40 protein-coding genes (1 of these 40 cut by a window edge) are annotated in these 49528 nt (G+C 71.9%); 12 read left to right on the forward strand and 28 right to left on the reverse strand.

Annotated features, from left to right (window positions below):
• Positions 1-696, reverse strand: the 5' portion of a protein-coding gene (locus ACFYYJ_RS30370) for a fibronectin type III domain-containing protein (RefSeq protein WP_389137215.1). Its footprint begins 252 nt before the window's first position; 696 of the gene's 948 nt are visible here — the first part of the coding sequence; it begins with the start codon at positions 694-696; the stop codon falls past the left edge of the window.
• 223 nt (positions 697-919) lie between these two features.
• Between ACFYYJ_RS30370 and ACFYYJ_RS30375 the strand changes: the two genes are divergently transcribed.
• Together ACFYYJ_RS30375 and ACFYYJ_RS30380 are read left to right on the forward strand one after the other, a co-directional pair.
• Positions 920-1114, forward strand: a complete 195-nt coding sequence (locus ACFYYJ_RS30375) for a hypothetical protein (protein WP_384586556.1) — start codon at positions 920-922, stop codon at positions 1112-1114.
• 146 nt (positions 1115-1260) lie between these two features.
• Positions 1261-2829, forward strand: a complete 1569-nt coding sequence (locus ACFYYJ_RS30380; protein WP_385126160.1) for a hypothetical protein — start codon at positions 1261-1263, stop codon at positions 2827-2829.
• A gap of 52 nt (positions 2830-2881) precedes the next feature.
• Here ACFYYJ_RS30380 and ACFYYJ_RS30385 read toward each other — a convergent pair whose 3' ends face one another.
• The 14 genes from ACFYYJ_RS30385 to ACFYYJ_RS30450 form a co-directional block, all read right to left on the reverse strand.
• Positions 2882-3499, reverse strand: a complete 618-nt coding sequence (locus ACFYYJ_RS30385; protein WP_389137218.1) for a cytochrome b/b6 domain-containing protein — start codon at positions 3497-3499, stop codon at positions 2882-2884.
• Complete coding sequence (locus ACFYYJ_RS30390) at positions 3483-4205, reverse strand: molybdopterin-dependent oxidoreductase (RefSeq protein ID WP_389137220.1); 723 nt, start codon at positions 4203-4205, stop codon at positions 3483-3485. The genes ACFYYJ_RS30385 and ACFYYJ_RS30390 overlap by 17 nt, the downstream gene beginning before the upstream one ends.
• A gap of 80 nt (positions 4206-4285) precedes the next feature.
• Positions 4286-5416: an LLM class flavin-dependent oxidoreductase gene (locus ACFYYJ_RS30395; protein WP_389137222.1), complete on the reverse strand. Its 1131-nt coding sequence runs from the start codon at positions 5414-5416 to the stop codon at positions 4286-4288.
• A 9-nt stretch (positions 5417-5425) separates the two neighbouring features.
• Positions 5426-6472: an LLM class flavin-dependent oxidoreductase gene (locus ACFYYJ_RS30400; RefSeq protein WP_389137224.1), complete on the reverse strand. Its 1047-nt coding sequence runs from the start codon at positions 6470-6472 to the stop codon at positions 5426-5428.
• A complete protein-coding gene (locus tag ACFYYJ_RS30405) occupies positions 6469-7857 on the reverse strand; it encodes an NtaA/DmoA family FMN-dependent monooxygenase (RefSeq protein WP_389137226.1) in 1389 nt (462 codons plus the stop codon). The genes ACFYYJ_RS30400 and ACFYYJ_RS30405 overlap by 4 nt, the downstream gene beginning before the upstream one ends.
• 37 nt (positions 7858-7894) lie before the next feature.
• A complete protein-coding gene (locus ACFYYJ_RS30410; RefSeq protein WP_385126153.1) occupies positions 7895-9013 on the reverse strand; it encodes an LLM class flavin-dependent oxidoreductase in 1119 nt (372 codons plus the stop codon).
• A 135-nt stretch (positions 9014-9148) separates the two neighbouring features.
• Complete coding sequence (locus ACFYYJ_RS30415) at positions 9149-9880, reverse strand: GNAT family N-acetyltransferase (protein WP_389137228.1); 732 nt, start codon at positions 9878-9880, stop codon at positions 9149-9151.
• Entirely contained in the window at positions 9877-10893 is a 1017-nt protein-coding gene (locus tag ACFYYJ_RS30420) for a transporter substrate-binding domain-containing protein (protein WP_389137230.1), read from the reverse strand. The genes ACFYYJ_RS30415 and ACFYYJ_RS30420 overlap by 4 nt, the downstream gene beginning before the upstream one ends.
• A 42-nt stretch (positions 10894-10935) precedes the next feature.
• Entirely contained in the window at positions 10936-11730 is a 795-nt protein-coding gene (locus ACFYYJ_RS30425; protein WP_385360180.1) for an amino acid ABC transporter ATP-binding protein, read from the reverse strand.
• Complete coding sequence (locus ACFYYJ_RS30430; protein WP_389137232.1) at positions 11727-12692, reverse strand: amino acid ABC transporter permease; 966 nt, start codon at positions 12690-12692, stop codon at positions 11727-11729. The genes ACFYYJ_RS30425 and ACFYYJ_RS30430 overlap by 4 nt, the downstream gene beginning before the upstream one ends.
• Before the next feature lie 217 nt (positions 12693-12909).
• The gene (locus ACFYYJ_RS30435; RefSeq protein WP_385360176.1) at positions 12910-14019 is read right to left on the reverse strand and encodes an aryl-sulfate sulfotransferase; all 1110 of its coding nucleotides are present in this window, start codon (positions 14017-14019) and stop codon (positions 12910-12912) included.
• A gap of 64 nt (positions 14020-14083) precedes the next feature.
• Positions 14084-15085: an ABC transporter substrate-binding protein gene (locus ACFYYJ_RS30440; RefSeq protein ID WP_389137236.1), complete on the reverse strand. Its 1002-nt coding sequence runs from the start codon at positions 15083-15085 to the stop codon at positions 14084-14086.
• Between the two features lie 65 nt (positions 15086-15150).
• The gene (locus ACFYYJ_RS30445; RefSeq protein WP_385126139.1) at positions 15151-15867 is read right to left on the reverse strand and encodes an ABC transporter ATP-binding protein; all 717 of its coding nucleotides are present in this window, start codon (positions 15865-15867) and stop codon (positions 15151-15153) included.
• Positions 15864-16643, reverse strand: a complete 780-nt coding sequence (locus tag ACFYYJ_RS30450; protein WP_385126137.1) for an ABC transporter permease — start codon at positions 16641-16643, stop codon at positions 15864-15866. The genes ACFYYJ_RS30445 and ACFYYJ_RS30450 overlap by 4 nt, the downstream gene beginning before the upstream one ends.
• 161 nt (positions 16644-16804) lie before the next feature.
• Here ACFYYJ_RS30450 and ACFYYJ_RS30455 point away from each other — a divergent pair, with 161 nt between their 5' ends.
• Entirely contained in the window at positions 16805-17374 is a 570-nt protein-coding gene (locus ACFYYJ_RS30455; protein ID WP_385126135.1) for a helix-turn-helix domain-containing protein, read from the forward strand.
• Positions 17375-17404: 30 nt separating this feature from the next.
• Here ACFYYJ_RS30455 and ACFYYJ_RS30460 read toward each other — a convergent pair whose 3' ends face one another.
• Positions 17405-21283 (reverse strand): helix-turn-helix domain-containing protein, encoded by a 3879-nt coding sequence (locus ACFYYJ_RS30460; RefSeq protein ID WP_389137239.1) that lies wholly within the window; start codon positions 21281-21283, stop codon positions 17405-17407.
• A gap of 151 nt (positions 21284-21434) precedes the next feature.
• Positions 21435-21797 (reverse strand): hypothetical protein, encoded by a 363-nt coding sequence (locus ACFYYJ_RS30465; RefSeq protein ID WP_385126131.1) that lies wholly within the window; start codon positions 21795-21797, stop codon positions 21435-21437.
• A 290-nt stretch (positions 21798-22087) separates the two neighbouring features.
• On the opposite strand from ACFYYJ_RS30465, the gene ACFYYJ_RS30470 reads away from it, so the two are divergent.
• Together ACFYYJ_RS30470 and ACFYYJ_RS30475 are read left to right on the forward strand one after the other, a co-directional pair.
• Positions 22088-23170, forward strand: a complete 1083-nt coding sequence (locus ACFYYJ_RS30470; RefSeq protein ID WP_385126130.1) for a nitrous oxide reductase family maturation protein NosD — start codon at positions 22088-22090, stop codon at positions 23168-23170.
• A 34-nt stretch (positions 23171-23204) separates the two neighbouring features.
• Positions 23205-24269 carry a methyltransferase gene (locus ACFYYJ_RS30475; RefSeq protein ID WP_385126128.1) on the forward strand — a complete coding sequence of 355 codons (1065 nt, stop codon included), beginning with the start codon at positions 23205-23207 and terminating at the stop codon, positions 24267-24269.
• 123 nt (positions 24270-24392) lie between these two features.
• On the opposite strand, the gene ACFYYJ_RS30480 is transcribed toward ACFYYJ_RS30475, so the two are convergent.
• Both ACFYYJ_RS30480 and ACFYYJ_RS30485 read right to left on the reverse strand, forming a co-directional pair.
• Complete coding sequence (locus tag ACFYYJ_RS30480; RefSeq protein WP_384586517.1) at positions 24393-24650, reverse strand: acyl carrier protein; 258 nt, start codon at positions 24648-24650, stop codon at positions 24393-24395.
• Positions 24651-24663: 13 nt separating this feature from the next.
• Entirely contained in the window at positions 24664-25764 is a 1101-nt protein-coding gene (locus tag ACFYYJ_RS30485) for a SchA/CurD-like domain-containing protein (RefSeq protein WP_385126124.1), read from the reverse strand.
• 150 nt (positions 25765-25914) lie between these two features.
• Between ACFYYJ_RS30485 and ACFYYJ_RS30490 the strand changes: the two genes are divergently transcribed.
• Entirely contained in the window at positions 25915-27570 is a 1656-nt protein-coding gene (locus ACFYYJ_RS30490; RefSeq protein WP_385366816.1) for an FAD-dependent oxidoreductase, read from the forward strand.
• A gap of 15 nt (positions 27571-27585) precedes the next feature.
• Here ACFYYJ_RS30490 and ACFYYJ_RS30495 read toward each other — a convergent pair whose 3' ends face one another.
• Positions 27586-28185, reverse strand: coding sequence for a TetR/AcrR family transcriptional regulator (locus ACFYYJ_RS30495; RefSeq protein ID WP_389137244.1), 600 nt, complete (start codon positions 28183-28185; stop codon positions 27586-27588).
• Positions 28186-28277: 92 nt separating this feature from the next.
• Complete coding sequence (locus ACFYYJ_RS30500) at positions 28278-30338, reverse strand: discoidin domain-containing protein (protein ID WP_385126119.1); 2061 nt, start codon at positions 30336-30338, stop codon at positions 28278-28280.
• A gap of 176 nt (positions 30339-30514) precedes the next feature.
• Between ACFYYJ_RS30500 and ACFYYJ_RS30505 the strand changes: the two genes are divergently transcribed.
• Positions 30515-30874 (forward strand): zinc ribbon domain-containing protein YjdM, encoded by a 360-nt coding sequence (locus ACFYYJ_RS30505; RefSeq protein ID WP_385126117.1) that lies wholly within the window; start codon positions 30515-30517, stop codon positions 30872-30874.
• A 27-nt stretch (positions 30875-30901) separates the two neighbouring features.
• On the opposite strand, the gene ACFYYJ_RS30510 is transcribed toward ACFYYJ_RS30505, so the two are convergent.
• Both ACFYYJ_RS30510 and ACFYYJ_RS30515 read right to left on the reverse strand, forming a co-directional pair.
• Positions 30902-31846 (reverse strand): hypothetical protein, encoded by a 945-nt coding sequence (locus ACFYYJ_RS30510; protein WP_385126115.1) that lies wholly within the window; start codon positions 31844-31846, stop codon positions 30902-30904.
• A 77-nt stretch (positions 31847-31923) separates the two neighbouring features.
• Complete coding sequence (locus tag ACFYYJ_RS30515) at positions 31924-32775, reverse strand: alpha/beta fold hydrolase (protein WP_389137246.1); 852 nt, start codon at positions 32773-32775, stop codon at positions 31924-31926.
• Positions 32776-32852: 77 nt separating this feature from the next.
• Between ACFYYJ_RS30515 and ACFYYJ_RS30520 the strand changes: the two genes are divergently transcribed.
• The gene (locus ACFYYJ_RS30520; RefSeq protein WP_389137248.1) at positions 32853-33488 is read left to right on the forward strand and encodes a sigma-70 family RNA polymerase sigma factor; all 636 of its coding nucleotides are present in this window, start codon (positions 32853-32855) and stop codon (positions 33486-33488) included.
• A gap of 25 nt (positions 33489-33513) precedes the next feature.
• On the opposite strand, the gene ACFYYJ_RS30525 is transcribed toward ACFYYJ_RS30520, so the two are convergent.
• On the reverse strand, positions 33514-34848 hold the full coding sequence (locus ACFYYJ_RS30525; RefSeq protein ID WP_385126220.1) for a radical SAM protein: 1335 nt from the start codon (positions 34846-34848) through the stop codon (positions 33514-33516).
• A 120-nt stretch (positions 34849-34968) separates the two neighbouring features.
• Between ACFYYJ_RS30525 and ACFYYJ_RS30530 the strand changes: the two genes are divergently transcribed.
• Positions 34969-36414: a glyceraldehyde-3-phosphate dehydrogenase gene (locus ACFYYJ_RS30530; protein WP_385126110.1), complete on the forward strand. Its 1446-nt coding sequence runs from the start codon at positions 34969-34971 to the stop codon at positions 36412-36414.
• Between the two features lie 198 nt (positions 36415-36612).
• Here ACFYYJ_RS30530 and ACFYYJ_RS30535 read toward each other — a convergent pair whose 3' ends face one another.
• Both ACFYYJ_RS30535 and ACFYYJ_RS30540 read right to left on the reverse strand, forming a co-directional pair.
• Positions 36613-37797, reverse strand: a complete 1185-nt coding sequence (locus tag ACFYYJ_RS30535) for a cytochrome P450 (RefSeq protein ID WP_385126108.1) — start codon at positions 37795-37797, stop codon at positions 36613-36615.
• Complete coding sequence (locus ACFYYJ_RS30540) at positions 37787-38494, reverse strand: tRNA-dependent cyclodipeptide synthase (protein WP_385126107.1); 708 nt, start codon at positions 38492-38494, stop codon at positions 37787-37789. Before ACFYYJ_RS30540 ends, ACFYYJ_RS30535 begins: the two co-directional genes overlap by 11 nt.
• 334 nt (positions 38495-38828) lie before the next feature.
• Between ACFYYJ_RS30540 and ACFYYJ_RS30545 the strand changes: the two genes are divergently transcribed.
• Positions 38829-41519: a SpoIIE family protein phosphatase gene (locus tag ACFYYJ_RS30545; RefSeq protein WP_389137252.1), complete on the forward strand. Its 2691-nt coding sequence runs from the start codon at positions 38829-38831 to the stop codon at positions 41517-41519.
• A 52-nt stretch (positions 41520-41571) separates the two neighbouring features.
• Here the strand turns inward: ACFYYJ_RS30545 and katG are convergent, their stop codons facing one another.
• Complete coding sequence (katG, locus tag ACFYYJ_RS30550; protein WP_389137254.1) at positions 41572-43779, reverse strand: catalase/peroxidase HPI; 2208 nt, start codon at positions 43777-43779, stop codon at positions 41572-41574.
• A gap of 251 nt (positions 43780-44030) precedes the next feature.
• Here katG and ACFYYJ_RS30555 point away from each other — a divergent pair, with 251 nt between their 5' ends.
• Complete coding sequence (locus ACFYYJ_RS30555; protein WP_384743645.1) at positions 44031-44444, forward strand: Fur family transcriptional regulator; 414 nt, start codon at positions 44031-44033, stop codon at positions 44442-44444.
• Between the two features lie 80 nt (positions 44445-44524).
• Complete coding sequence (locus tag ACFYYJ_RS30560; RefSeq protein WP_389137257.1) at positions 44525-46741, forward strand: FUSC family protein; 2217 nt, start codon at positions 44525-44527, stop codon at positions 46739-46741.
• Here the strand turns inward: ACFYYJ_RS30560 and ACFYYJ_RS30565 are convergent.
• Positions 46707-49310 carry a discoidin domain-containing protein gene (locus tag ACFYYJ_RS30565; RefSeq protein ID WP_389137259.1) on the reverse strand — a complete coding sequence of 868 codons (2604 nt, stop codon included), beginning with the start codon at positions 49308-49310 and terminating at the stop codon, positions 46707-46709. The two genes, ACFYYJ_RS30560 and ACFYYJ_RS30565, sit on opposite strands and share 35 nt — an antisense overlap.
• Between the last annotated feature and the right edge of the window lie 218 nt (positions 49311-49528).

Here is a 49528-nt window from a genome sequence, read left to right on the forward strand (position 1 = left end):
GGGGGAGGCGGTCGCGGTGAATCCGGCGGGCGCGGTGTCGGGGCCGGTGCCGGGGTCGGGAGGGGTCGTCACGTCCGCGGCCGGGCCGTCGGGGGAGGAGTTGTCGGCCCCGTCCCGGGCGCGGACCGTGAAGGTGTAGGCGGTGTCGGGCTGGAGGCCGGTCAGCGCGGTCTCGGTCGCGCCGGGGCCCGCGGTGTGGATGCGCGCGCCGCCCTGGTAGACGTCGTACGCGGTCACGCCGGTGTCGTCGCTCGCCGGGGTCCAGGACACCAGGGCCGCGCGGGGGCCCGTCGCGCGGGCCGTGACCGAGGGCGGGGCGGTGGGGGCCTGCCGGTCCTCCGCCTTGGCCGCCGGGGTGGTCACGCGCACCGGCGGGCCCGCCTCGGAGCGGTTCCCGGCGGCGTCGCGGGCCCGGACCGTGAAGCTGTATCCGGTCTGCGGGCCGAGGCCGGTGACGTCCACCATCGTCTTGTCGGCCGGGAGTTCGCGCACCAGGCGGCCGTCCTCGAAGACCTGGTAGCCGGTCACGCCCTCGCTCCCGGCCGCGGCCTCCCACATGACGTGCACGCTGGTGGCGCTGCCGGCCTGGGCGGTGAGCCCGGCGGGAGCGGAGGGGGGTGTGGTGTCGGAGGCGGTGCAGGCCGCCGCGCCCGTGAGGGCCAGGCACAGGGCGAGTGTGGGGGTGGTGCGTCGCACGGGTGCCGTCCTCCGCTTCCTTCGGCCGGAAAGGTCTAGACATATATGGCACGTGGATCGCGGGCCGGGCAAGATGCCGGAGCGGGCCTTCTGCGGCTCCCCGCCGGCCGACCGTCAAGGACCGGATGAACGTCACGGACGGTCAACACCCGTTCGGCGGACACCTCGTTCGCCCGGAGGAACCCCTCGCTGCGCCAACATGGCGCCGAGCAAGGAGGTTTCGATGGTGATTTCCCTCTCGGTGGTCGTCCTGCTGATCGTCCTCGCGTGGATCTTCCTGCGCAGCGGCGGCCTCAAGTTCTCGCACGCGCTGGTCTGCGTGCTGCTCGGCTTCTACCTGGCGAGCAGCAGCATGGCCGCGACCATCCACAACGGCCTGGCCGCCACCGCGAACGTGGTCGGCAGCCTCAAGCCGTAGATCCCGGAGAAGTCGATCAAGTGTTGCGTCTTCGTGAATCACTCCGCACTTCCATGGACTCTTCGGGGAAGGCGATCTAGCGTCTGGCGGCGGCGCGATGTCAGACACATTGTCAATAAAACTGAAGAGAAGAGGAGGAAGCCCGAATGTTCCGAAGAGCGCTGAACTGCGCCGTGGTGCCGGTGGTCGCCCTGTTCGCGACGATCAACGGCATCACGTCGGCGGGGGCCGACGAGATACCCAAGACCCCGGGCCACCGCCTGGTCGCCAACTACGAGGGAGCCCCGGCCACCGCGGCCCCGCTGCCCGGGGAGGCGCCGCCGCAGCACCCGTTCCTCGCGCCCAACGGCCGCGCGGGCATGCACTCCGACGCGGGCGGCAGCGCCACCTCGCCCTGGTCGGGTCCGCTCGGCAAGAACCTCCAGGTCAAGAGCGAGGCCATCGCGGCACTCGGCGGCGAATGCGCCACCGCCACCTTCGACTCCGCCGGCCGGCTCGTCACGGTGTGCGGGACCTTCTCCGGCTTCAAGGTCAAGCTCTTGGAGCCCCGTACGCTCGCCACGCTCGCCGAGTACAAACTCCCTCAGCGGTCCTCGACGGTCGAGGCGATCACGCAGCTCGACTTCTCGAAGATCTTCAAGGACACCTCGGGCGGCGCGTACTTCTACCTGGACAACCAGGACCGGGCCGTGCTGGCCGACTCCCGCCAGCACGTCCTGCGCCTGTCCCACTCCCAGAACCCCGACGGGAGCTGGAAGTTCACGGTCGACGACGACTGGGACCTCACCGGCCAGGTTCCGCACGACTGCGTCAGCTGGACCAACCTGTGGCCCAGCGGCACCTGTGACCCCGTCACCTCCGTGATGCCCGACTGGAACGGCCGCATCTGGTGGGTCACCCGCCAGGGCCGCGTCGGCACCGTGGACCCCACGACCTCGCAGATCCGGTCCGTCCGGCTGGAAGGCGAGGAGATCCAGAACTCCTTCTCGGTGGCCGAGGACGGTGTCTCCATCGTCACCGACCACGCGCTCTACAGCTTCCGCGCCGCCGCCGACGGCACCCCCGTGGTGCAGTGGCGCCAGACGTACGACCGCGGCACCGGCACCAAGCCCGGTTCCGTGAACCAGGGTTCGGGCACCACCCCGGACCTCTTCGGCAACGGCTACGTCGCCATCACCGACAACGCCGACGACCGGATGAACGTCCTGGTCTACAAACGGGGCGTGGACGTCCCCGCGGACCGGCGGCTGGTCTGCAAGGTGCCGGTGTTCGGCTCCGGAGCCTCGACCACCGACAACTCCCTGATCACCTGGGGCAACAGCATCGTCGTCGAGAACAACTACGGCTATGAGAACGTGACGACGCTGCTCATGGGCAAATCGGTCGTCGGCGGCGTCAGCCGCATCGACGTACGCCCCGACGGGAGCGGCTGCGACACGGTCTGGGAGAGCGCGATCCGCGCTCCCTCCGTCGTCCCCAAGCTCTCCACCGCCAACGGGCTGCTCTACTTCTACGAGAAGCAGCCCAACTTCTGGGGCGTCGACGCCTGGTACCTCACCGCGGTCGACTTCCGCACCGGCGAGCGCCGCTGGAGCCGGCTGACCGGAACCGGCCCGCTGTACGACAACAACTGGGCCCCGATCACCCTCGGCCCGGACGGCACGGCGTACGTCGGCGTCTTCAACGGCATCGTCGCGGTCCGCGACGGCGGCTGACGCCCACCCCCGCACGAGGGAGCCGGCCGGCCCGCGACCCGTGCCGGCCGGCTCAGTCGTCGGTCTTCCACAGCGGGTGCTCGCGCTCGGCCCACGCCCGGTCCACGGATCCGGTACGCATGCCACGCCGGGCCTCCGGATCCGCCAGCGCCTTCGCGATGTGCCCGGCCAGCACCACGACGAGCGCCAGGGCGAACCAGTCGTGCACGAAGGTGGCGCCGGTCCGCAGGATCAGCGGCACGAGACCGGTGAACCACATCAGGATCCCGGTCCCGAGCATCACGAGGACCGCTCCGGCCAGCCAGCCCGCGTACGCCTTCTGCCCGGCGTTGAACTTGCCCGCAGGCCGGGGCCCGCGGCGGTCGCGCCGCAGTACGGCGCGCAGCCACAGGCCGTCGTGCGGCCCGAAGCGGTTCAGCCGGCGCAGGTCCGAGCGGAAGGCAGGGGAGGCGAGACCCAGCAGGAAGGGGACGGGGAGCAGCAGCCCGGACCACTCGTGCACGGTGACCACGAGATGCCGGCGGCCGACCAGCTCCGCCAGCGGCGGGAGGTACAGACAACCCGCCCCGGCCAGGCACAGCAGCCCGAGCGAGGCCGTCGTCCGGTGGACCCAGCGCTCGGCGCGGCTGAAGCGGCCGACCCGGCGCGGACGCTCAGACGGTAGGGGCATCGTCACGTCCGTTCGAGCGGCCGACCCACGCGTCGACGTCGTAGCCCAGGTTCTCCCAGTAGCCGGGCTCGACCTTCTCTGTGAGGGTGATCCCGGAGAGCCACTTGGCCGACTTGTAGAAGTACATCGGAGCCACGTACAGCCGTACCGGGCCGCCGTGGCTGTGCGCCAGCGGCTGGTCCCGCATCCGCAGCGCCACCAGCACGTCGTCCCGTCGGGCCTGCGGGAGGGTCAGGCTCTCCGTATACGTGCCGTCGAAGCAGTCGAAGCGGATGGCCTCGGCCTCGGGCCTGACTCCGGCGGCGTCGAGCAGCGCGGACAGTGGCACCCCTTCGAAGGGGGTACCGGGGACCCGCCAGCCCGTCACGCATTGGACGTCCCGTACCACCCGGGTCTGGGGGAGCCCCCGCAGGGCGTCCAGGGTGTACGTCGTCGGGCGCTCGACCAGTCCGCCCACGGTGAGGCGGTAGCTCGCGGGGCCCCGCTCGGGCACCGAAGAGGCCACCGAGTAGTAGCGGAAGCCGCCGCCATTCGGCAGGAGGCCGGTGAGGCCGGTCGGGTCCTTCTCGGTGACGGTCTCGAAGCCGCGCTGCAGATAGGGGGCGGCGACGAGCCCGGCGCCGCCGAGGCCGAGCATCCCCAGGACCAGTCGGCGCCCGAGAGGGGCACCCCGGCCGTCGGGGTCGGTGCGTTCGTCTGTGCTCACCCGCCGATTCGACCACCGCGAGCCCGAAGGGGCCAGGGCCCGCGGCGGTCCGTCAGACTTCCGTCATACTCGTGCCCGGCTCACCGGCGCTGCCATTCCTCGGCCAGCAGCCGGTAGGAGGCGACCCGCGCCGCATGGTCGTGGGTGATGGTGGTGATCAGCAACTCGTCGGCCCCGGTGGCCTCCTGGAGCCGCTCCAGGTGGTCGGCCACGGTCCGCGCCGAACCCACGAACCGCGTCTCCACCCGGTCGGCCACCAGAGCCCGGTCCGCGTCGGTCCAGGGCAGGGCACGCGCTTCGGCCGGGGTGGGGAACGGGATGGCGCCCTCGCCGCTGCGGATGCTGCGCACCCAGGGCGCGTACCCTGTGGCCTGCTCCCGGGCGGTCTCGTCGTCCTCGGCGACGACGACGTCGGCCGACACCGTCAGGTACGGCCGGTCCAGTTCGGCGGACGGCTTGAAGGCGGCCCGGTAGGCGTCGGCGGCCTCCAGCACCGAGGCGGGGCTGACGTGGTAGTTCGCCGCGAACCTCAGCCCGTTCCGCCCCGCCGCCTCCGCACTGACCCCGCCGCCGCTGCCCAGGATCCACACCTGGACGTCGGCCCCCTCGCCGGGGACGGCGTGCGCCTCCACCCCCTCCGGGGACCGGTACTCGCCGCGCAGCAGCGCGAGGACGTCGTCGACCTGCTCGGCGTAGTCCTGCGGCTGGGCGCCGGGCAGGTTCAGGAGCTTCTGCTGGAGCAGGAAGCGCGGGTGGCCCAGCAGGTGCGCGAAGGAGAACCGGTCCGGTATGCGCAGCCCGTTCGCCGTGTACCCGTCCACGACCGGGGTGGCGGGCGCCGGCGGGGGCCCGTCGCCTCCCGTCCGGGCCCGGCCGGCCGAGCGGCCCAGCCCCAGGTCGAGGCGGCCCGGGTGCAGCGCGTCGATCAGTCCGAACTCCTCGACCGTCGACAGCGCGGTGCGGTGCCCCAACTGGACGGCTCCGGAGCCGATCCGGATGGTGCTCGTCGCCGAAGCCGTCAGCGCCAGGACCACCGCCGGGGAGGTACCCGCGACCCCCGGGTTGAGGTGGTGCTCGGCGAACCAGTAGCGGGCGTAGCCGAGGCGTTCCGCCTGCCGGGCCAGGTCGATGCTGTGGTGGAGGGCCTCGGCGGCGGTGGAACCGGACACCACCGGGATCAGGTCGAGGACCCCGAGGGGGATGCCGGACATGATGGCTCCTTAAAGGTCGGAGAAGGGCGGGTCGGGGATCTCGCGGCGGAGCACCGGTGCGATCCGCGACTGGAAGAGTTCGAGCGAGGCGCGGTGCTCCTCGTGACCGAGCCCGCCCGGCTCGGCCTGCAGGTGCAGGACGGTGTGCCCGAACTCCTCGTGGTAGCGGTGAACCTTCTCGATCACCTGCTGCGGGCTGCCGATCAGCGCGGAGCTGCGCTCGACGAAGTCCTCCAGGGTCGGGAACACGGGGGGCGTGCCCAGCCGCTCGTGGAAGGAGAGGTAGCGGGCGAAGGCGGGTCGGTACGCCGCCACCGCCCGCTGCGAGGTGGTCGCCGCGTGGTAGCCGGCCGTGCCCGCGCCCACGACCGCGTGTGCCGGATCGTGCCCGTAGTGCTCCCAGCGCTCCCGGTAGTGGCGGATCAGCTCGGCGTACGGGCCGATCGGGTGGGTGACGTTCGCCGAGAACAGCGGATCGCCGTGTCGCGCCGCGAGGTCGACGGACTCCCGGCTCGTCGCGCTGCCGTGCCAGACGCGCACCTCCCGCTGGAACGGCCTTGGCAGCACCTCCGCCGCCGTCAGCTCAGGACGGAAGCGCGGGCGGGCCGTCACCTCGTCCTCGCGCCACAGCCGTCGGAACAGCTCGTAGCTCTCGGAGTTGCGCTCCCACTGGTCCTCGGGGGTCACCTGGAACAGCTCGCGCTGGGCCGTGCCGTTGCCCTTGCCGATCATCAGCTCCAAGCGCCCGTCGCTGAGGTGGTCGAGCGTCGCGTAGTCCTCGTACGCCCGGACCGGATCGAGCAGGCTCAGTGTGGTGACGGCGGTGAACAGCCGGATCCGGCGGGTCAGCGCCGCGATGTGGGACAGCACCACGGGCGGCGAGGACGACAGGAACGGCCGCTCGTGGCGCTCGCCCACACCGAACCCGTCGAACCCGAGCCCCTCCGCGAACACCGCGGCGTCGACGACCTCGCGGAACCGCTCACGGGCCGGGGTGGGCGCGCCGCTCACCGGATCGGCGGAATCCGTGATCAGGGTGATGGCCAAGAACTTCACGAGTCGGTGGCCCGACCCGCGGCCCGGCCGGCGACCGGCTCCGGCACGGCGAGACCGAGGTGGTCGCGCAGCGTGGTCCCTTCGTAGTCGGTGCGGAAGACACCGCGTTCCTGGAGCAGCGGGACCACGGTGTCGGCGAACACGTCCAAGCCGCCCGGGGTGATGTGTGGGACCAGGATGAAGCCGTCGGCGGCGTCCGCCTGCACCAGGGTGTCGATCCTGTCGGCGACGGTGGCGGCCGAGCCGACGAAGGTCTGCCGGGAGGTGGTGGCGATGACGAGCTCACGGATGGACAGGTTCTTGGCCGCGGCGAGCTCGCGCCACTGCCGCGCCGTCGCGAGCGGGTCGGAGAACTGGCGTACGCTCGCCCGCCCGAGGGCGACGGTGTTCTCCCCGGGCTCGGGATCGATCTCGGGCAGCGGGCCGTCCGGGTCGTAGGCCGACAGGTCCCGGTTCCAGACGTGTTCCAGGTACTTGATCGCGGTCTGTCCGCTGACCTGGAGCCGGCGCACTTCGTGGGCGAGCTCCTGCGCCTCGGCGTCGGTGTCGCCGAGGACGAAGGTGGCCGCGGGCAGGATCTTCAACTGGTCTCGCGTGCGGCCGTACTTGGCGAGACGTCCCTTGACGTCCGCGTAGAACGCGCGGCCCTCGCCGAGGGTCCCGTACCGGCCGAAGATCGCGTCGGCACTGGAGGCGGCGAACTCGCGGCCTTCGTCGGAATCGCCCGCCTGGAAGATCACCGGACGCCCCTGCGGGCTGCGCGGGACGTTGAACCGGCCCTCGATGTCGAAGTGCCGCCCCTGGTGGCGGAAGGCCCCGGCCCGGGCGTCGCGCAGGAAGGTGCCCGATCCGGCATCGGCGACGATCTCGGTGCCGTCCCAGGAATCGAAGAGCTCGGTGGCCGTTGCCAGGAACTCTCGGGCGCGAGAGTAGCGGTCCTCACGGGGCAGGAAGCCGCCGCGGCGGAAGTTCTCCCCGGTGAAGGCGTCCCAGGAGGTGACGACGTTCCAGGCGGACCGGCCGTCGGAGAGGTGGTCGAGCGAGGCGAACTGGCGGGCCACCTCGTACGGTTCGTTGAAGGTGGAGTTGATGGTGCCGGTCAGGCCGAGCCGCTCGGTGACCGCGGCCAGCGCGGCGAGCACGGTGAAGGTGTCGGGCCGGCCGACGACGTCCAAGTCGTATATCTCGCCGCCCTGTTCGCGCAGGCGCAGCCCCTCGGCGAGGAAGAGGAAGTCGAACTTGGCGCGCTCGGCGGTCTGCGCGAAATGGACGAACGAGTCGAAGTCGATGTGGCTGCCGGCCGCCGGGTCGCTCCACACGGTGGTGTTGTTGACGCCCGGGAAGTGGGCGGCGAGATGGATCCGCTTGAGCGGCTTGGTGCTCATGGATCGTCCTTTCCGGTCGGTCGGTCGGTCGAGGGGGTCAGGCGGCGGGCGGGCGGGCGTAGCGGCCGGCGGGGCGCTCCAGCCCCAGCAGGCCGCGCAGGGTGTCCGCCTCGTACGCACGGCGGAAGACCCCGCGCCGCTGGAGCTCGGGCACCAGTGACCGGGTGATGGCGGGCAGGTCGTGGGCGATCACGCCGGGTCGCAGCCGGAACCCGGTCAGGCCCGCCGACCGCCACTCCTGGAGCAGGTCCGCGAGCTGCGCCGGGGTGCCGGTGAAGGCCGTCGTGCCGTCTGCGGACGGGGTGGGGTCGAGCTCGTCCAGGCGGGCGAGGCGGTCTGCGGCGGCCCCGCCGTCCGCGTCCAGGAACACCGTGAGGTCGCCGAAGACGTGCGCGGGGTCACCCGCGACCCGGGACACGGCGGCGCGGGTCTCCTCGGAGTCCCGCGCGCTGACGTACACGAGGTCGGCAGAGCCGTCCAGGATCCCGGACGCCGCCGCTACCAGCGGCTGCCCCTGCGGCGGGCGCGGGGTGATCGACGGGCCTCGTACCGTGAAGTGCCGGCCCTCGAAGTCGATGTAGTGGAGCTTGTGGCGGTCCACGAAGCGGCCGGTGGCCACGTCCCGGATCTCCGCGTCGTCCTCCCAGCTGTCCCACAGCCGCCGGACCACCTCGGCGTGGTCCGCGGCCTCCCCGTACAGCTCGGTCTCGGCCACCGGGAACGCGCGGCGCCCGAAGTGGCGCGCCTCGTGGGGCAGTCCGCTCACCTGGATGCCGAGGCCGGCGCGGCCACGGCTGACGTGGTCGAGCGTCGCGATGGCCTTGGAGATGTGGAACGGCTCGGTGTGGGTGACGGTCACGCCGGGCACCAGGCCGATGTGCCGGGTGAGGGGTGCGATCCGGGCCGCGGTGAGCACCGCGTCGAGCCGCCCGCGCACCTGGTCCGTACGTTCGTCGGGTGCGGCCGGGGAGGAGGACTGGAGGGCGAGGCCGTCGTCGAAGGTGACGAAGTCCAGCAGCCCGGCCTCGGCCTCGGTGGTGACGTCGGACCAGTACCGGGCGGTGAACAGCTCTGCCGGCCTGGCGCCCGGCTCCCGCCAGGCGGCGGGGTGCCGGCCCGCGCCGTCGAGCGCGACGGCGAGATGCAGTATGGACACGTCGAATCGAGCCCTCCCTGTAGGCCGCGCCGAATGGAATCGGAGCGGGCCGTGGAATTGGAGATCTTTTCGAAAACGCTACGTCGCACCGCTCGGGCCGTTCAATGCCGCGCACATGAAAAGAACTTGGCAGCGTTACGAGTATTTGGCGGCTGTGTTTCCCGGCGCCCGGACCGCCACGAAGAAGGGCCGGTGGCGCAAGGTGAACCCGAGCGACTCGTAGAGCCGGATCGCATCGGTGTTGCTCGCGGAGGTGTGAAGGAAGGGGACCTCGCCGCGCTCCCGGATGCCCGCCGCCACCGCGCGGACCAGCCGTGTCGCGAGCCCCCGGCCCCGGTGGTCGGGGTGGGTGCACACCGCGCTGATCTCGGTCCAGCCCGGCGGCCGCAGCCGTTCCCCGGCCATCGCGACGAGCCGGCCCCGGTGACGGATGCCGAGGTACGTGCCCAGTTCGACGGTGCGGGACCGGAAGGGCCCGGGCCGCGTCAGCTCGATCAGGGCGAGGACCTCCGGAACATCGGCGGGGCCCAGCCGGACCGCCTCGGGCGCCGGTTCCGTGCGCAGCGAGGTGTCGACCAGCTGGACACCCGGGATCGCGGAGACCGTCTCCCAGCCTTCGGGCGGCGTCAGCACCCCGGACAGCCCGGCGATCCCGCCGTCGCCCACCAATGTGCGCAGGTCGGCCCAGGAGCGAGGGTCGTCCGGGTCGGCGAGGGCCGTGAAGGGCGACACGGCGGCGGGGTACCGGGCGGCGCGCCCGCCGCCCGCCGGGTGCTCGGCGAGGGCGGCGTGCGTACCGGAGAGCGATGCCCAGGCCGGGTTGTCGAGTACGTGCGGGGAGAGCGGTGCGCGCGTGCCCGTGCTCATGAGTTGGTCAGCGGCAGGCCGGGCGGGTTGACCTCCGACTTCGCGACGGCCTCGTCGGAGAGGTTCCAGGCGGCCAGCAGCTTGCCGTACTGGCCGTTCTCGATCAGGTGGTCGATCGCCGCCGCCACCGGCCCGGCCAGCCCGCTGTCCTTCTTGGCGGTCGCCGCGATCAGGCCCTGGAGGGACTCGCCGGCGCCGGAGTGGGAGCCGGCGTTGCGCGTGGGCGTGCTGGTGCCCGCCGACTGGGTGATGTGGTAGGCGATGGACGGGTTCGGGGCGAAGTTGACGTCGATCTTCTTGCCGCTCAGGGCCAGGGAGGTGCTGTTTGAGTCCGGGAAGTACTTGATGTCGAAGTCCTTGCCCTCGGCCTTGGCCTTCGTCTGCCACTCCAGAAGGATCTTCTCCTGGTTGGTGCCCTTGGCGACCGCGACGTTGCGGCCGGCGAGGTTGCGGAAGTCGCCGCCGAAGTTCCAGGTGCTGTCCTTCAGCACCTCGAAGCCCAGGTTGTCCTTGCGGTACGAGGCGAACTCGTACTTCTTCTTGCGTTCCTCGGTGATCGTGACGTTGCTGAAGGCGACGTCGACCTTGCTGCTGTCGATGCCGACGAAGAGGTTCTCCCAGGTGGAGTTCTTCACCACGGGCTTGAGCCCGAGGGTGGCCGCCACCAGCCTGCCGAGGTCGGGCTCCGCCCCGGTCAGAGTCTGCTGATCGGTGCCGACGTACGCCAGCGGCGGGAAGCCCGCGGGCAGCGCGCCGACCCCGATCACCAGCTCACCGCGTTCGCGGACGGACGCGGGAAGCCGGCCGCGCAGCGACTCGACGACCGGGACGGACAGCTCGGCCTGCTGGGCCGCGCCGTTGGACACCCCGCCGATGGTGACCGTGTCGGAGGCCGGTCCGTCGGCCTCGGTGTCGCCGCCGCAGGCGGTGAGACCGGAGGCGAGGGCCATGGTGGCGGTCGCGGCGCCGAGACCGCGTACGAGTCTGGTGCGCAGGGAGGACTGGTGGTGCATGGCGTTCCTTTACGGGAGTGGGCAGGGCGGGATGCGGGGGAGTCAGAGGACCTTGCTCAGGAATTCGCGGGTGCGGGGGTGGGCCGGCCGGTCGAGCACCTGCTCTGGCGGCCCCTGTTCGACGATGCGGCCCTCGTCGAGGAAGACCACCTCGTCGGCGACCTCACGGGCGAAGCCGATCTCGTGCGTCACGATCAGCAGCGTGGTGCCGCCGGTGGCCAGGTCCTTGATGACGGAGAGCACCTCGCCGACGAGCTCGGGGTCGAGCGCCGAGGTGGGTTCGTCGAAGAGGATGACCCCGGGCCGCAGGGCGAGCGCGCGGGCGATGGCCACCCGCTGCTGCTGACCTCCGGAGAGCTGTCGGGGGTAGGCGCCGGTCCGGTCCCCGAGCCCGACCCGCTCCAGCAGTCGGCGCGCCAGCGACTCGGCCTCGGCCCGGGGAAGCCTGCCGGTGGCCACGGGGGCGGCGGCGACGTTGTCGAGGGCGGTCAGGTGCGGGAAGAGGTTGAAGTTCTGGAAGACGAAGCCGATCCGGCCGCGCTGGGCGAGGATCACCCGCTCGGCGAGTTCCTTCAGCCGCTCGCCGTGCCGCTGTACGCCGATCAGCTCGCCGCCCACGCTGACGTGCCCGGCCTCGGGCTTCTCGAGGTGGTTGACGACCCGCAGGAGCGTGGACTTGCCGGAGCCGGACCGCCCCAGGACCACGGTGACCGTGCCAGGCCGGACCGTCAGGTTCACACCGTCCAGGACGCGGCGGCCGGCGAACCACTTGTGCACGTCGTGAATCTCGATCGCGACGGGCCGTGCGGCGGTGTCCGTGGCGGTGGTCGCGGTCATCGTGCCGTCTCCTTCCGGAAGCGGACCCCCAGGTCGCGCAGGCTCGCCCGGGCCCGCTCGAGGGGGGTGGGCGGCAGGGCCCGCAGGGCGCCGCGCGCGTAGTACCGCTCCACGTGGAACTGGACGACGGAGATCACGCTGGTGAGGAGCACGTACCAGGCGGTGGCCACCAGTAGGAGCGGCACCACGTCGCCGGAGTAGGTGCTGCCCAGGCTCTGCACCGTGCCGAAGAGGTCGAGCAGGGACACGTAGAAGACCAGAGACGTGGCCTTGACCAGGCCCAGCAGCAGGTTCACGTACGCGGGAACGATCGCGCGCAGCGCCTGCGGGAAGACGATCCGGGTGAACTGGTACCGCTTGGGCAGACCCAGCGCGGCCGCCGCCTCGTGCTGGCCGTGGTCGACGGAGAGCAGGCCCGCCCGTACCACCTCGGCCGCGTAGGCCGCTTCGGCCAGGCTCAGCCCCACCACCGCCAGCACCATGTCGGTGGCGAGCCGGGATTCGTCGAAGGTGAGGAAGGCGGGGCCGAACGGCACCCCGATGCTCAGCTTCGGGTAGAGCGCGCTGAAGTTGTAGAGGAAGAGCAGCACCACGATCAGCGGCACGGACCGGAACAGCCAGACGTACGTCCAGCTCACGGACCGCAGCACCGGATTGGGCGAGAGCCTGGCCAGGGCGAGGAGTATCCCGCCGATCAGTCCCAGGAGCGCGCTGTACGCGGTCACCTGGAGGGTGATGAGCAGGCCGTCGAGGACGACGGGCCGCGCGAACCAGTAGGCGAACCGGTCCCATTGGTAGAAGGGGTTGGTGAGCAGCCCGTGTACGGCCTGGGCGACCAGTACCAGTACGACGGCGGTGGCGATCCACCGCCCCGGGCGGCGGAGCGGGAGGACGCGCTCGGCCGGCCCGGGGGGTTCCCCGGACCGGCCGGTGGGTGCGGCGAGGGTGAGCGATTCGGTCACGGACGCTCCAGCGGTTTCGGCTTCGACAAGGTGAATTCTCGAAAAGCAGCCGTCATACCGGACAGAAAGAGGCCGCTGATGTGTTTGTCTGCGGCGTAAGCTAGGCAGCCCTCGGAAGGGCTGTCAACGTCCCCGATATCGATGTCCTGTCGAGCGCACGGCAATTTCATCCGCCGTACACAGAACGCCCTTTGGTGAAATGAAGCGGGGTTTCCGTTTACAGCCAGGGCAGCTGATCGGCGCTGTAACGGTAGGCGCGGAAGACGGAGTTCTGGGCGCCGGCCGAGGACTCCAGACCCACGCCGTCCCCGAAGGAGCGGAACTGCGGGACCACGAACTCCCACACCACCTCCCGGTCCGGGGTCACCTCGAAGAGCCGGCCGAAGGAGCCCTCGGCGATGAAGGTGTTGCCGTTCGGCAGGCGCTGCGCGCTGGACATGTACGGGCTGTAGAAGTTCTGCGGCGGGTTGTCCTCGTACGACCACACCTCCTTGCCCGTGCGCGGGTCGAGCTCCAGCACCCGCGAGTACGGCACGGACGTGGTGTCGCGGTAACTGCCGTTGTCGAAGACCAGGATGTTCCCGCCGGGCAGCTCGTGCGGGTGGTGCTGCTGCGCGAGCACGTCGGGGCCGAACCGCCACTGGACGGAACCGTCGGCACGGTCGATCGACACGGCGGTGGACGCGCTTCGGAAGCCCACGACGACGGAACCGTCCGCGCTTTCGTTGACGGTGTTGGCCATCGGCCAGTGGTTGCGGTCGAAGTGCCGGTCGAGCGGCACCTCCTCGGGGTCGAGGTGCTCGATGGCGGCCCAGCGCCACACGATCTCGCCGTCCCAGGTCAGTTCGTACACCACGTCCCCGTAGATCACCCCGCCCGGCGCCTCGGAGCCGGGGATGCCGCCCCGGATGCGGGCCGCGTCGGCGGGGTCGAGGGGTTCCACGGCGCCGATGAGGAGGTTGCCGTTGCGCAGGACGGTGGCGTCGTGGTGGTGGTAGGGGTGGCGGACCTCGCGCACGACGGAGGAGTCCGGGGCCAGTTCCTGGAAGATGCCGCCGTGGTAGACCTCCCAGATGGGGAAGAGGACCGGGCCGCCGGTGTCCTTGGCCGCGTAGAAGAGGTTCCCGTTGGGGAGGAGCTGCGCCTGGCGGCCGGGCGGGTGGGGGGAGTTCCAGGTGTGGGCGGTGCGGCCCTCGATGTCGACGAGGTGGATCTCGCCGGCGCTGGTGATCGGCGTGTAGAGGGTGTAGCCGCCGAAGCTGCGCTCGGGGTCGTGGGCGATCAGGCCGACGCCGCGGCGGCGCAGGGTGTTCTGGTCGACGGTCATGGGGATCTCCTCGGGGGAAGCCGGCTCGATGGAAGCCGGGCGGGGGATTTCGGTTCGGGGGACGTCAGTGGACGGTGACGGCGGACGCGTCGGCGGCCGTCAGGGGTGCGGGGTCCAGGTACCTCTGCAGCGAGGCGCGGTCCGCGGCTCCCGGAAGGCCCTGGGCGGCCTTCGCCCAGCCGGCCTCCTCCTCCAACTGCGCGAGCAGTTCGGGCGAGAGGGCGGCGCCGTAGGTGTAGCGGGGCTGGAAGACGTCGACGTATCCGGCCTGGAGGGTGCCCTTGGACTGGGTGACCACGGCCTTGCGCGCTCCCGCCGGGTCGGCGGCGATCTCGCGCTGCGCGCTCAGCACGGTGCGGAGCACCGCGGCCGTGGCCTCCTTGTCGGCCTTGGGTCCGGCGACGAGGAGGGTCCTCGCGGTGTACCCGGTGAAGGGGAGCTCGGCATAGTCGCCGCCCAGGGCGGTGCGGGTGGCGTCGTAGAAGCCGGGGAAGGTGACCCCGGCGTCGATGTCACCGCGGGCCAGCGCGGCAGGGACCTGGTTCGGGGCCAGGTTGACCACCGTCACGTCGGCGGCCGTCAGCTGGGCCGAGGCGAGCATCCGCGACAGCGCGTACTCGACGTTCGTGCCCTGCGGCACGCCCACCTTGCGGCCCTTCAGCGCGGCGAAACCGGTGATCGAACGGTCGGCCCGGGTCAGCAGCCGCCAGTCCGAGAACCGGGACAGGTCGGCGACGATCCGCAGCTCGCGCCCGCCCAGCGCGGCCGTCACGGCGGGCAGGTCGCCGACGACGCCGAGCTGCGCCTGGCCGCCGAGCACGGCGTTCAGCGCGTCGCGGCCCGTGGGATGGGTGGTGACGGTGGCGTCGACACCCTCCGCGGACCAGAGCCCGCGCTCCTGGGCCACGTAGACGGGGGCGCCGCCGAGGTGGTCGCTCGCCGCGATGGAGACGGCCGAACGGCCGCCGGCGCCCGCCTTGCCGGACGGGGAGCCCGCGCAGGCGGTGGCGACGGTGCTGAGCAGGGCCGTCAGGAGTACGGCGGCCACCGCACGGGGTCTGAGCATGGTGGAGGTCCTTCCAGGGGCGAGGGGCGACGAGTGAGCGGCGAAGAGTGAGGGGCGAAGCGGGGTCATTCGGAGCCGAGATGGCGGGCGATCAAGGAACGCAGGTCCGGGTCGGGCGGCCCGGCCGGCACGGGGTGGTCGGCGAGCACGCGGCCGGGGGAGCCGCCGAGGACGATCACCCGTTCGGCGAGGGCGAGGGCCTCGTCGATGTCGTGCGTGACGAAGAGGACGGTGGTGCCGGTGCGCTGCCACAGCTCCCGCAGCAGCTCCTGCATCCGGGTCCGGGTCAGGGCGTCGAGCGCCCCGAACGGCTCGTCCATCAGCAGGACTTCCGGCTCGGCGGCCAGGGCCCGGGCCAGTGCCACGCGCTGGCGCATCCCGCCCGACAGCTCCGCCGGGTACTTCTCCGCGCCGTCCGCGAGCCCCACCTCGGCGAGCGCCGCCAGTGCCCGCCGCCGGCGTTCCGCGCGGGGCAGGCCGAGTCGCTTGAGGGCGAACTCGACGTTCCCGCGGGCCGTGCGCCAGGGGAAGAGCGCGTAGTGCTGGAAGACCACGCCCCGTTCCGGTCCCGGCCCGAGCACCGGCGCCGAGCCGGCGGTCACGCGCCCGGCGGCGGGCCGTACGAACCCCGCGATCGTGTTCAGCACGGTGGACTTGCCGCAGCCGCTGGGGCCCAGCAGGGCCGTGAACGAGCCCGCCGGGAACTCCAGATCGGTGTGCTCCAGGACCGGGGCCGCGTCGTAGCCGACCGACAGCCCCTCCAGGCGTACGTCGAGGCTCATGACTCGCTCCAGTGCGCGAACCGGCGGCCCACCGCCGCCAGGACCAGGTCGACGGCCACCCCGAGCAGCCCGAGGACGAGCAGCCCCGCGAACATCCGGTCCACCCGCAGGAACTGGCCGTCGACCTGGAGCCGGTACGCCAATCCGCTGTCCGCGCCCCCCAGTTCGGCCGCGACCAGCGCGAGCAGCGCCACCGAGGCCCCGTAGCGCAGCGCCGCGAGCAGGGCGGGGGCCGCGGCGGGCAGCAGGACCTCGGTGATCCGCCGGTGCAGCGGCGCCCCGAGCGACCGGGCCGCCCTCAGGTGCGAGACGGGCACCCGGGAGACCCCGTCGTGCACGTACAGCCACACCGCGAGGAGGACGGCGTACGCGATGAGCAGGCGCTTCGCGCTCTCGCCGATGCCGAACCAGGCGGTGGCCAACGGCACCAGCGCGATCGCCGGGATCGGGCGGAGGAAGGAGACCACCGGGGACACGGCGGCGGACAGCCACGGCAGGCTGCCAGTGGCGAAGCCCAGCGCGCTGCCGACGGCCGCGCCCAGGGCGAAGCCCTGTCCCGCCCGGGTCAGGCTGGCGCCGAGGTCCGTGGCCAGGGTGCCACTGGAGGCGCTGTCCGCGAGGGCGGCGAGGGTCTGCCCGGGCGTGGGCAGCAGCCCGGGAGCCACTGCCCCGGACCCGGCGAGCAGGTACCAGAGGGCGAGTACGGCACCGGCCGCGCCCAGGGCCGGGCCGAGTCGGCCGAGGGCCCGGCCGGGCGGTGAGGGGGTGGCGTGCACGGGGCGGCTCCTGGGTCGTTCGTTCGCCCGGGGCGGGCGTTCGCTCAAGGCGGGATAAGTGAGGTCAATAATTGACGACGCTTATTAAGGGAGTGTTGCGGCAGTACGAAACCTCCCGGAGCCGCCCGGCCCGGGATCCGCCATGGGGTACGTTCACCAGCGTGTCTCGCCCAGAACCCACGCCCGAAGCCATCGAGGTCGGACAGGTGATCCGCGACTGCCGCAAGCGACGCGGCGTCTCCATGGCCGTGCTCGCCGCCCGGTCGGGGCTCTCGCAGCCCTTCCTCAGCCAGTTGGAACGCGGACTCGCCACGCCCAGCCTCAGCTCCATCTACCGGATCGCCGAGGCCCTCGACGTCACACCCGGCACCTTCCTGCGGCCCCCCGGCCGGCCCGGCACGGTCAGCCACGAGGCGGACCCGCAGGTCATCCGGGTCGAAGAGGCCGCCGGGCAGATCGCGCAGGTGCTCATCCCGGGCGGGCGCAGCACCCTGATGGAGGCGTACGAGCACCACTTCGAGCCCGGCCAGGGCGAGCGGGGCTGGTTCCAACACCCCGGCGAGGACTTCCTGTACGTCCTGGCGGGCGAGATCGTCCTGGAGGTCGAGGGCGAGGACCCGCTCACCCTGCGCGCGGGCCAGAGCGCCCACCACCGCGGCGAAGTCCCGCACCGCTGCCGCCTGTCGGGCCCGGAGCCCGCCCGCACCCTGCTGGTCATCGCCAACGCGTAGGCACGGCCCGCCCCTTCGGCATCCGTGCGCTCAGTCTCCCGGACGCAACGTCCGCGCGATCGCCGCCAGCCGCGCCCCGACGTCCGGATCCCACAGCCGGACCGTGCCGTCGGTGCTGCTGGAGGCCACCGTCCGCCCGTCCGGGGAGAACACCACGCCCCAGACCGCGTTCGTGTGCCCCGACAGCGCTGCCACCGGCCGGCGCCCGGCCACGTCCCACAGCCGCACCGTACGGTCGTTGCCGCTGCTGGCGAGCGTACGGCCGTCGGGGGAGAACGCGATCCCGCGGGCCGAACCGGTGTGGCCGGTCAGCGCCGCCTCGAAGCGCCGGCGCCGGGCGTCCCAGAGCCGGACGGTGCCGTCGTTGCCGCTGCTGGCCAGGGTGGCCCCGTCGGGGCTGAACGCGACCCCGCGCACCGCACCCGTGTGACCGGAGAGCGTGGCGAGGGCGCGGCGCCCGGCCACGTCCCACAGGCGCACCGTCAGATCGTCACCGGCACTCGCCAGGGTGCGTCCGTCGGGACTGAACGCCACGTCGTTGGCGAAGTCCGTGTGGCCGGTGAGGACGGCCGACTCGGTACCCCCGACGGTGTCCCACAGCCGGACGGCACCGTCGGAGCCCGCGGAGGCCAGGGTGCGGCCGTCGGGCGAGAAGGCCACCGAGAACACGGTCCCCGCCCGGCCCGGGAGGACGGCCGAGGAGCGGCGCGCCGGGACGTCCCACAGGCGGATCGTGCCGTCCGACCCGGCCGAGGCGAGCGTGCGGCCGTCGGGGGAGAAGGCCACCGAGAACACCGTCTCGCCGTGCCCCTCGAAGGCGGCGAGGACCTTGCGGCCGGCAACGTCCCACAGGCGCACCGCGTGGTCCCCCTCCGCCGTGGCCAGCAGCTTCCCGTCGGGGCTGTACGCCGCGTGCCAGATCTCCGAGAACGGCCGCGAGGCCAGCACCGCGCCGCGCAGGTCCCACAGGACCACCGACTGGTCGAACCCGGCGGTGGCCAGCACCGCCCCGGCCGGATCCACGGCCACCCCGAGGACGTAGTCGGTGTGCCCGGACAGGGTCGCCGTAAGCCGGCCGCTGCCCACGTCCCACAGCCGGGTCGCCCCGTCGCCGCCCGCGCCGACCACCGTCGTCCCGTCCGGGGTGTACGCGACCCCGTTCACGTCGTCGCTGCTGCCGGTGAGGGTCGCGGTGGTCCGGCGCCCCGCCACGTCCCACAGCCGGACGGTCCGGTCGACGCCCCCACTGGCGACCGTACGACCGTCCGGGGCGAACGCCGCACCCAGCACCTCGTCCGTGTGCCCGGCGAGCACGGCCAACGGGCGGGCCTCCACCGGATCCCACAGCCGTACGGTCCGGTCCGCGCCCGCCGATACGAGCGTCCGGCCGTCCGGGGCGTAGGCGAGGGCGTTGACCCTGCCCGTGTGCCCCTCCAGGGAGGCCACGGCCCGGCGCTCCCCGGACGCGCCCCCGGCCGCCGCGTCGCCCGCCCTGTCGCCCGCCGCCTCGCCCGCCGCGTCGTCCGCCCCGTCGTACGTCGTGGCCCACAGCCGGATCGTCCCGTCCGGGCCCGCGACCGCCAGGGTCCGGCCGTCCGGGGCGAAGGCGACGGCCCGGGCGCCCGACGTGCTCGCCGGGAACACCGCCGCGGTACGACGCCCGGCGACGTCCCACAGCCGGGCCGGCCCGTCCGTGGAAGTGGCCGCGAGGGTGCGGCCGTCGGGGCTGAACGCCACCGCGCGGACCCGGCCCGGCACGGTGAAGGACGCCAGGGTCCGGTGCCCGGCCGTCGCCCGTACCCGCACCGTGCCGTCGGCCCCGGCCGTGGCCAGTGTCCGGCCGTCGGGCGCGAACGCCACCGCGTTGACGGGCCCGGTGTGCCCGCCGAGCCGGGCGATGAACGGCTGCGACTGCGTGCTGAGCAGGGCGCCCCGGGCCTCGCTCGTCGGTGCGGTGCGATAGGCTTCTCCGGCGAGTCGCATCGAGGCCTCGGGCTGCCCGGCCGAGAGCGCCGCCGACTGCAGGGCGAGCGCCCGCGACCGCGCCACGCGCTCCTGGCCGAGCGCGCCCGCCCGCTGCTGGTACGCCAGCCCGCCCGCGCCCACGGCGAGGACCAGCAGCACCACCAGCGTGGCCAACATCCGTTGTCGCAGCCGCACCTGGCGCCCGGCCTGCCGCTGCCGGGCCTCCTCGGCGGCCTGACTGGCCCGCAGGAAGGCCTCCTCCAGGGGGCCGAGGCGACCGCGGCCGTCGAGCTCGTCGGCCCAGGCGCGGGCGTTCTCCAGCCGGGCACCACGATGGAGGGCCGACGGATCGCGCTGCTCGCGGTCCCACTCGGCGGCGGCGAGGGCCAGTTGCTGGTGGATCAGCAGCCCCGCCCGGTCGGCCCGGATCCAGCCGCGCAGCCGCGGCCAGGCCTCCAGCAGGGCCTCGTGGGTGATCTCCACGGTGTCGCTGTCCATGGTGATCAGGCGGGCCCGTACGAAGCTGTCGAGCGCGGCCGCCGCGCGGTCCGGCCCGGCGGGATGCGCCGCCATGAGCTCGCTCCGGCTCATCCGGCGCCGCGTCACCCCCGCGCCGTCCGCGCCGTCGACCACGTGGACGAGCCGTACGAGCATCCGCCGCACGGCCCGCTGTTCGGCCGGGTACAACCGGGCGAAGACGTCCTCGGCGGTCCGCGCGACCGCCCCCCGGATCCCGCCGGTCCGTTCGTATCCCGCGACGGTCAGCGTGTCCCCCTCCCGCCGCCGCCAGGTGGCCATCAGGGCGTGGGAGACCAGGGGGAGCGCGCCGGAGGGGATCCGGTCCGGCGGATCGCCCCGCAGACCGGCGTCGCGCAGCAGCAGCGGGACGAGGCCCGGTTCGAGGGTGAGCCCGGCACGCTCCGCCGGGCGCGCGACCGACTCGCGCAGCTCCGCCACGGACATCGGCGGCAGCACGAACAGGCCCTCGGCGAAGACCGGTGCCAGCTCCGGGAGGTCCAGACAGTTGCCCGAGAAGTCGGCCCGCACCCCGAGCACCACGAGCGCCGGGTCGTACCCGTCCTGTGCCGGACGGGCCGCGGCCAGGGCCCGTAGCACCCGTACGAACGAGCGCCGTTCCTCCTCGTCGGAGCAGAGGGTGAACAGCTCCTCGAACTGATCGACGATCAGCACCGGCCGCGGCGGCGGAGCCGGCCGGTCCGGCGGGTCCGCGGGGGAGTCGCCGTACAGCCTGCGGACGGCCGCGAGCAGCGCCCTCGGCTCGGCGGCCAACCCCTCCGCGGTGAGGCCGAGATCGGTGCCGAGCACCTTCGCGGTACGGTCGAGCAGCTCGTCCAGGGGATGCGCGGTGGGAGTGAGCCGCACCACCGGCCAGGAGTCGGCGCCCGCCATCGGGAAGCCGCCCGGGCGCCGCAGGGCGGGCACGAGGCCCGCGTTGAGCAGGGACGACTTGCCGGCGCCCGACGGGGCGACGAGCAGGAGCGGACCGCTGCCGGTCCGCTCGTAGACCCGCTCGACCAGCTCCGCGGTGGCCCGCTCCCTGCCGAAGAACCAGCCCGCCTCCCGCACGGTGAACGCCGGCAGCCCGCGGTAGGGACACTCACCGGGATCGGCGGGATGGTCCGCTGCCGCCGATGGCGGTTCGCCTTCCCGCACCATCCGCAGGAGTTCGCCCTCCGCTCGAAGTACCTCGTCGCAGCGGCGCGCCACGTCGGGGGTCGCGCGCTTCGCACCGGTCTCGATCTTGCTCAAGTAGCCCTTGCTGTAGTGCGTCTGCCGGGCCAGGTCGGCCAAAGACAGCCCGCGTTGCACCCGCAGACGCCGCAATCGAACGGAGAAGGGCGGGTCGGCGTCTTCGGCAGGGTCGAAATCGAGCTGGTGACCGGTGTTCGGGCGGTGGTCCGGATCCCCCACAACATCCCCCATGGCGGTGCGTGCCGAGGCAGTGAGACGGCACTGCCCAGGCTACAGCGGGGGACTGACGGGGAGCTGGTCGCTCGCACGCGAATGACCAGAACAGGAGCGTCCGGAGCCGCTTCGGGCACGGCTCCGGACGCTCCCGCGTGGGGGTTCGGTGCTACGGGTTGAGGCGGATCGAGTTGATGGGCGTCAGGTCGGCGTAGACGCCCGTCTTGGCCGCGATGGGGTTGCCGCAGCCCCCGCCGTTGTAGCCCGTGCACAGGTTTGCGGTCGCACCGCCGTACTGGTTGTTGAGGACCCAGTGGTTCCCGTACTGGCCGTTCAGGTTGTGGGCCCCGTAGCTGTAGAAGACGTGGGTCGGCTTGACGGCCGGGTTCTGGTTCTGCGGATAGATGCAGACCGCGCCGTCCGGGCACCCGGCCCACGCGTCGGCGGGCTTGGCCTGAACGGTGCCGCTGAGCGCGACGACGGCGACGGTGGCGGTCGCGAGTGCGGCGGCGCCGCGGAACAGCTTGAACATGTTTTCCCCTCGGGTCTGGCTCCGGTCCTGCTCCGGTCTTGCTCCGGGTCCCGCTTCGTGCGGACCCCTTCAGCGTGTGCCCGCCGCCGGACCGGGGTCGACGGGTTTCCCGTTGCCCGTCCCGGGCCGACCAGGGAAACCCCCGCCGACCAGGCCCGTTGCCGGGGTGTGGTCAACAGGGGAAGGCCGCCACGCCGGTGGACCTCAAAATGCAGCCGTTTGCCCACGGGATGTATCCATCCGCTTACCCGGTGTGGCGAGCGGTGGTGATCGCCCCTAGCTTCGAAAATGTGACGAACCGACAACTCAAATGCCTCACATGCATCACAGCCGTCATCGCCGCCTGCCTCGGCGTCGCCGCGCCACCCGCCGCCGCGGCCGGACACATGGTGCATCCGGGAGAATCGATCCAGGCGGCCGTGGACGCCGCGAAGCCGGGGGACAGCATCACCGTGCTGCCCGGCACCTATCGGGAACAGGTGCTGATCACCAAGCGGCTGACGCTGCGCGGGTGGGGGCGCCAGACCGTCATCAAGCCGCCGGCGACCCCCGCCGCCGCGGCTCCCCACGCCCGCGCGGCCGGCGCCGCCTGCTCCCAGGCCGACACCGGCATCTGCGTGATGGGAACGGCCGAGAAGGACGTCGACCGGGTGAGCATCCGCTCGCTGACCGTCTCCGGCTTCAAGCGCAACGGCATCTGGGCCTCGCGCACCGACCATCTCGCCGTCGAGCAGGTGATCTCCGAGAAGAACGGCACCTGGGGCATCGCCCAGGAGAGGTCCACCCGCGGGCTGTTCCGCGGCAACACCGCCCGGGACAACGTGGAATCCGGCATCTTCATCGCCAACACCGTCGACCGCGAGGGCGGGGCCACCGACACGCTCGGAGCCGTGGTCCGGGACAACACCCTGACCGGGAACCGGATCGGAGTGACGGTCAGGCGCGTCCGGAACCTCACCGTCAACGACAACACCCTCACAGGGAACTGCGGCGGCGTGTTCGTCGTCGGCGACGAGGGCATCCCCGGCGCCGGGGACATGACCATCCGCGGCAACCGCATCCACGCGAACAACAAGTTCTGCAAGGGCAACACCCGACTCCCCGACATCCAGGGCGTCGGCATCGTCCTCACCGGCGCCGAGGACACGGTGATCCGTTCGAACTCCATCCGCGACAACGTCGGCTCCTCGCCGCTCTCGGGCGGGATCCTGCTGTTCAAGAGCTTCGTGGGCGCCAAGAACAGCGACAACGTCATCAAGGACAACGTCGTACGCGGCAACATGCCGGCCGACCTCGCCAACCAGGGCACCGGAACCGGCAACAAGTTCACCGGCAACCGCTGCCGGACGTCCGTGCCCGCCGGGATGTGCTGACCGTGCCGCCCGCCACCAGCAGAGACGAGGCCCCATGACCACCGTGAGTCCGAAGCCGACCCCCCTCGCACCCCCCGCCCAGCCCCACACCCCCCAGCCGGGCATGCGGCTGCGCGAGCTCGTCTTCGGCGCGGCCTGCGCCGCGGCCGTCCGGGCCGCGGCCCGCCTCGGAGTCGCCGACGCGCTCGGCGACGCGCCCGCCGACGTCGAGGAGCTCGCGACGGCCGTCGGGTGCGAGCCCCGGCCGCTGCGCAGACTGCTGCGGGCCCTGTCCTGCTACGGGATCTTCGAAGAGACCGAGGAGGGCGCCTACGTCCACACGGACATGTCCCGGCTGCTGCGCGAGGACGATCCGCACAGCCTGCGCTACATCTCCCTGTGGTGCACCGAGCCCTGGACCTGGCAGGCCTGGCCGCGCCTCGACGACGCCGTGCGCACCGGCGGCAGCGTGTTCCAGGAGCTCTACGGCAAGGGCTTCTTCGACTACCTGCACGAGGACGCCCACGAGTCGGCCCACGTCTTCAACCGGGCCATGACCACCTCCAGCACGCAGTCGGCGCTGGACGTCGCGGAACTCCTCGACCTCACCGGGGTCCGGGCGGTCGCCGACATCGGCGGCGGCCAGGGCCACGTGCTGGCGAGCCTGCTGGAGAAGCACCCTGCCGTACGGGGAGCCCTGCTCGACCTGCCGGGTGTGGCGGCCAAGGCCGATCCCCGGCTGAGGGACGGCGGCCCGCTCGCGGCACGCGTCGAGATCGTCCCCGGCGACTGCCGCGAGGCCGTCCCGATCGAGGCGGACCTCTACATCATCAAGAACATCCTGGAGTGGGACGACGACAGCACCCGAAGGACCCTGCGGAACGTGATCGCGGCGGCCCGCCCCGGAGCCCGGGTCGTCGTCATCGAGAACCTCGTCGACGACACCCCGTCGATGAAGTTCACCACGGCCATGGACCTGCTCCTGCTGCTCAACGTCGGAGGGGCGAAGCACACCGAGGAGAGCATGCGCACCCGGATGGCGGACGCCGGTCTGGTCGTCACCTCGGTCCGACCGGTCAACGCCTACCTGCACGCGTTCGAGTCCACCGTGCCCGGATGACCGGGCCGCGGACCGGGCCGCGGACCGGCCCGCCCGGCGCACGGCCGACGCGAGAACGCCCCCGGGACCGGCGCGGGGCCGGTCCCGGGGGCGTTCCGCACGCGTGCCCCGTCGGGCACCTGCTCAGGTGCCCGACATCAGGGCGCCGTTGACGAGGTCGAGGAACTCCTGCGGCGACTTGCACCGCTCCGCCTCGGGCGGCAGGGGCCGGCTGTGCCGGTTCTCCAGTTCGCCGACGATGCCCAGCAGGCCCAGGGAGTCCAGGCCCCACTCGTCGAACCCCGATTCGGGGCGGCTCGCCATCTCGCGGGCGTCGACCGTGACGCCGGCGCCCTTCTTCATCAGTGCGGCGAGTTCTTCGATGGTCAGTCGATCGGTCATGACGGACAACTCCTCAGGCTCGCGCCGGCGAACGCCGGTCGGTGATCAGGCGCATTTCGGAGCGCGCGAGGAAGCGCGAGGTCTCCTGGTCGGTGATGGGCACCCCGTCCTTGGCGCTGTCGAGCAGTCGGGCGAGGACGGCCGCCTTGTGGTCGCCCTCCACGCCGAGCGCCAGGGCGGGTCGGGCGTCGAGCGGTCCGCGCACGTCCAGGACCCGGACGACGACGTCGTCGCGCTGGAAGACGGTGCTCGCCTCGACGGGACTCGTCGGATCGTCCACCGCCAACTCGTCCTGGCGGGCGAGCAACCGGGCGAGCGCCGTGCCGCACCCGTCCTTCGCGGGATAGAAGAGCGCGTGCCGCCCGAGGTCCTCGCTCTCGGGCCGCGCCGCCGCCACGTGGTGCACGGCCGGGAGCGCCGCCCGGGTGAAGAACGTCCGAGCCGATCCCGGGTCGTCGAGGTCGCGGTCCATCTCCAGGTACGGGTTGATGGCCTCCTCCAGCGCCCTGACCTCGGGCTGCCGGGCCACATGGCTCAGGGCGGCCAGCAGGTCGCCCTCCACTTCGATCGCCCGCACGACCCGGTTGCCGTGCATGAACAGGGAGGTGCGGCGCAGCCGGGTGCTCTCGTCGACCCGGGCCTGCGGGGAGACGTACGAGGCCAGCAGGTCGGCGACGACGGCCTCGCTGCCCGGCTTGACGGTGAAGGTCAGCGCGTGGCGCACCACCCCGTCCCCGCGCCGCGGCGTGGGGGAGACCAGGGGAGAGGCGTCCTTGCCCGCCTCGCGCATGACGCTGAACCGCAGCGAGCGCGTGTCCCGCACGCAGCCGTGGAGCGGCTGCACCGACGCCACGTGGTCCTCGCTGTTCACCCAGGCGAGGAAGCGCGGTGCGCTCTCCCATTCGCTGGTGATCAGCCACTGCGAAGGGTTCTCGATCGACTGGCACAGTTCGTCGCTGATGTGCCCGGGCACGGAGGACACCTGCTTGCGCAGATGCTCGTACACCTCCAGGAACCGGTTCTGAGCGCCGTCGTACAGGTCCAGCAGCAGCACGACCCGAAGTCTCGAGCCGTCGAAGGCGGACTGGGATATCCGTTCCGACAAAGTTGTCATCTTTCACACTCCTTCGGGACGTCGCGGTCGCCACGGGCGGCGGCGCCACCCGCAACCGATCGTTGTCCCGTGGACCGCCCGGCGCGAGAGGGGAGAACCAAGCGGGTGAACGGGCGAGGGAACGGCCCTCTCACAGGGCATGGAAGAGCCATGAAGGAAAACGTCGACCTCCGCGTGCCGGTCCTGATCGTGGGCGGCTCCCTCGTGGGCCTGTGCACCTCGCTGTTCCTCGGGCGGCACGGCATCGGCCACATGCTCGTCGAGAAGCACGCGGGCACCTCGCTGCACCCGCGCGGACGCGGGATCAACGTGCGGACCATGGAGCTGTTCCGGGTCGCGGGTGTCGAGCACCGCATCCGTGCGGCCGCGAGCGTCCTGGCCGACAACCACGGCATCCTGCAGGGCGGCTCCCTGACCGGTGACGACCAGGAGTGGCTGTTCGAGGAGATCGACCCCGGCGGCGGCCTGGCCCGCTTCAGCCCGGCGTCGTGGTGCCTGTGCAGCCAGAACGACATCGAGCCGGTGCTGATGTCCGTCACCCCCCGGCTCGGCGCCGACCTGCGGTTCTCCACCGAGCTGCTCTCCTTCGACCAGGACGCCACGGGGGTGACCGCCGTCCTGAAGAGCCTGGAGACCGGGGAACACACCAAGGTGCGCGCGGACTACCTCGTCGCGGCCGACGGGCCGCGCAGCCCCGTCCGCGAGGAGCTCCGCATCGGGCAGACCGGCCCCGGCGACCTCTTCCACAACGTCAGTGTCACCTTCCGCTCCCGCGGCCTCGCGGACGTGGTCGGCGACCGGCGCTTCATCGTCTGCTACCTGACCAAACCCGACGCGGACGGCGCCCTGCTGCCCGTCGACAACGCGGAGCGGTGGGTCTTCCACGCGCCCTGGCACCCCGACCGGGGCGAGACCATGGAGGACTTCACCGACGAGCGCTGCGCCGAGCACATCCGCCGGGCCGTCGGCGCGCCCCACCTGGACGTGGAGATCACGGGCAAGGCCCCGTGGCACGCGGCCGAACGGGTCGCCGAGCGGTACGGCTCCGGACGGGTCTTCCTCGCCGGGGACTCCGCCCACGAGATGTCCCCCACCGGCGCGTTCGGCTCGAACACCGGCATCCAGGACGCCCACAACCTGGCCTGGAAGCTCGCCGCGGTGCTGAAGGGCTCGGCGGGCCCCCGCCTGCTGGAGAGCTACGAGGCCGAACGGCTGCCGGTGGCGCGGGCGACGAGCGCGCGCGCCTCGGCCCGCTCGGCCGAGCACAGCCACCCGGGCTACGAACCCGACCCCGGCTCCGCCGCACCCGGAGGAGGCCGGCCGGGCGGGGTCCTGTCCGTGGCCATGGGCTACCGCTACCACCAGGGCGCGGTCCTGGGCGCCGACCACGAGCAGCCCGTCGTACCCGAACGGATGCGGCCGGCCGGCGATCCGGGCACCCGGGCCCCGCACATGTGGCTGCACACCCGCGGGGCGGAGCAGCCCGCGGAACGGGTGTCGACCGTGGACCTCTACGAGCGGTCCTTCGTGCTGCTCGGCTCGGAGGGCACGCCGTGGCGGGACGCGGCACGCTCCGTCGCCGGGGAACTGGGCGTGGACCTGGTCGCCTACGCGATCGGCGCCGGTCCCGACGCCGACCTGTCCCCGGAGGAGGGCGCCGACTGGGCGCAGGTGCACGGCACGACCCCGGCCGGCGCGGTCCTCGTACGGCCCGACGGATTCGTGGCGTGGCGGTGGCCGCAGGGTGCGGAGGACCCGGAGGCGGTGCTCCACGAGGTGCTGACCACCTTGCTGTACCGGGCCTGACGTGCCCCGCAGCGCTCAGCCGTCGTGGGTGACGAGCGCGGCCACGTGCTCGGTCATCGTGTCGAGGATCTCCGCGGCGGCCTTGTCGTCGCCGAGCACGAGGAGGTTCAGCGTCAGCCCGTCGGTCATGGCCACCAGATAGCGGGCCAGCGCGGGCAGCGGGATGCGCAGTTCGAACTCCACGCTGCCCCTGAGCTCTTCGAGGAGCCCGGTGTAGGTCTCGGAGTACACCTCGTACTGCCGGCGCGCCAGGTGCTCGAAGCCGGGCTGGCGCATCGCGTACTGGGTGAGCTCGTAGGTGAGCAGGTGCGTGCCCGGGTGCGCGGCCACGTGGTCCCAGTACGCCCGGAAGCCGGCCCGTACGGTCTCCCGGAGCGTGGCCTTCGGCCGGATCGCCTCCCGCACCACGGTGATGTACTCGTCGGTGATCGCCGTGATGACCGATTCCAGCAGGGCCTGCTTGGAGTCGAAGCAGTAGTGGAAGACGCTCAGCGACACGCCCGCCTCGGCCGCGATGGACCGCGTCGTCGTCCGGGCGACGCCGTCGCGGGTCATGGCGCGGATCGCGGCCTCGGTCAGCTGCTGGCGGCGCTCGGCGGACGGCATCCGTGCCATCGGGTCCCTCCCGTTCTCGTGCCGGGGCCGGTCGGATCAGGAGGGGCTCCTGATCCGACCGGCCCCGGGGTGTTCCGTGTTCCCGTACGGGGTCAGCTGCTGTACACGCCGACCTCGTAGAGGGAGTAGCCCCACTGGGTGCCGCGCTGCACCCCGTGGACGCGTACGTAGCGTGCCGACACGCCGTCGAACAGCGCCGTGTCCAGGCCGCCGTCACCGGTCGTCGTGGACCATACGGACTGCCAGTTCGTCCCGTCGGACGAGACCTCGATCTTGTAGCCCTTACCGTACGCGCGCTCCCAGTTGAGCGTGACGCGCTTGACGAGGTTCGTGCTGCCCAGATCGATCTGGAGCCACTGGTCGTCGCTCCAGTCGCTCGCCCAGCGGGAGCCCGTGTCGCCGTCCACGGCCCGGCCGGACGCGTAGCTGACGAACGGGTTCCACTCCGCCGAACTGGCCGAGGTGGGAGCGCCCGCGGCGAGGTTCACGCCCGCCTTGTGCCGCTCGGAGGCGCCCCAGGTGCCGAGGTAGGACTCGGCGCCCTTGAAGAGGTCGTCCACCACGTCCTGACCGCCGACGAGCCGGATGTCCTCGATCCAGTCCGGGACCAGGCCGTAGTGCGAGGCGCCGTCGGTGTTCAGGTCCCACGTGCGCTGCCCCGTCGTCTGCTTGTCGATGACGGAGCCGCCGTCGGTGCTGCGGAAGGGGTACTTCACCGGGTTCGGGGTGTTCGCGCCCCGGGGGCCGGGCCAGCCGCCGACGCCGTTCATGTCGGTGCCGTACCCGAGGCCGACCTTGTACTTGTCGCGCAGGGCGTCCTTGCTCTTGGCCTCCCCGCTGAAGCCCTCGGAGCCGCCCATGTACTGGGCGATGAAGCCGCCGAGCTTGTAGACCCGCTCGCTCCACTCCGAGTCCATCCAGCTGTGCGAGGAGATCACGCCGGGGTAGGACTCGGTCTCCAGGATGTCGAAGGCGCGGCCGGCGGCCTTGACGCTCATGTGGTCGACCTCGAGCATCATCTTGCGCTTCATCATCCCGCGCACCGCGTACTCGCCCAGGTCGGTCAGACCGCGGCTGTTGCACTGCGCGTTCGACGCGTACGAGGGCACGGCCACGCCCGCCGGGAGCTGCTTCTGCGCCTCGGGGGCCGCCGCGAGCCCGATGGGGTTGTCGTGCTGCGGGCCGGCGCACTGCTCCGTCTTCCAGAAGGTGCCGGTCGACAGGAACTGGCCCACGTTGATCGCGGTGCCCAGGGCGCCCTCGTCGAAGCGGACCCCGCAGAGCGCGTTGTCGAACTTGTGGCAGAGGAACATGCTGCGCACGCCGAGCTTGTGCAGCTCGTCGAGGCCGCGGTCGATGTCCTCCTTGGAGCACTGGGCGATGTCCAGGATCTGCTTGCAGCCGAAGGGCTCGGAGGTCTCGACCCCCAGGACGACGGCGAGCTTGCCCTGCTTGATCACCTCGCGGGCCTGCGCGGAGTCGGTGACGATGCGGAACCAGCCCTTGCCCGGGCCGCCGTACATCTTGTCGATGTACGCCTGCATGTCGTAGGTCTTCTGCGCCTCCAGGCGGATGGCGGTCATCTCGTCGCAGCCGCGGTCCTTGAAGAAGTAGACCGAGCAGATGACCCCGTTGGTGACGAGGTCGTTGACGAGCACCCGCTGGCCGCCGCGCCAGGCCCGCTCCACCCAGGCGTAGTAGTTCTGCTGGTGGGTGAGCGAGTCGTGCGCGGGCCAGTCCTTGAAGGTGGGCCAGCCGGTCGGGTCGTGCTTGCCGTCGCCACCCTTGGTGATCATGTCGAAGATCGCGAGCGTGCCGTCGGGGTAGTGCTCGGGGCAGTCCTTGAGCGCGTCGGCGACGCCCTGCTCGGAGAACGGCTTGCCGCAGATGAGCCGGCCGCCGAAGCCCTCGTTGGACATCAGGTGGTCGTGGGCGTCGACGAAGCCGCGGACCCGGCCCTGGGCGTCGGTGCCCTTGAAGGGCTCGCCGGTGACGTTGATCTCGGAATCCGGCGCGGGCCGGGCGACGGGGTTCCACCAGCCGGGGTCGGCGGCGGAGGAAGTGGACGCGGGGCCGATCACCATGGCGACCACGGTGAGGAGTATCGAGAGGACCGCGAGCGGTCTGCGCCTGAAGCGCGGGAGGGGGGTCATGTGCATGTCATCATCACGTTTTCACTCGGCAGATGGCACGGTGGGGGATCCGACCGAGAATCTCGGCTGCTGACAGCAGAGTCAATAGTCCGGGACAGATGACCTGATGATTTGTCAGAACGGTGGAGAGGGCGGCCCGTCGCGGAACGGCACGTTGCCGGAAATATACTGATGGGATGAGCGAAACCTCCTTGCCCCCCTGCCCCGAATGTTCCGGTGAGTACGCCTACGAGATGGGCGCCCTGCTCGTCTGCCCCGAGTGCGGGCACGAGTGGGAGCCCGCCGGCGCCGGGTCCGGTGACGCCGCCTCCGAGGAGCGGGTGATCAAGGACTCCGTGGGCAACGTGCTGTCGGACGGGGACACGGTGACGGTGGTCAAGGGGCTGAAGGTCAAGGGCAGCACCACCGGCATCAAGGCGGGCACGAAGGTGCGCAACATCCGCCTCGTGGACGGGGTCGACGGCCACGACATCGACTGCCGGATCGAGGGCTTCGGCAACATGCAGCTGAAGTCGAGCGTGGTCAGGAAGGGCTGACGGGCGAGGCGCCGGACCCGGCGCGGATCAGCGCTGGGCGCGCTCCCGCCAGTACGCGTACTGCTGCATCGGGTCGCCGACGAGGCGCCAGGGCCACTCGGTCACCGTGCCGTCGATCAGGGTGAAGACCTCACCGGCGTCCCGGATCCGGTTGGCCTGCACCAGGGCGAAGGCCAGCAGGTTCAGATCGGCCTTGGCCGCCGCGTGGTGCAGGAAGCCGGGGCTGCGCCAGTTGGCGTACGCCCGGTCCAGGATGGGCGCCGCGGGGGCGCTCGCCCAGTGTCGGCGCGCCATGAGCGTGCTCAGGTCGTCCTCGGCGGCGGCGCCGGTGTGGTGCCGCCGGACGGTCGCCGTCAGTTCTATGCCGGCCGTGGGCGCGTTGGCCGGCATGCGGGACCGCGAGGCGTCGATGAATTCGAGCACCTGCATGTGCGAGCCGCACTCGTCCGGCGACAGGTAGCCGAGCATCTGGAGGTGCGCCTCGCGGTTCCAGGTGTCACGGGACAGCACCTCCTGCCATATCCGGAACACCTCCTGCGAGGGGCGCCGCAGCAGCCGCAGGATCCCCAGCAGCACCACCCACGGACCGGGGTCGGCGGGCCTCAGGTCCGCCGCGTCGTAGCAGGCGTCGACCGCGGTCTGGGCGTCGTCCATGTCGCCCTTGCGGGTGCCCCGTACGAGGTCCGCCCAGGCCTGCAACAGGAGCGCGTCCCCGCTGCCGGGACGCCGGGCGGGCCAGGTCCGTACGAAGTTGGAGTCGGCCGCGGCGTGGGCCAGGACGCCGAGCCGGTGCGAACGCCGGTCCCAGTCCGTGCCGGCGTCCGCCAGCAGCTGCTCCACCTGCGCGATCTGAAGGTCCGCCAGGCCGGGGGAGGGACTGCCCTCCAATGCCTTCAGGACCCGGCCGAGTTGGACGTCGTCGAGCTCAGGTGCGAGGCGCGGCTTGCGGCGGCGGGTTCCGAAGATCGGCATGCGGGGAGGATAAGAGATCGCCCCGAGTTCAAACCTCGTTTACGGGAAATTGTTATCTGTGAAGGGAATTCGAAATCCTACTGTCTCGTATTGCGAGACGGGGATGACAGGAAGGCCCTGACGGCGGTCGTGAACCGGTCGGGGTCGTCGGTCCACGGATGGTGTCCCGCCCCCGGCTGCACCGTGAAGGCGGCGTCGGGGAACAGTCCGGTGAACTCGCGGACCATCGGGGGAGGGCTGTTGAGGTCGAACTCCCCGGTGAGCAGCAGCACGGGCTGACGGAAGGCGGCGAGCGCCGCCCGGGTGCCCTCGGGGTCGAAGGCCCCCTCGGCGCCGAAGCGGGCCACGGCCTCCTCGTTGCCCGGCCGGGCGGCCTCGTGGTGCTCGCGCGCGGCGGCGTCCCAACGGCCGTGGAAGAAGGGGGCGATGGCCTCCGCGTCACCGCCCCGGCCCTCGGTGAGCGCCACCAGGGCGGCGTAGGCCGCGGGGAACCACGGCTCGCCCTCGCGCAGCCGCGCGCACGCCCGGCGGGTCTCCCCGGTGATCTCCAGGCCGACGGCCCGGCTGCTGGGGCCGACGAGGGCGAGCCTGTCGACGCGCTCCGGGTGCCGGGCCGCGTACCGGACGGCGATGTTCGTCCCGGCGGAGTGGGCCAGGAGGTCCATCCGGGCGAGGCCCAGATGGGCGCGCAGGGCCTCGACGTCCTCGACGAGCCGGTCGCAGCGGTACGAGGACGGGTCCTCGGGGGTCGCGGACCGGCCGGTGCCCCGCAGGTCCGGGATGATCAGCCGGCGGTGAGCGGACAGGCCGCCGAGGTCGCCGAGGTAGGCGGAGTCGGCGGGGCCTCCGGGGATGCAGACGAGCGGATCGCCGTCGCCGTCCGTGCGGTAGGCGAGAAGGGTTCCGTCGGGTGCGCAGAAGGTGGGCATGGCGGGATGCTCACACGCCATAACCAGGTTGTACAACCCGGTTATGGCGAAGGCCCGGGCCGGTGTACAAAGGAGCCATGGCAGGCGGAGAAGGCAGGATCGGGGAGCTCGGGGCGCTGACCGAGGAGCAGGCCGCGCGGATGCTCGACGGGATGAACGAGGTCATCCGCGCGGGCGAGGAGGCGCGCAGGCTCCGCGCCGAGATGATCACGGTGCTGGCCGGGCTCGGCTGGACCCAGGACAGGATCGCCGGGCTCACCGGCATGAGCCAGCCCGCCGTCTCCAAGCAGGTGGCGAAGGGCAGGGACGGCGAGGACGCCGCGTCCCCGATGGCGCTCACCCTCGACCAGTACGACGCGCCGTGGCTCGAAGGGCGGCTGTGGGCCCTGGCCGAGGACGTCTCCGAGCGCTGCGGCGAGGACGCGCGCTGCGCCCGCCACGTGGACGCCCTCGCCCGGGGCCGCAAGCGCTTCACGCCGGCGGTCGTCGACGAGCTGCGGCGCCTCGTGGAGGAGGACCTGAGGCGGCACCGGGACGCGCTCCCCGGCGCCCACCGGGCCGCGTACGACGAGATCGGCCGCGGTCTCGACATCCCGCCGAAGACCACGGCCGCACCCGCGTCGTCGGCCTCGGTGCGCCGCGCCCTGGCCCACCGCATCCAGCGGGACCGGCTCCGGGGCGACGGCGAGGACCGAGAGGGCCGAGAGGACTGAGCGGCGGGCGGCCGAGCGGCCCGCGTCAGGCGTCGGCGGCTTCGAGGCCCTCCAGGCTGTCCATGAACGAGCTGACGGAGAACACCGCGCGCCCCGGACCGGCCGGACCGTAGCCGGGCGGGGAGCTCAGGCCGAACTCCTCCAGCGTCGCCCGGTAGGCCTCCAGCAGCCGGATGTGGTACTCCAGCGGCGCGCCCAGCGGGTTGGCCTTGCCCAGCGGGGTCGTCGGTTCCGGGCACCACGTGGTGAAGCGCGGCACGACACCGTTCGACATGAAGAACCGCAGGCCCTCGGTGGTCGACTCGATGGCCTCGCTCACCTTGGTGAAACCGAAGGGCTCGGCCATCTCGATGCCCGCCACGAAGTTCGGGATCACATTGCGCGGGCCGAAGATCTCGGCGGAGTCCAGGATCCTGCGGTGCCATTCGTCGCGGCCGACGTAGCGCTCCTTGCCCGGGCAGTGCAGCTCGAACAGTCGTCGGTCCCACACCTCGAAGTTCGGGTGGTAGATCTTGACGCCGTAGTCGTGGAAGCGCTGAACGGCGTCCCGGGGCAGGGCCTGGGCGACGACCTTGCCGGTCCAGCGGCCGGGGAAGCGCTCCTCGATGGCCTTCGCGTAGTGACCGTAGAAGTCGGCCTCGTCGCGGCCGCCGACCTGCGAGGTGATCGAACCGCCCGTCAGGGTGTACGCCCGCGAGGTGCCCGCGGTGTCGTACCGGTCGATGATCTCCAGGGCCTCCAGCACCTCCTCGACCGGCTTCACGCCGGTGTAGGGGCGGCCGGCCGCCTTGTGCTGGCGCCAGTTGTGGTTGATGTCGCAGAACTGGCACTCCTCCTTGGCGCCGAAGTACTGGCACACCCGGAAGACCGTCAGGTAGATCAGGTAGCCCCACTGGATGGTCGGCGCGACCTCCATCACCGACTTCCCGTTCGACAGCTTGTGCCGGTAGTACTCCGGCATCGGCGGCAGGCCGACGTCCGAGATCCGTACGCCGTCCAGGTAGAGGCCGAGCGAGCCGTCCTCGCCGCCGCGCACGACGTAGGGGGAGTCCGGGTTGACCCGTACCGACACGACCGTGCGCCGCAGGCCGTAGGGGCCGCCGGTGAGGACGATCTCCTCCGGCGGGCGGTTCAGCGCGGCGGCACCGAGCTCGGGCAGGGTCCGGTGGTCGAAGGAGAAGATGAAGTACGACTTCGGCTTCACGTCCCCCGAAGCGCCGTCGGCCGTACCGCTGAGCGCGGACTCGTCGAAGGCCATGCCGCCGCGGAGCAGGTCCTCCTTGATCACGGCCTCTCTCGGCACGTGCGGGAAGCGCTCCATCAGGCCTTCCACCAGCGCGGTACGGCTCTGCGTCTCCATGTCCTGCTCCATCCCTGACTCCTAGAGGATCACCCGCAGCGTAGCCCGATGGGGGCGGGTGAAAGGGCAGGGGATAAGGTGGTTAGCATATGAGCACCGCCTAGCTCGAAAGATAAACCTGTGACTGTCATTGAGGACTCGTTCAGCAGCTGGAAAAACCGCGAAGAGATCGCGGAGTCGATGATTCCGATCATCGGGAAGCTGCACCGGGAGCGGGACGTCACGGTCCTGCTTCACAGCCGCTCGCTGGTGAACAAGTCGGTGGTCAGCATCCTCAAGACCCACCGATTCGCCCGGCAGATCGACGGTGAGGAGCTCTCGGTCACCGAGACCATGCCGTTCCTGCAGGTGCTCACCACGCTCGATCTCGGCCCTTCGCAGATCGACATCGGCATGCTCGCCGCCGACTACAAGAACGACAGCCGCGGCCTCTCGGTGGCGGAGTTCACCGCCGAGGCCGTCGCCGGTGCCACCGGCGAGAACAAGCTCGAGCGCTCCACCGGCCGTGACGTCGTCCTCTACGGCTTCGGCCGCATCGGCCGACTCGTCGCCCGCCTGCTCATCGAGAAGGCCGGCTCCGGCAACGGCCTGCGCCTGCGTGCCATCGTCGTCCGCGGTGGCGGCGACCAGGACCTCGTGAAGCGTGCCTCGCTGCTGCGCCGCGACTCGATCCACGGTCAGTTCAACGGCACGATCACGGTCGACGAGGCGAACAGCACGATCATCGCCAACGGCAACGCGATCAAGGTGATCTACGCCAACGACCCGTCCGAGGTCGACTACACGGCGTACGGCATCAAGGACGCCATCCTCATCGACAACACGGGCAAGTGGCGCGACCGCGAGGGTCTGTCGAAGCACCTGCGCCCCGGCATCGACAAGGTCGTCCTGACGGCCCCGGGCAAGGGCGACGTCCCGAACATCGTCCACGGTGTCAACCACGACACCATCAAGCCGGACGAGCAGATCCTGTCCTGCGCCTCCTGCACCACCAACGCCATCGTCCCGCCGCTCAAGGCCATGGACGACGAGTACGGCGTGCTGCGCGGTCACGTGGAGACCGTCCACTCGTTCACGAACGACCAGAACCTGCTGGACAACTACCACAAGGCCGACCGTCGCGGCCGCTCCGCGCCGCTCAACATGGTGATCACCGAGACCGGTGCCGCCTCGGCCGTCGCCAAGGCGCTGCCCGACCTGAAGGCCCCGATCACCGGCAGCTCGATCCGCGTCCCCGTCCCGGACGTCTCGATCGCCATCCTGAGCCTGCGCCTGGGCCGTGAGACCACGCGCGAGGAGGTCCTGGACTACCTCCGCGACGTCTCGCTGCACTCGCCGCTGAAGCGCCAGATCGACTTCACCACGGCTCCCGACGCCGTCTCCATGGACTTCGTCGGCTCGCGCCACTCCTCGATCGTCGACGCCGGCGCCACCAAGGTCGACGGCGACAACGCGATCCTCTACCTCTGGTACGACAACGAGTTCGGCTACTCGTGCCAGGTCATCCGGGTCGTCCAGTACGTCTCCGGGGTCGAGTACCCGACCTACCCGGTCCCGGGCGTCTGATCCGGTACCACCACTGAGCGGTGACGCGATGGCCCCGGCCGGGGAAACCCGGCCGGGGCCATCGTCGTACCCCGCCGGCCGCGGGCGTCCCGTTCCGGGCCCCGCGAGCGGCAAGGAGACGGCCCCCGACCGGGTTTCCCCGGCCGGGGGCCGTCTTCCTACGTCATACATCGCGCCGAGGACGGCGTCGGCGCGCTGTTACCAGAGCACGGACAGGCGCTCCGGGATGCGCTTCATGAAGCGGGTGCGCCACACGAGCTGGTCCACCGGCACGGCCAGGGCCAGGTTCGGCATCTTCTCCAGGAGGACCTCGATGGCGATCTCGGTGTGCCGCTTGCCGAGGGCCGTGGCGGGGCAGTAGTGGCCGCCACCGCCGAAGGAGAGGTGTTGGTGGGCGTTCTCCCGGTCGATGTCGAACGTGTGCGGGTCCGGGAACACCGACGGGTCGGTGTTGGCGCCCTCGACCAGGACGAGGCAGAGCTCGCCCTTCTTCACCAGGACGTCACCGAGCTGGACGTCCTCCGTGGCCAGGCGGGGCAGACCGTCGGCGATGGAGAGGTTGACGCGCAGCAGCTCGTCGACCGCGGTCGGGATCTTCTCCGGGTTCTCGCGCAGCTGCTCCCACACGTCGGGGTTCTGCAGGAGCGAGAAGATCGCCATGGTCAGGAAGCCCATGGTGGAGATGACGCCGGCGCCGAAGAAGGTGACGCCGACCGTGGCCAGCATCTCGTCCGTCAGGTGCGCGTAGTCCGGGTCCTCGCGCAGGGCCGCGAGCTCGGCCATCAGACCGACCGTGGCCGGGTCGTCGAGGCGCTCGACCATGTACGCCATGTCGCGGTCCCAGTTGAGCTTGGCACCGGTGACGGGGCACGCCGAGTTCATGAACGCGATGTCGAGGCTGTTCGCCAGCTTCGGCGCGTCCGCCTGCGGGATGCCGAGGATGCGGCAGTGCAGGTTCTCGGAGTACGGGTTGGTGAACTGGCCGCGCAGGTCGACGGGCGCACCGTAGGCCAGCATGCTGTCGACGAGCGCGTTGGCCTCGGCCCGCATCCAGTCGTTCAGGCCGGGGGCCTTGGGGTTGATCGCCTTGAGCACGGCCTTGCGCAGGCCGGCGCCGGTGATGTTGCCCATGTTGTTGACGACCTCGGGCGGGATCGTCAGCGCGTACTGACGGGGCACGCCCGGGGCCGAGGTGTCCTTCAGGCTGAAGCGGGGGTCTTCGAGTACCTGCTTGCACAGCTGATAGGAGGACACGAGCCAGGCTTCGTCCCCGGCTATCGTCCGGACCTTCTTGACGGGCTCGGAGCGGAGCTGCTCGACCTCGGCGGGGATCTTGTCGCCGCGGGCGTCGAACGGGAATTCGAGGATGGTGTCAGTGCTCATCGAAGGTTCCTTCGGCGGGGGTGATGACGGCGTGGCCCTGGTTGCGGGAAGCGCGCAGGCCCGAGCCGCGCGAATACAGCAATTCCGCCATCGGCAGGAGCTGGTGGTAGCAGTTGAGCGAGGACGGCACGCCCATGATCGCGGGCGTGTCGAGGAAGAGCGGCGCCTCGGCGCACACGTACTGGAGGCAGACTTCGCGCTGCCGGGTGGTGGCGGTCTCCCCGTTCAGCACCTTCGAGGAGAGGAACGAGTCCACGAGCTCGCCACACGTGGCCAGGAACTCGGGGTCGTTGTTCAGCCGGCTGGTCAGGTCGGCGTGAAGCGCCTTGTAGGCGGGGATGTCGGTCAGTGCCGACATCGGGCGGGCGCGCAGGCGCTCGCCGGAGGGGTCGGCCTCGGCGGCGGCGTTGTTGACCTTGGCGCGGACTCCGCGCAGGTTCTTCACCGCCTTGCGTCGTGCCTCGACCTCGTCGTAGCCGAGGGCTTCGTACATCTCGGCCACGTACAGGTCGGTGTAGATGATGTCGACCTGATCGAAGTTGCGCATGCCCCACTGCGCGAGATCGAGAACGCGCTGGGCCGAGAAATAACTATTACCGGGAGAGATGCCGATGACCGCATGATCGCCCTCATTGTTGATGACTTCGCAATGAGGGGTGTACGGCCGGACAGTGAAGACTTCGGTCGCTGTCGTCAACGGGTGTCTGGTCCTTCGCGCCGCGAGTCCCAAGAGGGCCTTGTGCCCGAGGTGTAGCGGCGACGTGACAGAAGGTACCCGAATTTGAGTGCGACGTTCCATGGCTTCTGGTCGGTAACTCCGTTGCCGGGCGCCGTGGTTGCATCTTCCTATTTCTTTCGGTCGGCCGATCGTCAAAGATTGGAATTCAAGGAAATGGGAGACGTGACCGTTCTTTTTTCGTCACTCCTGGTGATTTATCGGACGCGTGTCGCGTCTGTCGTGAGCCATCGGCGCCCGGAGGTGCTACAACTGGGGGCGTGACCATTCCTCGCCACCCGTGCCGGGTACGTCGGTGCGGTCACCTCTAGGCATCCGGTTCAGGAGCGTCGCCGGCCAGGTATTCGTCCTCCAGGTGACGATCGTGGTGTTGCTCGCTGCCGGAGCCCTGCTGGCCCTCCTGCTCCAGTCGAGCCACGACGTGGACCGCGAGGCACGCAACCGGTCGGTGTCCGTCGCCCAGACGTTCGCGCACTCCCTGGGCCTGCCAGCCGTACTGGAGTCGAGCCACCCTGCCGTCATCCTGCAGCCCCTCGCCGAGGAGACCCGCAAGGCCGCCAAGGTGGACTTCATCGTCGTGATGGACACCAACGGCATTCGCTACAGCCATCCCAAACCCGACCGCATCGGCAAGCGGTTCGTCGGCACGATCGAACCCTCCCTGGCGGGCCGGGTCTACACCGAAAGCGTGAAGGGGCCGCTCGGCAAGGAGATCCAGGCGGTGGTGCCCGTCACCGACGCGCAGGGCAAGGTCGTCGGGCTGGTGTCGGCCGGCATGACCGTGAAGAACGTGAGCGGTGTCGTCGACCGCCAGCTCCCGGTGATCCTCCTGGCCATCGCCGGCGGCCTGGCCTTGGCCACCGCCGGCACGGCGCTGATCAGCCGCAGGCTGCGCCGCCAGACCCACGGGCTGGGCACGCAGGAGATGACCCGCATGTACGAGCACCACGACGCGGTGCTCCACGCCGTCCGCGAAGGGGTGGTGATCACGGACGGCGACGGTCGGCTGCTGCTGGCGAACGACGAGGCCAAACGCCTCCTGGGACTGCCGGACGACGCCGAGGGCAGCCTGATCACGGACGTGGCGGGGCTCGACCGCCGGATGGCGGACCTGCTGCTCTCCGGCCGCGTCGCCACCGATGAGGTCCTGGAGAGCGGCGAGCGGCTCCTCGTGGTCAACCAGCGGCTCACGCACCCCGGCGGCAAGCCGGAGGGCGCCGTGGCGACCATCAGGGACTCCACCGAGATGCGCGTGCTGACCGGCCGGGCGGAGACGGCCCGCAGACGGCTGAAACTGCTCTACGACGCGGGCGGTGACATCGGCACCACCCTCGACGTCGTACGAACCTCCGAGGAACTCGCCACCGTCGCCGTCCCCCGCTTCGCGGACTACGTCACCGTCGACCTGGCCGCCGCCGTGCTCGACGGGGACGAGCCGGGACCCGGCGCCGACATGCGGCGCACGGCCGTCCACGGCGTCCGCAGCGACCACCCGCTCTACCCCCGCGGCCGCCTGATCGACTTCCTGCCGTCCACCCCGCAGGCCATCGGCTACGGCACCGGCGAGGCGGAGCTGGTGCCGGACCTGAACGAAGCGCCGGGCTGGCGCGCCCAGGACCCGCCGCGGGCCCGGGCCATCATCGACTACGGGATCCACTCGCTGATCGCGGCACCGCTCAAGGCCCGGGGCGTCGTACTCGGAGTGGTCAATTTCTGGCGGGCGCGCAAGCCGGAGCCCTTCGACGAGGACGACCTGTCACTGGCCGAGGAACTCGTGGCCCGGGCCGCGGTCAGCATGGACAACGCCCGCCGGTACACCCGCGAGCACGCCCTCGCCGTGACGCTCCAGCGCAGCCTGCTGCCCCGGGCCCTGCCCGAGCAGAGCGCCGTCGACGTGGCCCACTTCTACCTGCCCGCGCAGTCCGGGGTGGGAGGCGACTGGTTCGACGTGATCCCGCTGCCGGGCAGCCGGGTCGCCCTGGTCGTCGGCGACGTCGTCGGGCACGGCCTGCACGCCGCCGCCACCATGGGACGGCTGCGCACGGCGGTGCACAACTTCGCCTCCCTCGACCTGCCGCCCGACGAGATCCTCGCCCGCCTGGACGACCTCGTACAGCGCATCGACCACGACGGGGAGGCCGGTGACGGCGCCGGCGGCGTCATCGGCGCCACCTGCCTCTACGCCGTCTACGACCCCGTCTCCCGCAGTTGCACGGTGGCGCGGGCCGGACACCTGCCGCCCATGCTCGTCGCCCCCGACGGGACGACGACCATCATCGACCTGCCGGCCGGGCCCCCGCTGGGCCTGGGCGGCATGCCCTTCGAGACCGCCGAACTGGAACTGGCGGAGGACAGCCAGCTCGTCCTGTACACGGACGGTCTCGTCGAGGAACGCAACCGGGACATCGGCGAGGGCCTGGAACTGCTCCGCACCGCCCTCAGCCACCCCGACCGGACCCCCGACGAGAGCTGCCGGGCCGTACTCGACATGATGCTGCCGCCCCGGCCCACCGACGACGTGGCGCTGCTCATCGCGCGCACCCGCACCCTGGGCCCGGACCGGGTCGCACAGTGGGAGGTGGCGTTCCAGCCCAGCGCCGTCGGCGCCGTGCGCAACGCGGCGGCCAGGAAACTCGACGAGTGGGGCCTGCAGGAGCTCGCCTTCGCCACGGAGCTGATCCTCAGCGAGCTGATCACCAACGCCGTGCGGCACGGTCGCGCGCCGGTACGGGTACGGCTGCTCTACGACCACACCCTGACCTGCGAGGTGTGGGACGGCAGCAGCACGGCCCCGCACTTGCGGTACGCCGCCACCACGGACGAGGGCGGGCGGGGCCTGTTCCTGGTCGCGCAGCTCAGCGAGCACTGGGGCACCCGGTACACCTCCGAGGGGAAGGTCATCTGGGCGCAGCAGGCCCTGCCCGGCGCCCCCGGGCGCGCGGAATCGCCCGACCTGTGGGACTTCATGGACATCGAACCGCTGTGACGGAACGCGTCAGGGCCGGTCCGCGCGCGCGGACCGGCCCTGACGCGGGCGATCAGACCAGGTCGAACCGGTCGAGGTCCATGACCTTGACCCACGCCGCGACGAAGTCCTTCACGAACTTCTCCTTCGCGTCGTCGCTCGCGTAGACCTCCGCGAGGGCGCGCAGCTCGGAGTTCGAGCCGAAGACGAGGTCGGCACGGGTACCGGTCCACTTGACCGCGCCCGAGGCGTCACGGCCCTCGTACTCGTCCTGCGCCGAGGACGTCGACTTCCACGTCGTGCCCATGTCGAGCAGGTTGGCGAAGTAGTCGTTGGTCAGGGTGCCCGGACGGTCCGTGAAGACGCCGTGCTTCGAGCCCGCGTGGTTGGCGCCCAGGACGCGCAGACCACCGACGAGGACCGTCATCTCGGGAGCGGAGACGGTCAGCAGGTTCGCCTTGTCGACCAGCAGGAACTCGGCCGGCAGGCGGTTGCCCTTGCCGACGTAGTTGCGGAACCCGTCGGAGGACGGCTCCAGGGCGGCGAAGGACTCGACGTCCGTCTGCTCCTGCGTGGCGTCGACACGGCCCGGGGTGAACGGCACCTCGACCGCGACGCCACCGTCCTGCGCGGCCTTCTCGACGGCCGCGGAGCCCGCGAGCACGACGAGGTCGGCCAGCGAGACCTTCTTGGCGCCGGCGTTGAAGGACGCCTGGATGCCCTCGAGGGTGCGGAGCACCTGCGCGAGGTCGTCCGGGTTGTTGACCTCCCAGTTGCGCTGCGGCTCCAGGCGGATGCGGGCGCCGTTGGCGCCGCCGCGCTTGTCGCTGCCGCGGAAGGAGGAGGCCGCGGCCCAGGCCGCGGAGACCAGCTGGGAGACCGTGAGGTCCGAGCCGAGGATCTGCTCCTTGAGGGAGGCGACGTCCGCGGCGTCGACGAGCTCGCCGTCACGGGCCGGCAGCGGGTCCTGCCACAGCAGGGTCTCGGCGGGGACCTCCGGGCCGAGGTAGCGGACGACCGGACCGAGGTCGCGGTGGGTCAGCTTGTACCAGGCGCGGGCGAAGGCGTCCGCGAACTGGTCGGGGTTCTCGTAGAAGCGGCGCGAGATCTGCTCGTAGACCGGGTCGAAGCGCAGCGACAGGTCGGTGGTGAGCATCGTCGGGAGGTGCTTCTTCGACGCGTCGAAGGCGTCGGGGATGATCGCCTCGGCGTTCTTCGCCACCCACTGGTTCGCGCCGGCCGGGCTCTGGGTGAGCTCGTACTCGTACTCGAACAGGTGCTTGAAGAAGTCGTGGCCCCACTTGGCGGGCGTGGTGGTCCAGGTGACTTCCAGACCACTGGTGATCGAGTCGGCGCCCTTGCCGGAGCCGTACGTGCTCGACCAGCCGAAGCCCTGGGCCTCCAGCGGCGCGCCCTCGGGGTCGGCGCCGACGTTGTCCGCCGGGCCCGCACCGTGGGCCTTGCCGAAGGTGTGACCACCGGCGATGAGGGCGACGGTCTCCTCGTCGTTCATCGCCATCCGGCGGAAGGTCTCGCGGATGTCGCGAGCGGCCGCGATCGGGTCGGGGTTGCCGTTGGGGCCCTCGGGGTTCACGTAGATGAGGCCCATCTGGACCGCGCCGAGCGGGCTCTCCAGCTCACGGTCGCCCGTGTAGCGCTCGTCGCCGAGCCAGGTGGTCTCGGGGCCCCAGTAGACGTCCTCGTCGGCTTCCCAGACGTCGGCACGGCCACCGGCGAAGCCGAAGGTCTTGAAGCCCATCGTCTCCAGGGCGACGTTGCCGGTGAGGATCATGAGGTCGGCCCAGGAGATGGACTGGCCGTACTTCTTCTTGACGGGCCACAGCAGACGGCGGGCCTTGTCCAGGTTGCCGTTGTCCGGCCAGGAGTTCAGGGGGGCGAAGCGCTGCTGGCCCGCGCCCGCGCCGCCGCGGCCGTCGCTGATGCGGTACGTGCCGGCGCTGTGCCAGGCCATGCGGATCATGAGCGGGCCGTAGTTGCCGAAGTCGGCCGGCCACCACTCCTGCGAGTTCGTGAGGACCTCGGCGATGTCCTGCTTTATCGCGGCGAGGTCCAGGGCGGCGAACGCCTCGGCGTAGTCGAACTCCTCGCCGAGCGGGTTGGCCACGGCGGGGTTCTTCGCGAGGATCTTCAGGTTGAGTCGCTCCGGCCACCACTGGCGGTTACCGCCGCCCTGGGTGGGGTGCGAGGCTCGCCCGTGCGCGACGGGGCAGCCGCCGGCCTCGGCGTTCGCGTCTGCGGCGTGCGCGTTGTTCTCAGACATGGGAATCCTTCCGGACCCGGGGGGTCATGGTGCTGCGAGGAGCTACATGCGGTGGAGCGGTCCGTGCATGTCCGTCACGGCTTGGTCTCGAGCCGTACTGGAGCCTTCTAGTCACTTGGTTATCAACCGAACCGATCCTACGATGGACAGAGTCCAAGTCAAGAAGCGCGCCAAAGCCATATCCAATCGGATCCCGGATCCGCGTCGGGCGAACCTTCGGGAACGACGCCGGGCCTGAAAGGTGGAGCGGTATGAGTGACCTGCTGGAACGGCTGCGCGAGCGTGGCTGGCGGCTGACCTCCCAGCGGCGTGTCGTGGCGGAGGTCCTCGACGGGGACCACGTCCACCTCACGGCGGACGAGGTGCACGCCCGTGCGGCGCGGCTGCTGCCCGAGATCTCCCGGGCGACCGTCTACAACGCGCTCGGCGAGCTGGTCTCCCTGGGCGAGGTGGTGGAGGTCTCCACCGACGGCCGCGCCAAGCGGTACGACCCCAACGCGCACCGCCCCCACCAGCACCTGGTCTGCTCCGGCTGTGGACTCATCCGCGACGTCCACCCGACCGGCGACCCGCTGGCCGTCCTCCCGGCCGAGGGGCGGTTCGGCTTCGAGGTCTCCGGGGCCGACGTCACCTACCGCGGGCTGTGCCCGGCCTGCTCCTCCTAGGGCCTGATCCGAAAGACAGGCCCTGGCCTCCGGGGCCGGGCTGAAGTGCCGGGCCGGGGCCGGTGCCCGATGCTGGTGGCATGGCTACGAACGGTGCCGCCGCCTACGCGGGCGCGGCCCGCCGATCACTGCGGGTCACCCTCGCGGCGGGGACCGGGTTCTTCCTGTTCCTGTACGGCTTCGGGTCCACCGTCGCGGCCACCTACGCGCTGTTCGCCGCGGTGTCGCTGGCCGGGCTGTCCCGCATCCCCGGAACCGGACGGCAGCGCGCCGGCATGGTGCTGCGGCTGATCCCGGCGGCCTGGCTGCTGGTGGTCGTGGGCACCTTCCTGGCCGTACGGACCTGGACGGCCGTGGCCGGAATGCTGGTCATCGGCTTCGCGCTCGCCTTCGTCGCCGTCGGCGGACCGCGCCCGGCCGGCGCGGCGCCCGGGCTCCAGCTGCTGTACATCCTGCCGTCCTTCCCGCCGTACGCCCCGGACACCCTGGGGGAGCGGCTCGTCGGCACCACCACCGGGCTCCTGCTGCTGGTGCTCGCCGAGGCCTTCGTACTGCCCGATCCACCGACCGTGCCCTACCGGGAACTCGCAGCCCGCGCCGCGGTCGTCGCCGAGCGCTGCGCCGGCGAGCTGGCCCGGGCGCCGTACGCGCTCTCCCCGGGCACGGGAGCCGCGGCCGGGGCCGCGGGCGAGGCGCTGCGCCCCTCGAACGTCCCGGAGGCGGAACGCCCGGCCGGGGCAGGGGTCCGTGCACGCGGCCTCGGCCACACCGGGCTGGCGGCCCGCACCCTGCTGAACCGGCTGGTCCGGCTGCCCGCCCCGCCACCCGGCCCGGAGCCCGACCGGGACCACGAGGCCGCGCTCGCCCTGCTGAACGCCGTCGCCCGGTCCGCGACGGACACCGCCGCACTGCTGCGCGGCGCCCCGAGAGCGCGGGGGCCGCGGGAGCCGCGGCACCCGGGCCCGGGCCCGGAACGCGCGCGGCTCGCGGCCGCCCCGACCGAGGGGCTCGGCCCGGCCGCGCTGCGCCGCAGGGCGGACCTGCTGGAGGTGGCCGACGCCGCCCTGGTGCTGGCCGCGGCCGCGGCGTTGGCCGTACGGGGCCGGGAGGCAGCGCCCGACGTGCCCTCCGGCCGGTTCTGGTACGCGCGGATGTGGGCGCCGCGCCTGTGGTGGGTGCGGTTGATGGGCAATGCGGGGAGCCGGTCGGTCTTCTTCCAGAACGCCGTGCGGACCAGCCTGGCGCTGGCGGCAGCCCGGGCCGTCGCCGGACTGGACACGCTGCCGCACGGCTTCTGGGCGATGCTGGCGACGCTGACGCTGACCCGCACCACCCTGGAGGCCACGCGCAGCAGCATCCGGCAGGCACTGACCGGAACCCTGATCGGGGCCGTGGCCACGGCCGGGATCCTCGCCCTGGTCGGGACGCACACCACGGTGTACGCCGTGGTCCTGCTCCCGCTGATGCTGTTCACCTTCACGGTGGGGCCGGTGAAGGGCATCGGCTGGTCCCAGGCGCTGTTTACCATGACGGTCGCCCTGGTCTTCGCCCAGCTGGCGCCCGCCACCTGGCGGCTCGCCGAGGTACGCCTGCTGGACGTGCTGATCGGCAGCGCGATCGGCGCCGTCTTCGGGCTCCTGGCCTGGCCGCGCGGCGCGCGGCAGGAGGTGCGGCGCGCGGGCGCGGCGCTGTTGCGGTCCGCGGCCGAGGCCGTGGTCACCACGACGGCGGCGCTCACGGCCGAGGGGGTACGGGACGCGGACGTGCCGCCGGAGCACAAGTCGCTGCGGCATTCGCTCGTGCTGGCGGAATCGGCCTTCGCGCAGCTCCAGAGCGAGCCGGGGCCCGTGCGGGGGCGGCGGTTGGTCGACTGGCAGTCCGTACTGCTGGCCGGGCACCACACGCTGTGGGGCGCCGGGCGGGTGCTGGCGCCGCCCGCCTCGGGGCGGGGCCCGGCGGACCTCCACGCGCTGCCGTTGGAGCCGGCGGCGGCCGCCGAATTGATCAGGCTCGGGGACCGGGTGGCGGGGCGCATGCTGATGCTGTCCGCGGTGCTGGACCCGATCGAGGACTCCCGGCAGGCCCCCGTCGCACCGTACGCGTACGACGGCGGGGCGGGGACCGTACCGGCGGGGGAGCCGAGCGGCTTCTACGCGGCGGACGCCTGGCTGGCGTCGCTGCTGGCGGACCTGGACCGGATCGCGGACAGCACGACCGGCCCGGCCACCGCCGGGGCCGGCGACGCCGGCGGTGTCACGGGTGTCACGGGCGGGGACCTCGGGCGGGCGGGTCGATGACGACGTCGCCCGCCCCCGGCGCGGGAACGGTCAGGAACTTGGCGATGCTCGGCACCCCCTGCGCGTCCAGCGCGAACAGCATGTAGTTGCCGGGCAGTACCACGCCGGTGTCGGAGGGAACCGACACCGAGTACGTGCCGGATCCGGTGGCCGTGGACCGGAGCGGGACCCGGCGCTGGTCGTTGTCGGTCGAGTGGGTCGCGGCGGCGGCCCGCATCAGCACGAAGGACGCCACCGGGCCCGACGTGCCGACCGTGAGCGTCGAGCCGGGCGCGACGCGCGGGGGCACGCCGCCGGTGATGACGGGACGCGGCTTGGGGGAACCGTCCGCGTTGAGCAGGTACGGCGGGGTGAACACGGCTCCGTCGGCGTGGTTGGTCGCGCAGTCACCGCACAGGCCGCCGCCGCCCGAGAAGATCCGTCCGTCCGGCAGCAGGTTCGCCACGCTGTGGTAGTTGCGGGGGATGGCCATGGTGGCCAGCGGGGTGAAGACGCCCGTCGCCGGGTCCCACAGCTCGGGCGTCAGCACGGACGTCGCGTCGCTGAAGGGCACCGGGTAGGCCTGCCCGCCGAAGACGGCCACCTTGCCGTCCGGGAGGACGACGCTGTTGCCGAAGGCGCGGGCGTTCTCCATGTCGCCCGTACGGGCGGCCTGGACCTGGCTCCCGGAGATGTTCACGGTGTAGGCGCGGCGGGTGGCGGGGGTGTCCTGGTAGGCGGGCGAGCCGCCCAGCGTGAGCAGCTTGCCGATGTCGTAGGCGACGGCGTTGCCCGTCATCGCGTCCTGGCTGTCGGCGCGGGGGCCGGCGGCCGTGATGCTGCCATTGCCGGTCGTGGAGATCCAGTTCATCTGCTTGCTCGGCCCGAGCTGCAGCACCTTGCCGCCCGAAGTGGCGTGCAGCCACATGTGGTTGTCGGCGCGGTAGGGACCGGCCGGGTCGGCCGTCAGCGCCGGGGCGGCGGGTACGCCCGGGAGCTTGCGCCAGGTGCCGGTGCCGGGCGACCAGACCTCGCCGGCCTTGTCGGTGTCGGCGTTTCCGCTCCAGGAACCGCCGAGGACGAAGGCCTCACCCGTGGAGATCAGCGTCATGGCCTGGTAGCCGCGGGCGACGTTCATGTTGGTGGTGGCGGACCAGGCGTCGGTCGCCGGGTCGTAGATGCTCGCCCGCTCCGCGTTGCTGCCCCCGGTGACGAGGACCCGGCCGTCGGCGAGCATGGCTATGCCCGGGCAGAACATGTCGTGCCCCGTGTTGTCGATCCGCCGCTGGGTGACCTTGCCGGTCTTCAGGTCGAGGATCGCCGTCTGCGTGTAGCCGTTGCTGCCGCCGAACCGGTCCGTCGCGTACGCCGACCAGGCCAGCAGCTTGTCACCCGGCAGGACGGCGGTGGCCACCGGCACCAGGGGGAAGCCGGTGATCCGGTCCCAGGAGCCGTGGACGGCGGCGTTCGCCGGTCCGCTCAGGCGGATTTCGGCGGCCGAGGTCCACGGTCCGCGGGCGCCGGCCTCGCCGGTCACCGTAAGGCGGACGAAACGGGCGCTCACGGCGCGGGTGAAGGTGGCGGTCTTGACGGTGTCGTCGTCCCGCCACGTGCCCGCGGCCACCGGCGCGCCGTAGGAGGTGCCGTCGGTGCTGGTGGTGATGGAGTACGCGCCCGCCCTGCCGTTGGGCCCGTCGCGGCGCGGCTGGTAGGTGAGGGCGGCGACCGTCTGCGTGCGGTGCATGTCGATGGTGAGGGTGTGCGGGAGCGGGGTCGGGGTGCCGCTCCACTTGCTGTGCCACAGGGTCGCGGCGTCGCCGTCGAGGACGTTCGCCGCGCGGCCGTTCTCGCTCGCGGTCTCCTCGTCGCTCGCGGCGGCCGTCCAGCCGGTGCGGGGCAGGTCGACGGTGGCGGCGGGGGTGCCCGGGTCGCCCAGCAGGTTGATCTCGGCCGCGGAGGTCCAGGGGCCGCGGCCGCCGGCTTCGGTGAGCGCGGTGAGCCGTACGAACCGGGCTCCTTGGGGAGCGAACCCGAGGGTCTTGGTACCGGCGTCGTCCGCGAGGGTGCCGGTGGCGACCGGGCTCGCCCAGTTCTGGCCGTCCGCACTGAGACCGATGGCGTACTCGCCGATCCGCCCGTTGGGCCCGTCGGCGCGGGGGCGGTAGACGAGCGAGGACACCACCGCGGTGCGGTGCATGTCGATGGTGAGGGTGTGCGGGAGCGGTGTGGGCGTGCCGGTCCACTTGCTGTGCCAGAGGGTCGCGGGGTCGCCGTCGAGCACGTTCGCCGCGCGGCCGTTCTCGCCGGTGGTCTCTTCGTCGCTCGCGGTGGCCGTCCATCCGGTCCGGTCGAGGACGGGAGCCGAGGGTTCCATCGCGTTCGCCGGGACGATGCCGTGGTGCGGGGACTGCTTCGCCACCTGCTGGTCGAAGGCGGTGGCCCCCGGGGGCGGCGTGCGGGCCACCGGCGCCTGGCTCGCGACCCCGAGCCAGGGCGTCATCCCGATCAGGAGCGACCCGAGACCGGCGCCCACCAGCAGGTGGGAGCGGCGTATGAGAGGGGGACGGGTCGGGCGTCGTCGGAACTGCAATCTGACCTCCAGGGGCGATTCGGATCGGCGCCCTCGAACATAGGTCAGACACGTGTGAACTTGCCCGGGAATCAGGGGAGTTGGCTGAGCGGGGACGGGGGGGGGGGGGGGGCGGCGGGCCCCCCCCCCCCCCCCCCCCCCCCCCCCCCCCCCCCCCCCCCCCCCCCCGCCCCCCCCCCCCCCCCCCCCCCCCCCCCCCCACACCCCCCCCAACAACC

Source organism: Streptomyces sp. NPDC002467 (assembly GCF_042889825.1).
GTDB lineage: Bacteria > Actinomycetota > Actinomycetes > Streptomycetales > Streptomycetaceae > Streptomyces.

Excerpts from the sequence above, each read along its gene's own strand:
- ACFYYJ_RS30495 (WP_389137244.1), bottom strand. The coding sequence starts at position 28,185 with ATGGCACGGATGCCGTCCGCCGAGCGCCGCCAGCAGCTGACCGAGGCC.
- ACFYYJ_RS30480 (WP_384586517.1), bottom strand. The coding sequence starts at position 24,650 with ATGACCGATCGACTGACCATCGAAGAACTCGCCGCACTGATGAAGAAG.
- ACFYYJ_RS30375 (WP_384586556.1), top strand. The coding sequence starts at position 920 with ATGGTGATTTCCCTCTCGGTGGTCGTCCTGCTGATCGTCCTCGCGTGG.
- ACFYYJ_RS30485 (WP_385126124.1), bottom strand. The coding sequence starts at position 25,764 with ATGACAACTTTGTCGGAACGGATATCCCAGTCCGCCTTCGACGGCTCG.
- ACFYYJ_RS30510 (WP_385126115.1), bottom strand. The coding sequence starts at position 31,846 with ATGCCGATCTTCGGAACCCGCCGCCGCAAGCCGCGCCTCGCACCTGAG.
- ACFYYJ_RS30505 (WP_385126117.1), top strand. The coding sequence starts at position 30,515 with ATGAGCGAAACCTCCTTGCCCCCCTGCCCCGAATGTTCCGGTGAGTAC.
- ACFYYJ_RS30415 (WP_389137228.1), bottom strand. The coding sequence starts at position 9,880 with ATGAGCACGGGCACGCGCGCACCGCTCTCCCCGCACGTACTCGACAAC.
- ACFYYJ_RS30395 (WP_389137222.1), bottom strand. The coding sequence starts at position 5,416 with ATGTCCGGCATCCCCCTCGGGGTCCTCGACCTGATCCCGGTGGTGTCC.
- ACFYYJ_RS30490 (WP_385366816.1), top strand. The coding sequence starts at position 25,915 with ATGAAGGAAAACGTCGACCTCCGCGTGCCGGTCCTGATCGTGGGCGGC.
- ACFYYJ_RS30380 (WP_385126160.1), top strand. The coding sequence starts at position 1,261 with ATGTTCCGAAGAGCGCTGAACTGCGCCGTGGTGCCGGTGGTCGCCCTG.
- ACFYYJ_RS30420 (WP_389137230.1), bottom strand. The coding sequence starts at position 10,893 with ATGCACCACCAGTCCTCCCTGCGCACCAGACTCGTACGCGGTCTCGGC.
- ACFYYJ_RS30405 (WP_389137226.1), bottom strand. The coding sequence starts at position 7,857 with ATGAGCACCAAGCCGCTCAAGCGGATCCATCTCGCCGCCCACTTCCCG.
- ACFYYJ_RS30445 (WP_385126139.1), bottom strand. The coding sequence starts at position 15,867 with ATGAGCCTCGACGTACGCCTGGAGGGGCTGTCGGTCGGCTACGACGCG.
- ACFYYJ_RS30555 (WP_384743645.1), top strand. The coding sequence starts at position 44,031 with ATGAGTGACCTGCTGGAACGGCTGCGCGAGCGTGGCTGGCGGCTGACC.
- ACFYYJ_RS30525 (WP_385126220.1), bottom strand. The coding sequence starts at position 34,848 with ATGGAGACGCAGAGCCGTACCGCGCTGGTGGAAGGCCTGATGGAGCGC.
- katG (WP_389137254.1), bottom strand. The coding sequence starts at position 43,779 with ATGTCTGAGAACAACGCGCACGCCGCAGACGCGAACGCCGAGGCCGGC.
- ACFYYJ_RS30535 (WP_385126108.1), bottom strand. The coding sequence starts at position 37,797 with ATGAGCACTGACACCATCCTCGAATTCCCGTTCGACGCCCGCGGCGAC.
- ACFYYJ_RS30475 (WP_385126128.1), top strand. The coding sequence starts at position 23,205 with ATGACCACCGTGAGTCCGAAGCCGACCCCCCTCGCACCCCCCGCCCAG.
- ACFYYJ_RS30435 (WP_385360176.1), bottom strand. The coding sequence starts at position 14,019 with ATGACCGTCGACCAGAACACCCTGCGCCGCCGCGGCGTCGGCCTGATC.
- ACFYYJ_RS30520 (WP_389137248.1), top strand. The coding sequence starts at position 32,853 with ATGGCAGGCGGAGAAGGCAGGATCGGGGAGCTCGGGGCGCTGACCGAG.
- ACFYYJ_RS30515 (WP_389137246.1), bottom strand. The coding sequence starts at position 32,775 with ATGCCCACCTTCTGCGCACCCGACGGAACCCTTCTCGCCTACCGCACG.
- ACFYYJ_RS30560 (WP_389137257.1), top strand. The coding sequence starts at position 44,525 with ATGGCTACGAACGGTGCCGCCGCCTACGCGGGCGCGGCCCGCCGATCA.
- ACFYYJ_RS30425 (WP_385360180.1), bottom strand. The coding sequence starts at position 11,730 with ATGACCGCGACCACCGCCACGGACACCGCCGCACGGCCCGTCGCGATC.
- ACFYYJ_RS30500 (WP_385126119.1), bottom strand. The coding sequence starts at position 30,338 with ATGACCCCCCTCCCGCGCTTCAGGCGCAGACCGCTCGCGGTCCTCTCG.
- ACFYYJ_RS30440 (WP_389137236.1), bottom strand. The coding sequence starts at position 15,085 with ATGCTCAGACCCCGTGCGGTGGCCGCCGTACTCCTGACGGCCCTGCTC.
- ACFYYJ_RS30465 (WP_385126131.1), bottom strand. The coding sequence starts at position 21,797 with ATGTTCAAGCTGTTCCGCGGCGCCGCCGCACTCGCGACCGCCACCGTC.
- ACFYYJ_RS30460 (WP_389137239.1), bottom strand. The coding sequence starts at position 21,283 with ATGGGGGATGTTGTGGGGGATCCGGACCACCGCCCGAACACCGGTCAC.
- ACFYYJ_RS30385 (WP_389137218.1), bottom strand. The coding sequence starts at position 3,499 with ATGCCCCTACCGTCTGAGCGTCCGCGCCGGGTCGGCCGCTTCAGCCGC.